This is a genomic window from Mesorhizobium sp. M1329, assembly GCF_040318035.1.
Classification (GTDB): Bacteria; Pseudomonadota; Alphaproteobacteria; order Rhizobiales; family Rhizobiaceae; genus Mesorhizobium.
Genome location: NZ_JAMYLN010000024.1, coordinates 53,898 through 106,639, shown reverse-complemented (window position 1 = coordinate 106,639; position 52,742 = coordinate 53,898). Strand labels below are relative to the sequence as shown.

At 63.5% G+C, this 52,742-nt stretch carries 61 protein-coding genes (1 of these 61 only partly in view); 35 read left to right on the top strand and 26 right to left on the bottom strand.

The features are described from left to right. Positions 1-116 precede the first annotated feature (116 nt). Positions 117-869 carry a tryptophan 2,3-dioxygenase family protein gene (locus NKH21_RS22900; RefSeq protein WP_352867700.1) on the bottom strand — a complete coding sequence of 251 codons (753 nt, stop codon included), beginning with the start codon at positions 867-869 and terminating at the stop codon, positions 117-119. Between the two features lie 157 nt (positions 870-1,026). Between NKH21_RS22900 and NKH21_RS22895 the strand changes: the two genes are divergently transcribed. Continuing rightward, complete coding sequence (locus NKH21_RS22895) at positions 1,027-1,503, top strand: Lrp/AsnC family transcriptional regulator (protein WP_245274655.1); 477 nt, start codon at positions 1,027-1,029, stop codon at positions 1,501-1,503. Positions 1,504-1,508: 5 nt separating this feature from the next. On the opposite strand, the gene NKH21_RS22890 is transcribed toward NKH21_RS22895, so the two are convergent. Continuing rightward, positions 1,509-1,982 carry an Lrp/AsnC family transcriptional regulator gene (locus NKH21_RS22890; protein ID WP_352867698.1) on the bottom strand — a complete coding sequence of 158 codons (474 nt, stop codon included), beginning with the start codon at positions 1,980-1,982 and terminating at the stop codon, positions 1,509-1,511. A gap of 110 nt (positions 1,983-2,092) precedes the next feature. Here NKH21_RS22890 and NKH21_RS22885 point away from each other — a divergent pair, with 110 nt between their 5' ends. Then, a complete protein-coding gene (locus tag NKH21_RS22885) occupies positions 2,093-2,659 on the top strand; it encodes an RBBP9/YdeN family alpha/beta hydrolase (protein ID WP_352867696.1) in 567 nt (188 codons plus the stop codon). Between the two features lie 61 nt (positions 2,660-2,720). On the opposite strand, the gene NKH21_RS22880 is transcribed toward NKH21_RS22885, so the two are convergent. Continuing rightward, positions 2,721-3,680, bottom strand: a complete 960-nt coding sequence (locus tag NKH21_RS22880) for a prohibitin family protein (protein WP_352867694.1) — start codon at positions 3,678-3,680, stop codon at positions 2,721-2,723. Positions 3,681-3,802: 122 nt separating this feature from the next. Continuing rightward, on the bottom strand, positions 3,803-3,973 hold the full coding sequence (locus NKH21_RS22875) for a hypothetical protein (RefSeq protein ID WP_352867693.1): 171 nt from the start codon (positions 3,971-3,973) through the stop codon (positions 3,803-3,805). Here NKH21_RS22875 and NKH21_RS22870 point away from each other — a divergent pair. From NKH21_RS22870 to NKH21_RS22850, 5 genes are all read left to right on the top strand, one after another. Then, positions 3,972-4,343: a hypothetical protein gene (locus NKH21_RS22870; RefSeq protein WP_352867691.1), complete on the top strand. Its 372-nt coding sequence runs from the start codon at positions 3,972-3,974 to the stop codon at positions 4,341-4,343. The genes NKH21_RS22875 and NKH21_RS22870 overlap by 2 nt on opposite strands. Continuing rightward, positions 4,340-4,648: a hypothetical protein gene (locus NKH21_RS22865; RefSeq protein ID WP_352661393.1), complete on the top strand. Its 309-nt coding sequence runs from the start codon at positions 4,340-4,342 to the stop codon at positions 4,646-4,648. Before NKH21_RS22870 ends, NKH21_RS22865 begins: the two co-directional genes overlap by 4 nt. A gap of 11 nt (positions 4,649-4,659) precedes the next feature. Then, the gene (locus NKH21_RS22860; RefSeq protein ID WP_352490958.1) at positions 4,660-4,842 is read left to right on the top strand and encodes a DUF3606 domain-containing protein; all 183 of its coding nucleotides are present in this window, start codon (positions 4,660-4,662) and stop codon (positions 4,840-4,842) included. Positions 4,843-5,074: 232 nt separating this feature from the next. Further along, positions 5,075-5,257: a hypothetical protein gene (locus NKH21_RS22855; protein ID WP_352867688.1), complete on the top strand. Its 183-nt coding sequence runs from the start codon at positions 5,075-5,077 to the stop codon at positions 5,255-5,257. A gap of 43 nt (positions 5,258-5,300) precedes the next feature. Continuing rightward, on the top strand, positions 5,301-5,912 hold the full coding sequence (locus NKH21_RS22850; protein WP_352867685.1) for a hypothetical protein: 612 nt from the start codon (positions 5,301-5,303) through the stop codon (positions 5,910-5,912). Positions 5,913-5,927: 15 nt separating this feature from the next. Here NKH21_RS22850 and NKH21_RS22845 read toward each other — a convergent pair whose 3' ends face one another. After that, a complete protein-coding gene (locus NKH21_RS22845) occupies positions 5,928-6,833 on the bottom strand; it encodes a S1C family serine protease (protein WP_023675699.1) in 906 nt (301 codons plus the stop codon). A gap of 252 nt (positions 6,834-7,085) precedes the next feature. Between NKH21_RS22845 and yghU the strand changes: the two genes are divergently transcribed. Then, the gene (gene yghU / locus NKH21_RS22840) at positions 7,086-7,973 is read left to right on the top strand and encodes a glutathione-dependent disulfide-bond oxidoreductase (RefSeq protein ID WP_352867682.1); all 888 of its coding nucleotides are present in this window, start codon (positions 7,086-7,088) and stop codon (positions 7,971-7,973) included. Here the strand turns inward: yghU and NKH21_RS22835 are convergent. From NKH21_RS22835 to NKH21_RS22825, 3 genes are all read right to left on the bottom strand, one after another. Continuing rightward, positions 7,970-8,800, bottom strand: a complete 831-nt coding sequence (locus tag NKH21_RS22835) for a hypothetical protein (protein WP_352867679.1) — start codon at positions 8,798-8,800, stop codon at positions 7,970-7,972. The genes yghU and NKH21_RS22835 overlap by 4 nt on opposite strands. Positions 8,801-9,152: 352 nt before the next feature. After that, entirely contained in the window at positions 9,153-10,274 is a 1,122-nt protein-coding gene (locus tag NKH21_RS22830) for a KamA family radical SAM protein (protein WP_352867676.1), read from the bottom strand. A gap of 191 nt (positions 10,275-10,465) precedes the next feature. Next, the gene (locus NKH21_RS22825) at positions 10,466-10,636 is read right to left on the bottom strand and encodes a hypothetical protein (RefSeq protein WP_023675693.1); all 171 of its coding nucleotides are present in this window, start codon (positions 10,634-10,636) and stop codon (positions 10,466-10,468) included. Between the two features lie 125 nt (positions 10,637-10,761). Here NKH21_RS22825 and NKH21_RS22820 point away from each other — a divergent pair, with 125 nt between their 5' ends. From NKH21_RS22820 to NKH21_RS22810, 3 genes are all read left to right on the top strand, one after another. Beyond that, the gene (locus NKH21_RS22820; protein ID WP_352661409.1) at positions 10,762-11,193 is read left to right on the top strand and encodes an SAM-dependent methyltransferase; all 432 of its coding nucleotides are present in this window, start codon (positions 10,762-10,764) and stop codon (positions 11,191-11,193) included. A gap of 36 nt (positions 11,194-11,229) precedes the next feature. Then, positions 11,230-11,364: a hypothetical protein gene (locus NKH21_RS22815; RefSeq protein ID WP_352867672.1), complete on the top strand. Its 135-nt coding sequence runs from the start codon at positions 11,230-11,232 to the stop codon at positions 11,362-11,364. Positions 11,365-11,783: 419 nt separating this feature from the next. Further along, positions 11,784-13,655, top strand: a complete 1,872-nt coding sequence (locus NKH21_RS22810; RefSeq protein WP_352867669.1) for a hypothetical protein — start codon at positions 11,784-11,786, stop codon at positions 13,653-13,655. 191 nt (positions 13,656-13,846) lie between these two features. Here the strand turns inward: NKH21_RS22810 and NKH21_RS22805 are convergent, their stop codons facing one another. Further along, positions 13,847-15,469 (bottom strand): ABC-F family ATP-binding cassette domain-containing protein, encoded by a 1,623-nt coding sequence (locus tag NKH21_RS22805; protein WP_352867667.1) that lies wholly within the window; start codon positions 15,467-15,469, stop codon positions 13,847-13,849. An 817-nt stretch (positions 15,470-16,286) separates the two neighbouring features. Continuing rightward, entirely contained in the window at positions 16,287-17,192 is a 906-nt protein-coding gene (locus NKH21_RS22800; RefSeq protein ID WP_352867710.1) for a LysR family transcriptional regulator, read from the bottom strand. A 100-nt stretch (positions 17,193-17,292) separates the two neighbouring features. Between NKH21_RS22800 and NKH21_RS22795 the strand changes: the two genes are divergently transcribed. From NKH21_RS22795 to NKH21_RS22785, 3 genes are all read left to right on the top strand, one after another. Then, on the top strand, positions 17,293-18,033 hold the full coding sequence (locus NKH21_RS22795) for an SDR family oxidoreductase (protein WP_352867664.1): 741 nt from the start codon (positions 17,293-17,295) through the stop codon (positions 18,031-18,033). A 34-nt stretch (positions 18,034-18,067) separates the two neighbouring features. Beyond that, complete coding sequence (locus NKH21_RS22790; protein ID WP_352867662.1) at positions 18,068-18,271, top strand: tautomerase family protein; 204 nt, start codon at positions 18,068-18,070, stop codon at positions 18,269-18,271. A gap of 96 nt (positions 18,272-18,367) precedes the next feature. Continuing rightward, a complete protein-coding gene (locus tag NKH21_RS22785) occupies positions 18,368-18,832 on the top strand; it encodes a GFA family protein (RefSeq protein ID WP_352661425.1) in 465 nt (154 codons plus the stop codon). Between the two features lie 37 nt (positions 18,833-18,869). Here NKH21_RS22785 and NKH21_RS22780 read toward each other — a convergent pair whose 3' ends face one another. From NKH21_RS22780 to NKH21_RS22755, 6 genes are all read right to left on the bottom strand, one after another. Next, positions 18,870-19,640, bottom strand: a complete 771-nt coding sequence (locus NKH21_RS22780) for an exodeoxyribonuclease III (RefSeq protein WP_352867659.1) — start codon at positions 19,638-19,640, stop codon at positions 18,870-18,872. A 9-nt stretch (positions 19,641-19,649) separates the two neighbouring features. After that, on the bottom strand, positions 19,650-20,294 hold the full coding sequence (locus NKH21_RS22775) for an alpha/beta hydrolase family protein (RefSeq protein WP_352867656.1): 645 nt from the start codon (positions 20,292-20,294) through the stop codon (positions 19,650-19,652). 215 nt (positions 20,295-20,509) lie between these two features. Further along, entirely contained in the window at positions 20,510-21,541 is a 1,032-nt protein-coding gene (locus tag NKH21_RS22770; RefSeq protein WP_352867708.1) for a tetratricopeptide repeat protein, read from the bottom strand. A gap of 59 nt (positions 21,542-21,600) precedes the next feature. After that, positions 21,601-22,512: a non-homologous end joining protein Ku gene (gene ku / locus NKH21_RS22765; protein ID WP_352867653.1), complete on the bottom strand. Its 912-nt coding sequence runs from the start codon at positions 22,510-22,512 to the stop codon at positions 21,601-21,603. Between the two features lie 214 nt (positions 22,513-22,726). After that, complete coding sequence (gene ligD, locus NKH21_RS22760; RefSeq protein ID WP_352867650.1) at positions 22,727-25,225, bottom strand: DNA ligase D; 2,499 nt, start codon at positions 25,223-25,225, stop codon at positions 22,727-22,729. Between the two features lie 155 nt (positions 25,226-25,380). Further along, the gene (locus tag NKH21_RS22755; RefSeq protein ID WP_023675682.1) at positions 25,381-25,605 is read right to left on the bottom strand and encodes a hypothetical protein; all 225 of its coding nucleotides are present in this window, start codon (positions 25,603-25,605) and stop codon (positions 25,381-25,383) included. Positions 25,606-25,790: 185 nt separating this feature from the next. On the opposite strand from NKH21_RS22755, the gene NKH21_RS22750 reads away from it, so the two are divergent. The 6 genes from NKH21_RS22750 to NKH21_RS22725 all read left to right on the top strand — a co-directional run bounded on the left by NKH21_RS22750 (position 25,791) and on the right by NKH21_RS22725 (position 32,026). Then, entirely contained in the window at positions 25,791-26,798 is a 1,008-nt protein-coding gene (locus NKH21_RS22750; RefSeq protein WP_352867648.1) for an aldo/keto reductase, read from the top strand. 229 nt (positions 26,799-27,027) lie between these two features. Next, entirely contained in the window at positions 27,028-27,978 is a 951-nt protein-coding gene (locus NKH21_RS22745; protein ID WP_352867706.1) for a substrate-binding domain-containing protein, read from the top strand. A gap of 209 nt (positions 27,979-28,187) precedes the next feature. Beyond that, a complete protein-coding gene (locus NKH21_RS22740) occupies positions 28,188-29,759 on the top strand; it encodes a sugar ABC transporter ATP-binding protein (RefSeq protein ID WP_352867645.1) in 1,572 nt (523 codons plus the stop codon). Then, entirely contained in the window at positions 29,756-30,772 is a 1,017-nt protein-coding gene (locus NKH21_RS22735) for an ABC transporter permease (RefSeq protein WP_352867642.1), read from the top strand. The genes NKH21_RS22740 and NKH21_RS22735 overlap by 4 nt, the downstream gene beginning before the upstream one ends. A 296-nt stretch (positions 30,773-31,068) precedes the next feature. Next, the gene (locus NKH21_RS22730; RefSeq protein ID WP_352661451.1) at positions 31,069-31,437 is read left to right on the top strand and encodes an endonuclease domain-containing protein; all 369 of its coding nucleotides are present in this window, start codon (positions 31,069-31,071) and stop codon (positions 31,435-31,437) included. A gap of 91 nt (positions 31,438-31,528) precedes the next feature. Next, positions 31,529-32,026: a GNAT family N-acetyltransferase gene (locus NKH21_RS22725; RefSeq protein ID WP_352867639.1), complete on the top strand. Its 498-nt coding sequence runs from the start codon at positions 31,529-31,531 to the stop codon at positions 32,024-32,026. Between the two features lie 99 nt (positions 32,027-32,125). Here the strand turns inward: NKH21_RS22725 and NKH21_RS32840 are convergent, their stop codons facing one another. The 4 genes from NKH21_RS32840 to NKH21_RS22705 form a co-directional block, all read right to left on the bottom strand. After that, positions 32,126-32,755: a DUF982 domain-containing protein gene (locus NKH21_RS32840; protein ID WP_502911909.1), complete on the bottom strand. Its 630-nt coding sequence runs from the start codon at positions 32,753-32,755 to the stop codon at positions 32,126-32,128. Further along, positions 32,752-32,967 (bottom strand): hypothetical protein, encoded by a 216-nt coding sequence (locus NKH21_RS22715; protein ID WP_352661457.1) that lies wholly within the window; start codon positions 32,965-32,967, stop codon positions 32,752-32,754. The genes NKH21_RS32840 and NKH21_RS22715 overlap by 4 nt, the downstream gene beginning before the upstream one ends. Positions 32,968-33,070: 103 nt before the next feature. Beyond that, a complete protein-coding gene (gene groL, locus NKH21_RS22710; RefSeq protein ID WP_352661459.1) occupies positions 33,071-34,702 on the bottom strand; it encodes a chaperonin GroEL in 1,632 nt (543 codons plus the stop codon). Positions 34,703-34,761: 59 nt separating this feature from the next. Next, positions 34,762-35,076: a co-chaperone GroES gene (locus NKH21_RS22705; protein WP_023718103.1), complete on the bottom strand. Its 315-nt coding sequence runs from the start codon at positions 35,074-35,076 to the stop codon at positions 34,762-34,764. A gap of 362 nt (positions 35,077-35,438) precedes the next feature. Here NKH21_RS22705 and NKH21_RS22700 point away from each other — a divergent pair, with 362 nt between their 5' ends. Then, on the top strand, positions 35,439-35,708 hold the full coding sequence (locus NKH21_RS22700) for an usg protein (RefSeq protein WP_023718102.1): 270 nt from the start codon (positions 35,439-35,441) through the stop codon (positions 35,706-35,708). 108 nt (positions 35,709-35,816) lie between these two features. On the opposite strand, the gene NKH21_RS22695 is transcribed toward NKH21_RS22700, so the two are convergent. After that, a complete protein-coding gene (locus tag NKH21_RS22695) occupies positions 35,817-36,086 on the bottom strand; it encodes a DUF982 domain-containing protein (protein WP_352661462.1) in 270 nt (89 codons plus the stop codon). A gap of 158 nt (positions 36,087-36,244) precedes the next feature. Then, positions 36,245-36,457, bottom strand: a complete 213-nt coding sequence (locus NKH21_RS22690; RefSeq protein WP_352490081.1) for a hypothetical protein — start codon at positions 36,455-36,457, stop codon at positions 36,245-36,247. Positions 36,458-36,808: 351 nt separating this feature from the next. On the opposite strand from NKH21_RS22690, the gene NKH21_RS22685 reads away from it, so the two are divergent. The 9 genes from NKH21_RS22685 (at position 36,809) to NKH21_RS22645 (ending at position 44,501) form a co-directional block, all read left to right on the top strand. Then, a complete protein-coding gene (locus NKH21_RS22685; protein WP_352867635.1) occupies positions 36,809-37,285 on the top strand; it encodes an Hsp20 family protein in 477 nt (158 codons plus the stop codon). Positions 37,286-37,314: 29 nt separating this feature from the next. Beyond that, complete coding sequence (locus NKH21_RS22680; protein ID WP_352867632.1) at positions 37,315-37,830, top strand: Hsp20/alpha crystallin family protein; 516 nt, start codon at positions 37,315-37,317, stop codon at positions 37,828-37,830. A 68-nt stretch (positions 37,831-37,898) separates the two neighbouring features. After that, entirely contained in the window at positions 37,899-38,579 is a 681-nt protein-coding gene (locus tag NKH21_RS22675; RefSeq protein WP_352867630.1) for a hypothetical protein, read from the top strand. A 110-nt stretch (positions 38,580-38,689) separates the two neighbouring features. Further along, positions 38,690-39,292, top strand: coding sequence for a CDP-alcohol phosphatidyltransferase family protein (locus tag NKH21_RS22670; RefSeq protein ID WP_352867628.1), 603 nt, complete (start codon positions 38,690-38,692; stop codon positions 39,290-39,292). A 26-nt stretch (positions 39,293-39,318) separates the two neighbouring features. Beyond that, positions 39,319-41,106 (top strand): bifunctional alpha/beta hydrolase/class I SAM-dependent methyltransferase, encoded by a 1,788-nt coding sequence (locus NKH21_RS22665; protein ID WP_352867626.1) that lies wholly within the window; start codon positions 39,319-39,321, stop codon positions 41,104-41,106. A gap of 2 nt (positions 41,107-41,108) precedes the next feature. Continuing rightward, on the top strand, positions 41,109-42,452 hold the full coding sequence (locus NKH21_RS22660) for a phosphatase PAP2/dual specificity phosphatase family protein (protein WP_352867623.1): 1,344 nt from the start codon (positions 41,109-41,111) through the stop codon (positions 42,450-42,452). Then, positions 42,449-42,877: a hypothetical protein gene (locus NKH21_RS22655; RefSeq protein ID WP_352867621.1), complete on the top strand. Its 429-nt coding sequence runs from the start codon at positions 42,449-42,451 to the stop codon at positions 42,875-42,877. Before NKH21_RS22660 ends, NKH21_RS22655 begins: the two co-directional genes overlap by 4 nt. Positions 42,878-42,885: 8 nt before the next feature. Then, entirely contained in the window at positions 42,886-43,548 is a 663-nt protein-coding gene (locus NKH21_RS22650; RefSeq protein ID WP_352661486.1) for a lysophospholipid acyltransferase family protein, read from the top strand. Between the two features lie 17 nt (positions 43,549-43,565). Then, entirely contained in the window at positions 43,566-44,501 is a 936-nt protein-coding gene (locus NKH21_RS22645; protein WP_352662353.1) for a phosphatidate cytidylyltransferase, read from the top strand. Between the two features lie 131 nt (positions 44,502-44,632). On the opposite strand, the gene NKH21_RS22640 is transcribed toward NKH21_RS22645, so the two are convergent. Further along, positions 44,633-46,630, bottom strand: coding sequence for an AI-2E family transporter (locus tag NKH21_RS22640; protein WP_502911908.1), 1,998 nt, complete (start codon positions 46,628-46,630; stop codon positions 44,633-44,635). A gap of 249 nt (positions 46,631-46,879) precedes the next feature. Between NKH21_RS22640 and NKH21_RS22635 the strand changes: the two genes are divergently transcribed. From NKH21_RS22635 to NKH21_RS22625, 3 genes are all read left to right on the top strand, one after another. Further along, positions 46,880-47,167, top strand: coding sequence for a hypothetical protein (locus NKH21_RS22635; RefSeq protein ID WP_352490065.1), 288 nt, complete (start codon positions 46,880-46,882; stop codon positions 47,165-47,167). A gap of 416 nt (positions 47,168-47,583) precedes the next feature. Beyond that, positions 47,584-47,805: an alkylphosphonate utilization protein gene (locus NKH21_RS22630; RefSeq protein WP_352467930.1), complete on the top strand. Its 222-nt coding sequence runs from the start codon at positions 47,584-47,586 to the stop codon at positions 47,803-47,805. A 200-nt stretch (positions 47,806-48,005) separates the two neighbouring features. Continuing rightward, positions 48,006-49,976 carry an acyltransferase family protein gene (locus tag NKH21_RS22625; protein ID WP_352867611.1) on the top strand — a complete coding sequence of 657 codons (1,971 nt, stop codon included), beginning with the start codon at positions 48,006-48,008 and terminating at the stop codon, positions 49,974-49,976. Between the two features lie 229 nt (positions 49,977-50,205). On the opposite strand, the gene NKH21_RS22620 is transcribed toward NKH21_RS22625, so the two are convergent. Continuing rightward, complete coding sequence (locus NKH21_RS22620; RefSeq protein ID WP_352490061.1) at positions 50,206-50,484, bottom strand: DUF2285 domain-containing protein; 279 nt, start codon at positions 50,482-50,484, stop codon at positions 50,206-50,208. A 271-nt stretch (positions 50,485-50,755) separates the two neighbouring features. On the opposite strand from NKH21_RS22620, the gene NKH21_RS22615 reads away from it, so the two are divergent. After that, the gene (locus tag NKH21_RS22615) at positions 50,756-51,019 is read left to right on the top strand and encodes a hypothetical protein (protein ID WP_352579491.1); all 264 of its coding nucleotides are present in this window, start codon (positions 50,756-50,758) and stop codon (positions 51,017-51,019) included. A gap of 222 nt (positions 51,020-51,241) precedes the next feature. Then, on the top strand, positions 51,242-51,550 hold the full coding sequence (locus tag NKH21_RS22610) for a hypothetical protein (RefSeq protein WP_352661499.1): 309 nt from the start codon (positions 51,242-51,244) through the stop codon (positions 51,548-51,550). Positions 51,551-51,593: 43 nt separating this feature from the next. Here NKH21_RS22610 and NKH21_RS22605 read toward each other — a convergent pair whose 3' ends face one another. Then, positions 51,594-52,199 carry a DUF6456 domain-containing protein gene (locus tag NKH21_RS22605; protein ID WP_352661502.1) on the bottom strand — a complete coding sequence of 202 codons (606 nt, stop codon included), beginning with the start codon at positions 52,197-52,199 and terminating at the stop codon, positions 51,594-51,596. A 61-nt stretch (positions 52,200-52,260) separates the two neighbouring features. Then, positions 52,261-52,742 carry the 3' portion of a GcrA cell cycle regulator gene (locus NKH21_RS22600; RefSeq protein WP_352867608.1) on the bottom strand. 154 nt of this gene lie beyond the right edge of the window, so 482 of the gene's 636 nt are visible here — the last part of the coding sequence; the start codon falls outside the window, past its right edge; it ends in the stop codon at positions 52,261-52,263.

Below are 52,742 nucleotides of genomic sequence, written 5' to 3'. Positions count from 1 at the left end.
TCATTCAACCCTCCTTCGGCTTTTCCGGCCGAAATAGAATCGAGCTTCGCCGCAAAGCGCAACCCAGATGTGTGAATGCGATAGGCTTCGCGCGGGCGAGGAACCCAAGTCTGGAACTACCCCACCTTGGCCCCCGGCTGGCTGATCGGCTCCCGTACCGTTCCATACTGGCTGCCCCAGCGGTCGGTCATCGTCCAGCGTATATCCCAGAGTTCCGGAAAGAAGCGGTGGCGGGCGCCGGCCTCCAGCAATTCGACCGGCCGGCCCTTCAGCGATTTGGCACCGAGCCCGATGGTGCGGTGGATGAGATAGAGATGGTTGGCACGGAATTTCTGGAACAGCTCGTCGAACTCGACCAGCGCTTCGGCAACGACATAGCTGTCGCCGTGATCGTAGCCGGCATCGTAGACGTCCTCGACCGAGAGGCCGCGGCCGTCGAGGTATGACGCCTTGAAGGCCCGCCACAGATCGGGCGGCAGGCGCAACAGCTGCTTGAAGCCCGGCGATTCCTGACCGCTGCCATTGCCGAGCTGCAGCCGGATCTGCTGGTACTCCTTGGGCGACATGGTTTCGAGCAGGTCGAGCTGCGCCGTCATCATGCGCATCAGCCGATGCACGCGCCCCATCAGCGTGATGATGCGATGCGTGTCCTGCCTTTCCAGGAAATCGACGACATCGACCAACGTGTAGGCGATGAGCTTCATCCACAGCTCCTCGACCTGGTGCACGATCTGGAACTGCAGCTCGTCGGCATTGACCATCTCGGCCAGCGGCTTCTGGCAGGCGAGCAGCCTGTCGCATTTGAGGTACACGCCATAGTCGCGCATCTCAGGCGTTTCGATGCGGGCATAATAGTCCTGCTTGTCCATGGCCATGCTCCTTGCCCCGGCCGTTGGACCGCAGGCGCTTGTTGGATCCCGGTCCCCTGAGTCTAATCGCTTTCTTGCCGAACATTGTCCCTTTCTGTTATTCGATTGGCGGGAAACGAAGGACGAAAGTTGTTCCTGAAGCGGCTAGGAAGAACGAATGATGCTGGATGCGGTCGACCGGAAGATCGTCGCGGCGCTCGAACGCGAGGCCCGCATCTCCTTTGCCGCGCTCGCCGATGAGGTCGGCCTGAGCAAGACGCCGTGCTGGAAGCGGGTCAAGGCGCTTGAGGACGCCGGCGTCATCCGCGGCTACTCGACCCGCATCGACCCGGCCAAGCTCGGCTTCGGCATCGAGGCCTTCATCCAGGTGTCGATCGATTTCGAGCTGTCGGACGCCTTCGAGGCGGCGGTCAAAAAGCATCCGCTGATCCGCCGCTGCCACGCCACGACAGGCGAGGCCGACTATCTCCTGCAGATCGTCACCGTCGACATGATGGCGCTCGACAGGATGCTGCGCGAGGAGCTCAGCCGGCTGCCCGGCGTGCGGCGCACGATCACCTCGATGGCGATGCGCGAGATCAAGGGCGGCATCTCGTTCGCCAATGCCGTCGGGCATACGCAGACCAAGCGATAGACCGGTCAGGCCCTGGTCATCAATTCGCGTCCCAGCCGCTTCGGTTGCTCGGCGCGCAGAACCACATTTGTCGTCACCGTGCCGTAGTGGCCGATGCTGTCGACGATGCTTTCAAGATCGGGCGGTGAAGGGACCACGACCTTGACCAGAAAACAGTCCTCGCCGGTCACCCGCAGCACCTCGACCACCTCCGGCAATTGGGCGAACTTCTTCAGGCAGGCCTGGATATGCTCATGCGTGGTGCGCAAGCGGATGACCGCCATGGTGCCGAGCCCGAGCGCTGCCGAATTGATCACCGCCTTGTAACCGGTGATGACGCCGCGCTCCTCCAGCCGCTTCACCCGTTCCGAGGTGGCGGGCTGGGACAGGCCGACGCGGCGGCCAAGCTCGGAGATGCCGATGCGGCCGTCCTCCTGCATGATCTCGATGATCGCCAGATCGGTGGGATCGAACCTTGGCCGATAATCGCCGTTCCGCATGATCGCCTTTAATCCATCGGATTTCTTCGCTGCTTTCCGATGATCTCCCATTCCGCCGCCCGGGAGAAGACCTAGAATTTGCGCGCTGCATCAGGAGAGAAGGCCTTCGCATGACCGACTTCATCATTGTGCCGGGCATCGGCGGATCGGGCAAAGCCCACTGGCAGACGCATTGGCAGCAGGCAAACCCGGCGATGCGGCGGATCAATCCGGCGAGCTGGGACGCGCCGGATTTCGACGACTGGGTGGCTGCGCTGGACACCACTGTGGGCCAGGCAAGGACACCGCCGGTGCTTGTCGCCCATAGCCTCGGCTGTCTGCTCGTCGTACACTGGCAGCGGATCTCCACCCGCGAGATCAGCGGCGCGTTGCTGGTCGCGGTTCCGGACCCGGCGTCGCCGGCCTTCCCCTCCTCCGCCCGGGCCTTCGCCGACGCGCCGCAACAACGGCTTCGCTTTCCGTCGCTGATTGTCGCCAGCACCAACGATCCCTACGGCTCGCTGGACTATGTCAGGGCGAAATCCGAGCGCTGGGGCAGCGATCTCCATATCGCCGGGCCGCTTGGCCACATCAATGGCGACAGCGGTCTCGGCGACTGGCCGGCGGGAATGGAACTGCTGGCTGCTTTTCTCAGGCAAACGCAAGCAATCGCCCGAGGCGCCGTGCTTCAACCCTGACCGCACTGGGACGGCTACCGCGCGGCGGTCCTGATCTGGTTTGCGGCCGCGGCGCCGCGCCTCAGTTCGATGCTGCGGCGGGGGTGCTGAGTTCGAGGAACGGTACGGTGGAGCCCGGGATCATCGACTTCGGCAACTCCCCGTCCCACTTCTCGGCTTTGGTCAGTTCGACCAGCAGCGGATTGTTGGCGATTGCGGCGGCGCGAGCCTTGATGGCGCCCGCGGTCGCATCGCCTTCGACCCTGGTCTTGTAGGCGCTGGCCTCGGCTTCGGCCTTGACGCTGTCGGCGCGACCCTTGGCCTGGGTGACGGCGATGTCGGCCTTGATCTTTTCCTGCTGCAGGTTCTGTTCTTGCTTCTGCACCTCGACCTGCGCCGTCATCCTGGCTTCGACCGCCTGCTCGTAGGCATCGGAGAAATCGATGTTCTCGACCTGCACGCTATCGATCATCACCGGGCCGTCGGTTACCGCCGCGATGGCCTCGGCGACGTCCTTGTTGAACTTCGCCCGGTTCTGGATCACCGACACCGCGTCGTACTGGCCGAACACCGTCTTGATCTCCTGCGGTGCTTTCCTGGCAATGACACGGTCGGCCAGTGCCTCGATCGACCCGTAATTGGTGTAGACGTTGCTGACTTCGGCGGCCGGCACGTGGAAGTTGACGGTGACGCGCATGTCGGCCGGCTGCTGGTCGCGCGAATAGGCCTGCATGGCCGGCAGGCCGCTGCAATCGTTCTGGTTTTCGCAGCCCCATTTGAGCACCTGCTGGCGCAGGCTGATCTTCTCGACGCGCTGCAGCCACGGCAGCTTGAAATGCAGTCCGGGATCGACGACCGAACTCAGCGCCCCGTTGGTCAAGAGCACGCCGCGGTCGCCCTGGTCGATCGTATACCAGGACCCAAACAGCGCAAAGACGCCGAGCGCCACGACGACGAGTGCGATCAGGCCGGAACCGATCGACCCCGATGCCGTCCCCGGCTTGCCCTGCGGACGGCCTGAATTGCCTTGCGTTTCGGTCATTGCCCCACCCCAACCTGATTGCCCGTGCTGCTTTTGCCCACAATAGTGGCGGCATTGCAATCCTCTGGACATGGAAGGGCCTTCGCGCCGGCCGGCCGGACCGGCGGGGTGGTTCAGACTGGCTAGCGGATTTCCCCTGCAGCCGCGGCAGCGGGCTGGTGCGCGTTGCCTGGCGTCTCCTTCTGCCGTTCGGCATCGCTTTTGCGCTTCGGGCAATCCTCGTAGTCGTGGTCGCGCCCGCCGCAGTAGGAGCAGCATTTTGCCGGCGCGTCGGAGCGAAGCATCGTTGGCATGCACAAGAATGCACGAAACCCGACAGATTGCGAAGGCTTGCGCACCGGCAACGTCGATTTCGCCACGGAACCGCTGCCGCCGCATGAAAGTTATCTGCTCATTGCAACCGGAGCACAGGACATGGCCGACGACCCGAACCGCTACGAGACCGGAGCGAGGAAATATCCGGCAAAGACGAGCCCCGACGCGGCCGACGAATTCTCGCAGGATGCGGCCGGCAACAAGCCACCGCCCGGCGGCATGGGATTGACCAGGCCGGCTGACGATTTCGACGACAAGACCCGGCATTCGGAGGGCCAGAACCCGCCCCGCGCAGCGATCCGGCCAGACGGCACCGCCAAGAAGCCCGGCAAGGACGCAAGACGATGAACGTCGCCAATCTCCAGCTCGAAGGACTGATGATGGCGATCGCGGCCGTCAACAACGCGCTGGTCCACAAGGGCCTGCTGTCGGTCGACGAGGTCGACATCGCGTTGCGCCGGGCCGAGGCGGCGATGACCAGCGACGAGCGTCTCTATGAAGACATGTCGCCATCCAACCGCGACGCCGTCTGCTTTCCGCTCAGGCTGCTGCAGGCGGCCAACAATGCCCAGGGTGAAACCGGCGTACCGTCCTTTGCCGAACTGGCCAGGATGGTCGGCCGGACCAAGGAGCCCTATAACGACCAGATGTGATGGAGGACGCCATGGCCGACGACAAATCCAAGACCAAGCAGGATCGCAAACTGGTCTCCAGCGAAGAGCCTTACGAGGTCGCTGCTTTTGCCCGCAAATACGGCATACCGCAAAGCGAGGCCGCAACCATCATCAAGCGTTACGGCCCCTCGAGGAGGAAGCTCGACGCGCATATGGCTAGCCGCAACGCCTGATCCAATTTTGGCGGCGGCCTCCGTTCACGCCAGAAGCGTCCCTGCCCTGCCGCCTTGTCGAGCGTATCGGCACCATCGGCCCGGTGCCGGCCGCTGCTCGTCGCGTCGCGGCTGCGGGATTCAACGCCTGGTTTTGACAGCCGCGGAATACTCTCGCGGCGCAACAACTCATTTACCTCGACACTGTACCAGTCCTGTGAGCAAAGCCGGGGGTCGGATGCAGGAACAACTATTGCGCTATGAATGTGTCATGGAGCCGAACGGCCGATGGATGGTGTGGGACATCGTTCATGATCTGCCGGCGCAATTTTCGGAAATCGCGCTGATCGGCCTGAGCCGTCGTGAAGCGGTTTCGCTCTGCCGGCTGCTCAACGAGACGAGCCGTTCCGAGATGCGGCAGAGCCGGGCCTCCTGAGAAGCGCTTGCGTCTCAGGCCTGCCCAAGCTCGGGGGATTTACATGCGATCGACAATATTCGGTCTGGTCCTGCTGCTGCCGGCCGCCGCCCTGGCGGAGCCGATCGAGACCCAGAAGATCATCACGGCGGCGACCGGCGACTGGAACGGCGACGGCGCCGCCGATCTGGCAATGATCGTCGAGACCGAGCCCGGCCATGCCATGGACCTGCATTTGTTCCTCAGGGACCGCGACGGCGATTTTCTCAGACCTGCCGGGGTCGTGCATGAACAGATTTACGGTGAATGGAAGAACTACGACCGGCCGGGCCCCGCCACATCCGACACCGAGCCCGAACTCACCGTGCTCCCCAACGGCTCGATCAAGCTCTATATTCCGGCGATGGAGATCGGCAGCGAGCGGACCAACAAGACGCTGACGCTCGCCTGGCGCAACGGCACGTTCGTCGTCGCCGGTTTCTCCTACGAGTATTGGGATTACATGGACGACAATGTTGCCGGCGACTGCGACTACAATGTACTGACCGGCAAGGGCAAAAGCAGCAAGAAACTGGCGGACGGCAGCACCAGGCAAGCGACTGTATCGGTCGAAGGCAAGGTCATCCCATTTGCGGAATGGACCCCGGGCACTGGCTTCAGCGCTTGCGGAGAGTGAGAGGTTTCGGTTGCCTCACTGCAGCGGCGGCTTCCACAGCAGGCTGTTGCGATCGGCGGACTTGACGCGCAGCCAGGTTTCGCGGCCGTCGCGCAGCACCCGGAGCGGGATCTCGGCGCCCGCCGGGCCGCTCTTCCAAAGCTTGCGATAAAAATCGGCAAGCCCGTCGACCGCCGTGTCGCGGACATCCGAGATGACGTCGCCTTGGCGAAGGCCCGCCTGGGCGGCCGGACCGCCCTCGGCGACGCTCATCACCACGACCTTGCCGTCGCTCTCGGCCGAGAAGGCGCCGAGCCAGGGCCGCGGCGGTCTGGCGACCTGCCCGCGCGTCAGCAGATCGTCGAGGATGGGCGGCAGCAGATCGATCGGCACAACCATGTTGATGTCGGCGACCTCACCGTTGCGGCTCATCTGCAGGCGCAGCGAACCGATGCCGAGCAGCCTGCCATCCGCGCCGATCAGGCCGGCGCCGCCCCATGAGGGGTGAGCCGGCGCCGTGAAGATCGCCTCGTCGAGCAGATATTCCCAATAGCCGGCGAATTCCTGCTTGGTGACGATCCGCGCCCGCACGGAGCGGCCGACGCCGTCGGCGAGCACGACGGGATCGCCGATCTTCGCCCTGGACGCATCGCCGAGCGCAATGGCGGGCAACCCGAGCGGCGCCAGCGCCTGCACCAGGCCGAAGCCCGATTCCTGGTCGTAGGCGAGCGCATGGGCGGGAACCACGCGCCCGTCCTGGTCGGCCAGCCAGACCTCCTCCGCCTCGGTGATGAGATAGCCGATGGTGAGCACCAGCCCGTCGCCGCGGATGACCACGCCGCTGCCCTCGCGGCGGGTGCCAAGTGTGTTTGCCGTGAAGGCGTCCTCCGGCACGGTGGCGCGGACGGCCACGATGGATCGCAAAAGGGGTTCGATATTCATGCTTTGGTTCCTGGCAATGTTCGCAGGGCCGATATGGGCTATAGGTATGGCGCAGGTGATCAGGCGCAAGAGGTGGCGCCGGCTTTGGCGTGGACCGGCGCCGCCTCGTTCGCGCCGGGGTTTTGCACCAGCGCCGGCAGCCCTATCTGTACCTACGGCTATCCCAAGCTGCCCTATGCAAAGTTCCTCCGCCATTACCCATGTTGATACCCTGATATCCTCCCAACCCAACCCTTTCCAAAGGCCTCCCGAATGAACGACTACACAACGGACCAATACACGCCGCCAAAAGTCTGGACCTGGAACAAGGCAAATGGCGGCGCTTTCGCCAGCATCAACCGGCCGATCGCCGGCCCGACGCATGACAAGCAGCTGCCGGTCGGCAGGCATCCGCTGCAGCTTTATTCGCTGGCGACACCGAACGGCGTCAAGGTGACGATCATGCTGGAGGAGCTTCTGGCGCTCGGCCACAGCGGCGCCGAATACGACGCCTGGCTTATCAGGATCAACGATGGCGACCAGTTCGGCAGCGGCTTCGTCGAGGTCAACCCCAACTCCAAGATCCCGGCCATGATGGACCGCAGCGGGAAAAAGCCGATCCGCATCTTCGAATCCGGCTCGATCCTGCTCTATCTCGCCGAAAAGTTCGGCGAATTCCTGCCGACGGAGCAACCGGCTCGCCCCGAGACCCTGTCATGGCTGTTCTGGCAGATGGGCTCGGCGCCCTATCTCGGCGGCGGCTTCGGCCATTTCTACACCTATGCGCCGTCGAAGATCGAATATGCCATCGACCGCTTCGCCATGGAAACCAAGCGGCAGATGGATGTGCTCGACCGTCGCTTGGCCGAAAGCGAGTATCTCGGCGGCAGCGACTACACGATTGCCGACATTGCGGTGTGGCCTTGGTATGGCGGGCTGGCCAAGGGCCGCATGTACGACGATTCCGGCGAGTTCCTGCAGGTGGAGCAGTACAAGAACGTGCAGCGCTGGGCCGACGCCATCGACGCGCGGCCGGCGGTCAAGCGCGGCCGCATGGTCAACCGCACCTTCGGCGAGCCTTCGATGCAGTTGCACGAGCGCCATGACGCCAGCGATTTCGAGACCAAGACGCAAGACAAGCTCGCGGCGGCCAAAAGTTAAGCGGACGACGCGCCGATCTCCCGCCTTGTAGGGGAGATCGGCAGCTTCGGCCGACTGCTCAAGCCCGTCTCCACCGCCGCCATCCACAGCCGGTCGATGTTGGCCAGGAATTTCTCGTCGAGTTTGTCGAGGTGCTTCCAGTACATGCCGTCCTCGAAGAAATAGCCGAGTTCGTTCTCGATCCTGTCGGCCTCCTCCGCCTGATCGAGCCGCAGCCCGGCAAGCATCTCCGCCTTCATTTCCGAAAGTTGCGAGGAAGAAAGCGCGCTGAGTTCGTCGAGCGTCAGCCGCGGGAAGATCAGCCGGCTGCGGGGCAGGTCGGATAGGTTGACGCACAGGCAGCCGCGCCGGAGCGCATGGATGAGCAGGCGGGCCGACTTCGCCTCGAGGTTGCGCAGCGTCACGTCGTTGCGCAAAGGGTCGGCGCGGCCGACGCCGTAAAAATGCGTGTTGCCGGGCTGATCGTAGATCATGTCGCAGCCAAGGAATGCCAGCACGTCAGGCTTCTGGCTGTGGATCGTCCAGTAGGCCGCCGTCATCGACATGGTGCCGCCGGCATAGACGAAGCCGCCAAAGCTGTTTTGCGCAGGCACATAATGCAAGGCGCTGAATATCTGCGCCTGCTGCAAGGGATCGCCTTGCGGCATCCGCTCCGCCGGGAAATCGCCGGCATGGACGAGGAAATCCCAGTCGGGGCGCACGCGCCAGGCGTTGTTGATGGCGACGATCTTGCCGAAGGCCTGCTTGGGCCAGGCCGCGCAGCGCACCACATCGGGGGCGCTGCCGATCAGCAAGATCACGTTTGGCGTTCCGTCGATGGCGATCATCCCCTCTTCGACCGGCCGACGCGCACCTCGATACCGCACGGTTGAACGGCTTTATAGCCTCAACGCCGCGTCGAAACACCAGCCGGCTTTAGGCTGACATCAACAAAAAGGAGCTTTGCGAGCCGGTTGTAAAATGTCGCCTTAAGCACCGTCGTACAAGCAGCAGGCAGGTTTTCCCACTAGCCCAAAAACGACGACATCAGTTGGGCGATATATATTAGTTGACTAAACTAGCGGAACGTCCAATGCACATTCCCAGAACCGAACATGTCCTGTCTAGACCATGATATCTATATGGGACGTTACTGCCTAAGCTGAACGCGACCTCGACGGTTCGGCGGCTGCGCGCCCCCTACTCCCCAGCAACCTCCCTATACACCCTCCCAACCCCATCAAGCCCACGTATCCGCCACGTCTCCCCTTTGTGCGCCTCGAGATAGGACTGGCCGAGCGGCACCTTCCCTCCGCCGTCCGGCAGGTCCAGCACGTAGACGGGGTTGCAGATGCCCGACAGGCGCGCACGCAAGGCGCTGACCAGCGCCTGGCCCTCGGCGATCGTGGTGCGCCGGTGCGCCATGCCGCGCACGAGATCGCCGTGGTGCAGGTAATAGGGTTTGACGCCAAGGCGATACATCAGCTCGCGGCACAGCTCTTCCAGCACCTCCACCGTGTCGTTCACGCCTTTCAGCAGAACGCTCTGGTTCAGCAGCACGAAGCCGCCCTGCCGCAACGTGCGGCTGGCCCGCTCGGTCGCCTCGGTGATTTCGCGCGGATGGTTGAAATGGGTGACGACCGTGACCATAAGCCGGCCTTGCAAGGCTTGAACCAGCCCGCCGGTGACGCGCGACGGCAGCGCGACGGGCACGCGGGTGTGGATGCGCAACAGCCGCACATGCTGGATCGCCTCGACGCGGGCGCGAATTTCCGCCAGCGCCCTGTCCGGCAAGGAGAGCGGGTCGCCGCCGGTCAGGATCACCTCGCGGATTTCCGGATGGGCCGCGATATATGCGAAGGCTTCATCGAGAGCTTCGCGCGTATAGCCGCGGCCGATCGACGTCAGCTGCTCCTTGCGAAAGCAGAACCGGCAATAGACCGCGCATTGATAGGTCGGGAACAACAGAACCCGGTCGGCATGGCGATGCGTCAATCGCGGCACCGGACTGAAGGCGTGGTCGGCGATCGGATCGTCGAGCTCGCCCTCCTGCTCTGCCAGTTCGTCGGGCGACGGGATGACCTGAAGCCGTATCGGATCGGCGGGGTCGTTCCAGTCGATCAGGTCGAGATAGGCCTTGGGAATGCGAACCTTGTGGCGCGTGGCCGCGGCTTCGGCCGCCGCCCGCTCGGCCGGCGACAGCGGCAGAGAATCCAGATCGCCTATATGCCGCACGCCCTCGCGAACATCGTCCTGCCATGCGGCATCCTCCGCGCGAGCGCGCCGGTCATCGGCTGCCACGCCGGCCGCATCGACCGCCATGCCGGCGTCGGGGATGTCGGGATGTGAGGTCATCGCAGGCTCCTTGAATTTCGGGCCGGGGTACAGCATTGGAGCCAGGACTTGAAGGCAATAAGCGGTGTTTGGCCGGTTGGAGGGCGCGGCAGGAAGCCACAACCGGCCACTGACCAGAACAATCGCGCACATCGCTGACGCAAAACATTAGCTTGCTCTTATATTAGCTTGAGCGTATACACATAAACGGCCGGTGATCTACCCCCCAACCGGTTAGGCTCGGCGCCAGTTCCCTCCCTACCCCTCAGGTCAACGACGCCGGGCCGCTCGGGGTCCGCCCGGTCGCCCGCGGTCGAGACCGGATCGTCGACCTCTTCGATGTCGATCATTCCCCCCTCCTCAACCAGTACCCAAAACACCAGCTGACCCCATCGGCAATGCCCGCGTCTCTCGGCCTTCCCGTCGCCGGGCGTGATCGCTAATCTCGGATCGCGAAAAAGCTGGAGAAGAGGGTATGGCGAACGACTTGTCGCCAAGGCTTTTGGCCATCGTCGATGCGCTGCCCTTGCGGCAAGGCATGCGAGTGCTGGAGATCGGCTGCGGACCGGGTGCAGCAGCGCGCGAGATCGCGCGCCGGATCGGCGGCGGGCACGTGCTGGCGATCGACCGCTCGGCCAAGGCCATCGCACAGGCCGGAGCCGCCTCACGCGCCGAGATTGCGGCAGGCCGGCTGAGCCTTCGCCAGGTCGCCATCGAGGATTTCGAGTTGGAGGCGGACGAGAAGCACTTCGACATTGCCGTTGCGGTGCGCGTCGGCGCGCTGGACGGGCGTCATCCCGAAGCAGGAAAAATCGCCCTGCAACGGCTCAAGGCGGCGTTGACCGCGCAAGGCCGGCTGTTCATCGACGGCGGCGATCCGCTGCGCGAAATTGCGATACATGGCTGAACAGCTCGTGCTCGGCCTCCGGAATCGAGCGTCTACGTGACCGTGAGCGGCAGAGCCGGCCTCGTCGCCGGAAAAACCGAAGCAGCCGGCCAGCGCCCTAAGCGGCGCCTGGCCGGCCTGCGGAAACGCGTCTTCCAGCGGCTGGAACTCGGTGCGCTCGCCCGCCAGTAGATCAACTATCGGATTCACACATTGCAAAAACCGATTCAAGATCAACAGCTTAGATGACCATCAATGTTGAAAGTACTGGCGCCGCGCGCGACCGCGGACATTGAAAAGACTCGCGTTTCCGGCGCGTCCCTTCGTAGTCAATCGATGTCAGCAGAGATGTGTGAATATGATAGAGCAGATGAAGGGCCAATCTGGTGGAACAGAGCACACAATGGGGACACTAAAAGACTAAGCAATCAGGTTGTGATAGCTTCCGCTGAAACACCACCAACCGGATCGCCGTCTCAATATTCAAATTTTTATCCTCTGCCATAGAATTTATCCGAACAAAGGGGTAAAAGGCAGCTCCAATAGGTGTCACCCGTTGTATGCGTTGATAAATCTTTTATCTTTGTTTCAAAATTGGGGGGAGGCTCGAAATGTTTCGAATGCTGCAACGCAATATCATGCTGGCTGCATGTATAGCGCTATCTGTGGGGTCTGCGAGCTATCACACTCAAAGTCAAGAATTGGAACAATTTGAGGCCGAGTGGGCAAAGGAAGCAGCCAGTTCAATCGGTAACCCACCAGAGCGAGGCTTTGTACGTCTCGACGCGCTCAATACTAAAGAGAGACCAGAAATCACACCCAGTACGGTGTTCAATCGCTACCTGTCGCTGCTAGTTACGGACGTGGATACGGTCAGCGCCATCACGTTTTCTGAGGTGATGGATCAACTAGCGAAACAAAGCGGCAACCCACTTTTTGGCAAGGAAATGCTTTTTCATCAATGGTGGGATACCCAAAATCAACAATCAGGTTTAGTCCGGGGTCCGCATTGCGACAACGTCCCTCCCAAAGATAAACTGGGACACTTCGCGTACGATTGCCCACGATTGGAGGGTGCCCAAGCGACCGAGCAGAAAGTATTTTCTGATGAGAAGGTTGCGCCTCCCAACAATCTCGCCGCATATAGCGCCATCGCTTTCAGTAATAGATTTGATCTTCTCACTCCCGGGCGAAAGCTAGGGAATGGGAAGATCCGATACAGGGACTGCGGCGAGTACCGCATCATATTTGCGCGGAATTCTGGAAAAACGACTCCGCCTTCTCTGTCTCCGGATGGCAAGCTGCACGAGGGTGATATTTTTAATCGGAACCTCATCTCTTTTGAATTTCGGATTAAAAACCCAAATCCTAGACGCGAGAAATCCGATGTGATTGTTCCAGAAGGCTGCCTTCCTATTCTTAAGTTCTGGGGCAGTCTCTCAGAACCTGCGTCTGCGACAACACGTGGGGAGAGGCTGAAAGATTTCTTCTTAAACGGCAATATGAAGGCTCCTGATGGCCGATCGTTCGGCCGACTGCCGTCGAAGGTTGTAAATATTCGTAATCTTTCTTTCGATTCCGGACAAATTCGCACTAACCAGTTTATTAACAACGTTTTGGTCAAGCCGTCCATTCCGCCGCACGATTATACACCGGGAACGCCTAGTTCTATTAATATTGACCCGAACAACTGGGTCCTCAGGGAGTTTCGTACCCTCACAGTTAATAACATTGTTCTCATCGTTCCAGACACGACTAAGTCGAATCCCGATATTTCTTTGTTCAGGCCGGGTACTGTCGGAACAGAGGCTGATCCGCGACTGCCGCCATTGATCACCGCTATTGGAGCTCAGACAAGGAGCCTTTTAGGGGGCGGCCAATTCGATCGCGTAAACGACATCAACTCAATTATATTCTCTCTCCCCAAGAGCAGCGCAAACGCTTATGATAGCGTTGCGGGAAGTCCAGTGCCATGCGTGGGCCCGTCGAAATGCAACCCGAATGAAGTAGACGACGTTCTAGCTGCATTCGCCATGAATGCGTCCGTTGCTACAGATCTTCAAGACTATCTTGCAGCTATTGGGGCTCCCGCGGCAATTACGGCAAACAACGTCGTCGATCGTCTCCGTACTCAGACGTGCGCAGGTTGCCATCAATTTAGTGATACAAAAGAAGGTCCCGTTGGTTTTGACGACAAAGACGGCTTGGGCGGCGGCGCACATTGGCCAACTAAGGCATGCGGCGATTATGGACCCTCTTGTACGCTTCCGTCTTTCCTAATCAGTGACAAAGCCAAACTTCACCCGCCAATGCAATTTACGCAGGTTTCCGAATTGGTGCTGACACCCTCTATCGCCGATGACGGCAAGGGTTGGAGATACGCAATTTCGAGCACGGTAGAATGCATGCTGGATTTCAGAGAGAACCTTATGAGGGGTGCGATCGGTTTGCCTCTAACTAACGCAAATAATTGTCCAAAGTAACTGAATCTGGGCAACGGAAGACGGCGGGCTGGTGATGCGCGCGTTCGTCACAGCAATGTTGACGTACGATGCGGTTGAAGGTTGTCGCGCACGCAGCCGGATCAACGCCGTAGGCCCTCAGCGGTGGTTGAAAGCAGTCTTTTGGTAAATCGCATTAGACAAAATCGCATTCGACAGAGAACGCAGCCTCGCTACCCCCTCAACCCCGGCGCCTCCTGCCCGGTGCGCTCGACATACTCCGTATAGCCGCCGCCATAGCTGTGGATGCCCTCGGGCGTCAGTTCCAGCACCCGGTTCGACAGCGCCGCCAGGAAATGGCGGTCATGCGAGACGAACAGCATGGTTCCCTCGTACTGCGACAGTGCCGTGATCAGCATCTCCTTGGTGGCGATGTCGAGGTGGTTGGTCGGCTCGTCCAGCACCAGCAAATTGGGCGGATCGAACAGCATCAGCGCCATCACCAGCCGCGCCTTCTCGCCGCCCGATAGCACGCGGCATTTCTTCTCGATCTCGTCGCCGGAAAAGCCGAAGCAGCCGGCGAGTGCCCTGAGCGGCGCCTGGCCGGCCTGCGGAAATGCATCCTCCAGCGTCTGGAACACGGTGCGCTCGCCCTCCAGCACTTCCATGGCGTGCTGGGCGAAATAGCCCATCTTGACGCTCGGCCCGCGCGCCACCGTGCCATTATCCGGCTCGGAAGCGCCAGCCACCAGCTTCAGCAGCGTCGACTTGCCGGCGCCGTTGATGCCCATCACGCACCAGCGCTCGCGGCGGCGCACCTGAAAATCCAATCCCTCGTAGATCGAGCGGCTGCCATAGCCCTTGTGCACGTTCTTCAGCGTCACCACGTCCTCGCCGCAGCGCGGCGCCGGCTGGAAGTCGAACGATACCTTCTGGCGGCGCTTGGGCGGCTCGACCCGGTCGATCTTGTCCAGCTTCTTCACCCGGCTCTGCACCTGGGCGGCATGCGAGGCGCGTGCCTTGAAGCGCTCGATGAAGGCGATCTCCTTGGCCAGCATCGCTTGCTGGCGCTCGAACTGCGCCTGCTGCTGCCGGTCGGCAATCGCCCGCTGCTGCTGGTAGAATTCGTAATTCCCGGAGTAAGCGGTCAGCGAACCGCCGTCGATCTCGACCACCTTGTTGACGATGCGGTTCATGAACTCGCGGTCGTGCGAGGTCATCAGCAGCGCACCGTCATAGTTCTTCAGGAACTGCTCCAGCCAGATCAGGCTTTCCAGGTCGAGATGGTTGCTCGGTTCGTCGAGCAGCATGGCGTCGGGCCGCATCAAAAGGATCCTGGCCAGCGCCACGCGCATTTTCCAGCCGCCGGACAGCTTGCTGACGTCGCCGTCCATCATCTCCTGGCTGAAGCCAAGGCCGTCCAGCACTTCGCGCGCCCGGCCATCCAGCGCGTAGCCGTCGAGCTCCTCGAAGCGATGCTGCGCCTCGCCGTAGCGGGCGATGATCTCGTCCATTTCACCGGCGCGATCGGGGTCGCCCATGGCGTGCTCGAGCTCGCGCATCTCGGCCGCCACTTCGCTCACCGGCCCGGCGCCGTCCATCACTTCGGCAACGGCACTGCGACCTTCCATGTCGCCGACATCCTGGCTGAAATAGCCGATTGTGACGCCGCGATCGACCGAGACCTGGCCTTCGTCGGGCTGCTCTTCGCCGTTGATCATGCGAAACAGCGTCGTCTTGCCGGCGCCGTTAGGCCCGACCAGCCCGACCTTCTCGCCCTTCTGCAACGCGGCGGAGGCTTCGATGAAGACGATCTGCCTGCCGTTCTGTTTGCTGATGCTTTCGAGACGAATCATGGTTTTCCGGGAAAGGCCAAAGGAGAGTTCCCGCGCCAATACGCGATAGGCCGCGCCGGCGGAAGCCCGCAAGTGGTGAGGCGCCCCGCGCCAAATTGTCTGAATCCTACTTGCGCATCGCCCGCCGGAATCGCTCGTCCAGCTGCTGGAACTCGGCAAAGAGCCCATCGCATGCCCGGCGACCCGCTTCGCATCGCATAGTCCGTGTTTGGTACAAACTGCCCTGCCGGTCCCTGCGGAGGCGATTGCAGGTTATGGCGGGATACGCCGGTTCGGTGGGCCTTGTGAAACTCCACTGCGTCAGCCCGTCAGCAGAAACGAATAGTTCGAAGCGGGATGAGGCAGTAACCCGACGCAAGGCTGGAGACGCCCTCACTTGCTTGACCAAATCCATTGCGTCAGCACCGTGGAAACCGCACATCGTCGACGGCCCATGCGCGTCCCGGTGGATGCCTTCGTCCACAGTCTGGGCGTGCGACGCGCCGTAAGTTGCGAGCATAATCGCGCCGACTATAAGAAATCTTCTCACTGGAGCTTCCCTATTGGCTACTGCATTTGGTCAACACGTTGATTGCAGCAGGACCATCACCCGATCCCGCCGGTCACCTCATAGGCGCCGGCGGCGCGCCCGTGCGCAAGTCGCACCGGCCGGCACAAGGACACTACCGGTGAAGCGCGCGCCGCTCCGCTGCATGGCGATAGGCTCGCCGTTGACATGGATTTTGCGCTGGTCCCGGTGCGCTTGTCACTAAACCCAAGCGCAATGTTTATCTCGTCCGATCGCCCTTCGCAAAGTAGCCGGCGGCCCGGTGCACGATCACGCCCGGCCCGATGTCCCATCCTCGCCAAAAATCCCGGTCACCCAGTCGATGAACACGCGTACCCGTGGCGCGAGCTGGCGGTTCTGTGGATAGAGCGCCGACAGCGGTGTCGGCGACGGCGGGTAATCCGGCAGCACTTCGACAAGCGTGCCGCGTGCGAAATCCCCGGCAAAGCGGTAATGCGGCGCCTGCACCAGGCCGAAGCCGAGACGCGCCAGCTCCGCCATCGTGTCGGAGCCGTTGACCGTCACCCGGCTGGGCAGGCTGACATAGCGCAACGCGCCGCCGACGGTAAATTCGAGCGGCATGACCTCACCGGTCCGCGACGAGCGGAAGCCGACCATCAGATGGCCTTCGAGATCGTCGGGGGTTGCCGGCATGCCGTGCTTGTCGAGATAGGCGGGGCTGGCGCAGGTGACTTCGCGCAATGTTGCCACCCGCCGCACGATCATGCCGCTGTCGGCCTGTTCGCCGGAACGCAGCACACAGTCGACACCCTCGCGCACCAGATCGACCAGCCGGTCGCCGTCGCCGATATGCAGGTCGATCCCGGGATAGCGGTCAAGGAATTCGGAGAGCCGCGGCAGGATGAAATGACGAGCCATGAAGCCGTGCACGTCGATCCTCAAAAGGCCCTGCGGTTGCGCCGATTGAAAGCCGGCCTCGGCATCCTCGACATCGGCAAGGATGGCAAGGCAGCGCTGGTAATAGGCCTGGCCGTCCAATGTCGGCCTGACATGACGCGTGGTGCGTTCGAGCAGCCTCACCCCCAGCCGCGCCTCGAGGTCCTTGATCGCTTCGGTGGCGGTCGATCGCGACATCGACAGATCGGCGGCCGCCGCGGTGAAGCTGCCGCGCTCGATCACACGGGCAAGCAGGCGCATCCGGTCGAGACTGTCCATCGCCATTGTTCGCCATATCCGAATGGTGTTGGCAAGTCCCGAGCGATTATCCCGCAGGATTTGTCGCCTATTTTCAGCCGACAAGAATTGGAGAGCTGACATGACTACGCGGAATGGAAAGGCGGCGCTTGTAACCGGCGCCTCGAAGGGTATCGGTGCCGAAATTGCCAGAAGGCTGGCACGCGACGGCTTTTCGGTGGTCGTCAACTATGCCAGGGGCGCCGAAGCCGCCGAAGGCGTGGTGCGCGGGATCGAGGCAGCGGGCGGCACGGCGATCGCAGTTCAGGCCGATGTCGGCGATCCCAAGGGCGCGGCGCATCTGTTCGACGCAGCCGAGCAGGCCTTTGGCGGCCTCGACGTGCTGGTCAACAATGCCGGCATCATGAAGCTCGCGCCGATCGCGCAGATGGACGACACCGGTTTCGAGCAGCAGGTCGCGGTGAACCTCGGCGGCGTCTTCCGCGGCATGCGCGAGGCCGCAAGAAGGCTGCGCGAAGGCGGCCGCATCATCAGCTTCTCGTCCAGCGTGGTCGGGCTCTACCAGCCGACCTACGGTGTCTACGCTGCCACCAAGGCCGGCGTCGAGGCGATGACGCATGTGCTGGCCAAGGAACTCGGGCTGCGCGGCATCACCGTCAATGTCGTGGCGCCGGGGCCGGTGGCCACCGAGCTGTTCCTCGGCGGCAAGTCCGAGGCACTGGTCGAGACGATCACCAAGATGATCCCGCTCGGGCGGCTCGGCCAGCCCGCTGACATCGCCGGCGTGGTGTCGTTCCTCGCCGGACCGGACAGCGGCTGGGTCAACGGCCAGGTGCTGCGCGCCAATGGCGGCACGGTCTGACTTTACTTCCAGCAACCAACAGGAAATCGACATCATGCCATTTGCAAACTTCAAGGTGCCTGAGCGCGCGCTGTCCGCCGGACAGAAGGAGGACCTCGTCCACAAGACCACGGCCCTGTTCGTCGAGATGTTCGGCGAAGGCGTTCGGCCCTACACGATGGTGCTGATCGAGGAGGTCGCCGATGGCGGCTACGGCCGCGCCGACGTGGTGTTCACGATTCCTGAGCGGAAGACGTGAAGCTGCCGATCTCCTCCCTCGTGGGACCGTCAAGGGGAGATTGCAGCTTAGAGGTCGCGCGCTAGATCGCTGGCAGAGGCTAAGGCGAGGCCAGCAATGGACGATTGGAAGCTACCTTGGGACGGCGGTTGCCTGTGCGGCGGAATACGCTTTCGCATCAGCGCGCCGCCTTTGCTGACGACTGCGTGTCACTGCACCGGCTGCCAGAAGCTGAGCGCCAGCGCGTATTCCTTGACCATGGCCGTGCCCAGCGACGGTTTCGCCATAACGCAAGGCGAGCCGGTGGTCGGCGGCCTGCACGGCCCGCACCGGCAACTCTATTGCCCGCATTGCAAGAACTGGATGTTCACGCGTCCGCATGGCCTGGACTTTTTCGTCAACGTTCGCGCGACCATGCTGGACGAACATTATTGGTATGTGCCTTTCGTCGAAGTCTTCACGTCGGAAAAGCTGCCCTGGGCTTCGACCGCCGCTACCCACAGTTTCGCTACGCAGCCCGACCTTGAGGGATACGCCCCTTTGATCGAAGCGTTCGCCCGCGAAGCGGCGCGGCCAACCTGACTGGTTGCCGCCCGGAAGGCGGCGCCAGTTTCATGCTTCACCGCAACTCCACCCAGACAGGCGCGTGGTCGCTGGCGCCGGCCTCGCCACGCACGTCGCGGTCGATGCCCGCCGCTACCAGCCGGCGCGACAGCTTCTTCGAGAGCAAGATATGGTCGAGTCGCAGGCCGGCATCGCGCGGCCAGCGATTGCGGCGGTAGTCCCAGAATGTGTAGAGCGTCTCGCTCGGGTGCTTCTTGCGCAGCGCGTCAAGCCAGCCTTGATCGAGCAGGCGCTGGAACGATGCGCGGCTTTCCGGCTGCACCAGCGCGTTGTCGTCATAGGAGCGGGTCGGGTAGATATCGCGCGGTTCGGGCACGATGTTGTAGTCGCCTGCCAGCACCACGGGCAGGCCGGTGTCGAGCAACTGCGCAGCATGCGCCTCCAGCCTTTCGTGCCAGGCCAGCTTGTACTGGAATTTCGGGCCGGGCTGCGGGTTGCCGTTCGGCGCGTAGAGGCAGGCGATGACGATGCCGTTGACCGCCGCTTCGATGTAGCGCGCCTGCTGGTCGCTATCGTCGCCGGGCAGCGCCTCGCGGGTCAGAACGGGTTCTGAGCCACGCGAAAGGATGGCGACGCCGTTCCAGGTCGGCTGCCCGATCCAAACCGCGCCGTAGCCGGCGGCCGCCAGCGCGGTGCGCGGAAACTGCGTCTGCCTGGTCTTGAGCTCCTGCAGGCAGGCGATGTCGGGTTTGGCGGCGGCCAGCCATGCGAGCAGGTTCGGCAGCCGGCCGTTGATGTTGTTGACGTTGAAGGTGGCGATCTTCATCGGCCTGCTTCAGCGCACGATGCGTTCGGTCCACGCCTTCACCGCATCAGCGAGCGTCTTCAGATGATCGGCGGTGGAAAAGCCGGAGATGTTTTTGCGCGGCTTCAGATCATGGTCGCCGTCTTCCAGCCAGAAGATCTCGATCGCGTCGGACAGATCATAGGTCGCGACCTCGTCTTTGGTCCCGAACTCGTCGCGCGTGCCCTGGAAGATCAATGTCGGCGCCTTGAGATCGGCAAGGTGTTTTGTCCGAAGCTGCGTCGGTTTGCCCGGCGGATGGAAGGGATAGCCAAGGCAAAGCAGGCCCGAGATCTCGCCCTTCGAAAACATCTCGTCGGCGATCATCGAAGCGACGCGTCCGCCCATCGACTTGCCGCCGATGATCAGCGGACCCTTCACGCCCTTCGCCCGGAGGTCGGCGATCGCCTTGACGTATTCCGGGTTAACCGTCTCGGCGCGCGGCGGCGGCTTGCGGTGGCCATAGCGGCGGGCCGCCATATAGTGGAATTCAAAGCGCGCAACGCGGAAGCCGGCCGCGGCGAGCGCTTTTGCCGTGGCGGCCATCGAGGCAGAGTCCATCGGCGCCCCGGCGCCATGGGCGAGCAAGATGGCGATTGGGGCAGTGTCGGGGCCGTCGAAGAGGAAGGTGGTCATGGGGCGGCCCACTTATAGAGGCCGCGTTCCGTCCCACCCCCCTCTGGCCTGCCGGCCATCTCCCCCGCAAGGGGGGAGATTGGATGTCGCCATCGCTTTCGCCAATCACCAACGTTGGAAGGCGGGCAGTAAGGAGAAGCTGCCGATCTCCCCACTTGCGGGGGAGATGTCCGGCAGGACAGAGGGGGGTGTTCAAGCGCAGGCATTGGATTACCTTACCCTGCCGACATCCGCGCCAGCTGCAAATCCACGAACTGTATTCCCTTGGCCGCCATACGCGCCCATTCGGAATTGGCATCGAGCTCGAGATAGCGCACCCAGCTCCGCCGCGCCTCGGCGAGATTGCCGGCGTCGAACTCCAGCCTCGCAAGGTTGAACACCGCATCGGCGTACTTCGCATCCAGTGCGATCGCCTTCAGCAAATGGCGGCGCGCCGACGCCACCCGCCCCTCTTCGCTCATCAGCCCGGCCAGATTGAACCAGGCCTCGACGAAGCCGGGATCGAGCTTTATCGCGCGGGCATAGTCGTGCGCCGCCTCGGCCGCGTGGCCGGCGGCACGCAGGCAGTTGGCGCGGTTGAAGGCGGCGATGGCATCGCTCGGGTCGATGGCCAGACAGCGCTGGTAGAGTGCCACGGCCTGCTCGTGGTCTTCAGCCTCTTCAGCCGCCTCGGCTTCGGCGAACAGCTCTTCCAGCGTATCATCATCCTGCGTCCCCAGATCGAACAGCAGCTGGCCGTCGAGTTCGCTCTGGCCTCCCTCGAGATAGATCGCGTCGGCCCGCCCATGCTGCGAGCCGACGGCGAGCGACTTGGCGGTGAGCGAGGCGATCGGGCCCGAGCGGTGCACCGAGCGCGCAATCGCCGCCCATGAGGCGCCGCCGGCGGCCAGCCCGGCATATTTGCGGGCGAGGATCAGGTCGCGAAAGGAATACGGTTCGCAATCATGTTCGAAGGCATCGAACAGCGACAAAAGGTCGAGATCCGCGCCGGTCAGCCGCGACTGGTCGATCAGCGACTGCCGCGACAGCGCCGAAGCCTCCGGCGCCTTCATCAGGCCAAGCAGGCGCAGGAAGCCGTTCTCGCTGACCAGCTTGCGCCCGGCCGCGCGCTCGGTGACGACGCGGCGCTCGATCTCGGCATCATCAGCCTTGGCGAGGAACGTCCGCCCGAACACGACATGGGTGGTCCGTCTGGTGACTCCGCGCCGCAACTGGCCGTGCTGGCGCGCGACCTCGCGCGCCGCCATGCGAAGCGGAAACGCCGCGAGCGCGCCGATGGTGCCGAAGATCGTGCCAGTGGGCGCCGTCACCCTTTGCTCTTACCGACGGCCTGCAGCAGATTGGCCTTGAGCGGGTTTTCCTTGGCGCCGCCCTTGGCGGACTTTGCTTTGGCTGCCGGTTTCGCTGCCTCATCGGCTTTGCTCTTGGACTTGGCCGGCGGCTTGGCCGATTGCGACAGGCTCGCCTTCAGCGCATCCATGAGATTGATGACATTGCCGCGCTCGGGCGCCGCCGCGATGATCGGCTTGTGGCCCTTGAGCTTCTCGCGGATCATCGCCATCAGCGCGATCTCGTAGCGGTCCTCGTAATTCTTCGGGTCGAAGGTGGTTTCCTTCTGCTTGATCAGCGCTTCGGCCAATTGCAGCATTTCGGGATCGGGATTTCCGGCCGGGATATTGCCGAAATATTCAGCCGTGCCACGCACTTCGTTCGGATTCCTCAAGGTGCAGACGAACATGCCGTTCTCGTGCGCGCCGATCGTCACCACGCGTTCGCGGCTGGACAGCACCAGGCGGGCGATCGCCAGTTTGCCGGATTTGCGCATCGCTTCGCGCAGCACGGCGAAGGTCTCCTCGGCCATTGCGCCGTCCGGTGCCAGGTAATAGGGCGCGTCCTGATAGATGACGTCGACCGAATGCTCGTCGACAAAGGCCTCGATGTTCATCGTATGGTTGGATTCGATGCGTACCGCATCGAGATCGGAGTCCTCGATGATGATGTACTGCTTGTCCTCGTATTCGTAGCCCTTGACCAGATCCGAGCGCTCGACCAGCCCGAGTTCGGGGTCGACAGGTTTCATGTTGATGCGGTTGTGCGTCTTCTTGTGCAGCTGGTTGAAGCTGATGCGCTCGCTGGCGCTGGTCGCCGGATAGAGCCGGACCGGACAGCTGACCAGACTGAGCTTGAGGTAACCTTTCCAACTTGCCCTGGGCGCCATGAAATACTCCTACGCGGCCTTGTGCTGTCGAACTGTTTGCAGCGTTCATTCGTCCGCAGGACGAACGGGGCTGCCGAAATCCTACATTGACCCTTACAATACCGGCAAATCCCTAGCGAAATCTTCCTCCGCTGGGAGCCGCCTGCAGGCAAGAGGTCCGTGGCGAAGAATAATTCAAATTTTCCGGAGCGTCGATGGAGTCTGGGCCGCGGCACTACCTCGTGGAGCCTATCACCGGCAAATCCCGGGCGAAATCTTCCATGTCGGCCCAGGGATCGCCTGACGTTGCCAGCAGGCTCGGCAGCGACGAATAATTCAGATCCTGCGGAGCGTCGATGGTCGCCAGATCGCTCCAGCTGACCGGCGTCGAGGCCGGCAAATTGGTGCGGGCGCGCAGCGAATAGGGAGCCGCCGAAGTGTGGCCGCGCGCATTGCGGTGATAATCGATGAAGATGCGGCGCTTGCGGTTGTCCTTGCCCATGGTGGTGGTGAAAGTGTCGGGCGCGGTGGCGGCAAGATGCGTGGAGATGGCGCTGGTCGCCTGGTGCAGTTTCTTCCAGTTCTGCTTTTGCGTGACCGGCACGGTGATGTGGATGCCGTGGCCGCCGGAGGTCTTGGCGAACGGCACCAGTCCTAGCGCTTCCAGCTCGCCCTTAATGTGCACCGCCGCCTCCACCACCTCGCGCCAGGCGATCCCCTCGCCTGGATCGAGGTCGAAAACGATCAGGTCCGGCTTGTCGAGCCGCGTGCGATGGGTGCCCCAGGTGTGGAACTCGACGACGCCGAACTGCGCCAGCGCCAGATAGCCCTTGGCGTCTTCCACCGAGAGGTAGGATTTGGTCTCGCCCTCCGAATTGGTCGCCTCGAAGGTCGCCACCGAGGACGGCATGCCGGTGAAGGCGTGGCGCTGGAAGAAACAGTCCTGCGGCTTGCCGGTCGGGCAACGCACCAGCGACACCGGCCGGCCAAGGATATGCGGCAGCATGAAATCGCCGACCAGCGCGTAATAGACGGCAATGTCGAGCTTGGTCGGGCCGGTCTTGCCGAACAGCCGCCGCGTCGGATTGGTCACCCAGATTGTGGCGAGGTCGGCCTCGGCGATCAGCCGCTTGCGCTTGGCCGAAACCGGCGTCGACAGGCCGACATCACGCAGGCCGCGGAACACGGCATGGCGCAGCGCATTGTCGGTGGTCCGGTTGGCGTAATGGATATGCGCCGAGAGCAGCGGCCGCACCCAGTTCATCTCGCGCATGATTTCGCGGGGAACCCCTTCGGGCGCGGATGCACCCGCCCTTAGTGGCTCCAGCCTGGCCAGCAATTCGCCGGCGGTCCCCGCATCGAAGCCGGTGCCGACCTTGCCGCGATAGTGCAGCTCGCCGTCTTCGAATTCGCCGAGGCCAAGTGCAGCCAACCCCTCTGCCGCATCGGAGACGGTGTAGCCGGCGATGACGAAGTCGCCGGTCTGAAGCGCCTTGGTCTTGGTCCAGGTCTTGGTACGGCCGCTCTGGTAGATGGCCGTGGCGCGCTTGGAGACGACACCCTCGAGCCCCATCTCGGATGCCTGGTCATAAAGCGCCTGGCCGTCGCCTTCGACATGATCGCTGAGCTGGATGGCGGAGTTGGCGCCGAGACCGGACAGCAGTTGCGAAAGCAGCGCCTTGCGCCGGCGGAGCGGCGCTTGTCTCAAGTCCCAGCCGTCGAGATAGAGAAGGTCGAAGGCGTAGAAGTGGAGCTTGTTGCCGGCGCCTTCGGCGAGCGCGTCTTGCAAAAACGCAAAGCGGCTGATGCCCTTGGCGTCGAGCGCGACGACCTCGCCGTCGATGATCGCCTCGCGGCACGGCAGCCTGGCGAATGCAAGCGGCAGGTCGCCATAGCGCTTCGTCCAGTCGAGGCCGGCGCGGGTGATCAGCCTGACCTTCCCGTCGGAAACATGCGCCATGGTGCGGTAGCCGTCGAATTTGATCTCGTGCAGCCAGGCTTCGCCCGTTCGGGCCGCGGGGTCATCGCCGCCCGGCGGCTTCGGAACCTGCGTGGCCAATTGCGGCTCGATCCGGGAAGGCGGCGGCGCCTTGACGGCGCCCGGCAAAGCGCCGGGTTTCAGCGCCACCGGCTTGGCAGGTTTGGCGGCAGGCTTCGGCGTTGCCACCAGCTCCTCGATGCGACGGCCGGATTTGACGCTTTCCGGCCTGGCTTCCAGTATGTCGAGCATGACATCGGCGGCAAGATCGCGCTCCTTGAACAGCAGCCAGTTCTTCTTGCCCTCATCCTCGCCGGGCTTCGGTTTCAGCCGCGTCAGCATCCAGCCGCCATTGAGCTTCTCGCCGGCGAGGCGGAATTTGAAGGAGCCGGTGCGCAGGCTCTTCTCGACATCGTCCATCGGCGCCCAGACGCCGGCATCCCAGACGATCATCGGCCCGCCGCCATATTCGCCTTCGGGAATGACGCCTTCGAAATCGATATATTCGAGCGGATGGTCCTCGGTCTCGACCGCCAGCCTTTTGTCGGCGGGATTGAGCGAGGGGCCGCGCGGCACCGCCCAGCTCTTCAGCACGTCGCCGACCTGCAGGCGCAGATCGTAGTGATCGGCGGTGGCATGATGCTTGTGGACGACGAAACGATTGCCCTCACCGGCAACCAGGCCACCCGCTGGTTCCGGCGTCCTCGTGAACTCGCGCTTGGCGCGATAAGCTTTGAGCTTCGAAGGAGCTGGCATGGACTAGGCGCGGGTGATGGGCAAAAGCGACGAGCGCGACATCAAAATCCCATCGCAGCGGCGCTCCAATGTCACGGCATGGATCCTAGCGTCTTCGCGACGTCGCTTCGCTCCTGCTCCGCCCTGGGATGACGAAGGATGGGAGGTCACGCCGCTCAATCGTCGGTGGCCGGTGTCAATTCGAGTTCGGCCGGCGACAGGCCCTGCTGCAGCTGGCTGAGCCGGAATTCGTCGACCCAATAGGCCTCGCCGTCGACCAGCACGCGCGCGCTGTAGCTGCCGGCCGAAAAACGCTGCGCGGTGATGTAGACCTTGTGGCGGTCGAGCGCGTTCCGCACCGCGGCGCGCTTGGATTTCTGGCTGGCGACGGAACTGGCCATGCTGGTTACTCACGCACAAGCCGCAAGGCGGCATGCCTTAAGGATGGCCGAGAGCGGGTCGGCTGTCAATTTGGCGGCCGCTGCGAGCCCTCGCGCGGTGGCGCCTCCCGCTCTGTGGAAACCGAGCCGGTGCGCTATATTGAACCTGGCGGCTTGGAAAGCGATGCTGATCCGGAGAACTTCACATGACATTGACGATGCGCAAACTCGGCAGCCAGGGGCTGCAAGTCTCGGCAATCGGTCTCGGCTGCATGGGCATGAGCCAGTCCTATGGCCCGGCCGACGAGGCGGAATCGACCGCCACGCTGCACCGCGCCATCGAACTCGGCTGCACCTTCCTCGACACCGCGGAAGTGTACGGGCCGTTCACCAACGAGGAACTGCTCGGCCGCGCGCTGAAGGGCCGGCGCGATGAGGTGACGATCGCGACGAAATTCGGCTTCCGCATTGAAAACGGCAAGCAAGTCGGCACCGAGCGCGACAGCCGGCCTGAACATATCCGCGAGGCTTTGGAAGGTTCGCTGAGGAGGCTCGCCACCGACCACGTCGACCTCCTCTATCAGCACCGCGTCGATCCGGCGGTGCCGATCGAGGATGTGGCGGGTGCTGTCGGCGAGCTGATCGCTCAGGGCAAGGTCCGCTTCTTCGGCCTCTCTGAAGCCGGCGCCGCCAACGTCCGCCGGGCGCATGCCGTGCATCCGGTGTCGGCGGTGCAGAGCGAATATTCACTTTGGGAGCGCAATCTGGAGCCGGAGATCATTCCGCTGTTGAAGGAGCTCGGCGTCGGCCTGGTGCCGTTCTCGCCGCTCGGCCGCGGTTTTCTCACCGGCGACGTCAGGCGCGCCGAAGACTATCCGGAGGGCGATTACCGGCGCGGCGATCCGCGCTACCAGGGCACCAACTATGACGCCAACATGCAGGCGGCGGCCACGGTACTCGACATCGCCGCGGCGAAGCGCGTCAAGCCAGGTCAGATCGCGCTGGCCTGGCTGCTCCACAAGGGGAGCGACTTCGGCATCGACATCGTCCCGATCCCCGGCACCAAGCGCAGAAAATACCTCGAGGAGAACGTCGCCGCGGCTTCGATCAGGCTCGACGCCGCCGAGATGCAGGTGCTCGACGACGCGCTGGCGCCGGGAAAGGTCTCCGGTCCGCGCTACGGCGAGCGCACCATGGTGATGATCGATCGGTAGGTCTTGCATTCTCCCGTTCTTGCGCAAAGCTCCGGCCTTGGCTAGCATCCGCCGGCCGGCATCGAGCGGAGGAGAACGTCGCGGTGGACCGGCTGGAGCGCCGTTGCGTCCCTTCAAACACGAGTTGGGCGCTCAAAGGACACTCCATTTTTGAATCGACGCAAGGAACCTTCCGGAAAACCCATTCCGGTTCCGGGGTCGTGCGCTCATCTGGGAGGAGACTAAATTGATCAACAGACGTGAATTCCTGCTGTCGTCCGCGGCGATGGGCGCCTTGGCGCTGGCCGCTCCGCAATTGGCTATTGCCCAGGACAAGCTGACCATCCTCGGTTCGGTGCCGAGCCTCGGCTTTCCGTTCTTCGTGCACATGCTGAACCAGATCAAGGCGGAAGCCCAGGCGCAGGGCGTCAACCTGATCGAGAGCGACGGCCAGAACTCGGCGCCCAAGCAGACCGCCGATATCGAGGCAGCACTCGTGCAAAAGGTCAACGCCATCGTCATCTCGCCGCTCGACGTCAACGCGCTGGCCCCAGCTATCGAGGAAGCGGTGAAGGCCGGCGTTCCCGTGGTCACCATCGACCGCCGCGTCGAGGGCGTCGAAGGCATCCTCGCCCATGTCGGCGCCGACAATGTCAAGGGCGGCGAGGCCGAAGCACAGGCCATGGTGGCGGCATTCCCGAACGGCGCCAAGATCTTCCATCTGCAGGGCCAGCCCGGTGCCGGCCCGGCGATCGACCGCAACAAGGGTGTACACAACGTCCTCGATCCGATGAAGGACAAGTACCAGATCATCTTCGAGCAGACCGCCAACTTCGCCCGCGCCGAGGCGCTGTCCGTCACCGAGGCCGGCCTTGCCGCCAACGGCAAGCCCGACGCGATCATCTGCGCCAATGACGACATGGCGCTTGGCGCGGTTGAAGCCTGCGCGGCGCGCAACTTCACCGACGTCAAGATCTACGGCTTCGACGCGCTTCCCGAAGCGCTGGTCGCCGTGCGCGACGGCAAGCTGGCCGGCACGGTCGAGCAATTCCCCGGCGAGCAGTCGCGCACCGCGGTGCAGATCGCGGTCGCCTACGCTAGGGACAAGACCGAGCCGAAGGAAAAGCTGGTGCTTTTGACGCCGATCGTCATCGGCAAGGACAATCTCGACAAGGCGGAGAGGCTGGGCGAGACGAAGTAGGCAAAGCCGGCGGGACAGCACCCCCCTCTGGCCTGCCGGCCATCTCCCCCGCAAGTGGGGAGATTGGCAGCTTCATTGGCCTCGCCTCTTCTGCAAGATCGAAAATTGGCGAAAGCCGGCGTGACATCCGATCTCCCCCCTTGCAGGGGGAGATCCAGCAGGACAGAGGGGGTGTTCAAGCGGCGTGAATTGCATCGAAGGAGCATCCTTTGCCAGCCGAAGCCTTGGAGCCATCACCCTCTCCCGCCCTGCTCACCGTCGAGGGCGTGACCAAGCGCTTTGCCGGTGTCACCGCGCTGAACGACGTTTCGCTCGAAGTCCGCCCAGGCGAGATCCTCGGCCTGCTCGGCGAGAACGGCGCTGGCAAATCGACGCTACTCAAGATCCTGTCCGGCGTGATGCCGCCGTCCAGCGGCCGCATCGTCTTCGATGGGGTCGAATTCAGCCCGCACAATCCGCAGGATGCCAAGCGCCACGGCATCGTCACCATCTACCAGGAACTGAGCCTGATCCCGACGCTGACCGTGGCGGAGAATATCTTCATCGGCCGCGCGCCGCTCGGCCGGTTCGGGCTAGTCAGCTGGCGGAAGATGGAGGAAGATTCGCGCGCGATCATCGCTCGCGTCGGCCTCGACCTCGACCCGGCGACGCCGGTGTCGGCGCTGTCGGTGGCCGAGCAGCAGCTGGTCGAGATCGCCCGTGCGCTGTCGCTGAAGAGCCGCTTGATCATCATGGACGAGCCGACCTCGGCGCTGACCGAAACCGAAGTGCACAGGCTGATGTCGATCATGGGCCGGCTGCGCAAGGACGGCGTCGCCATCATGTTCGTCACCCACCGGCTGGAAGAGGCCTCGGCGATCTGCGACCGCATGACGGTGCTGCGCGACGGCAGGCTGGCCGGCCATCTAGACCGCGAAGGTGGGCCGATCAAACTGCCGAAGATTATCGAGAAGATGGTCGGCCGCGCCGCTTCCGAGCTCTATGCCAGGCCGACGCAGCGCGACGTCGCCGGCGACGTCAGGCTCTCGGTGCGCGGCCTGCGCACGGTGCGCGATCCGCAGGCGCCGCACGCCATCGTGCTCGAAGGCGTCGATCTCGACCTCAAGGCGGGCGAGATCCTCGGCGTCGCCGGGCTCGTCGGCTCCGGCCGCACCGAGCTCGCTCGCGCCATCTTCGGCGCCGACCGCATTGCCGCCGGCACCATCAGGCTCGACGGCAAGCCGATCGCGCCCGCCTCACCCGCCGACGCCATCGAGCTCGGCATCGGCCTGGTGCCGGAGGACCGCAAGCACCAGGCAATCTTCGCCGCACTCGCCATCCTCACCAATTTCTCGATCGCCGCGCTCGACCGCTACTCCAATGTCGGCTTCATGGCCGAGCGGCGCGAGCGCGAGGCGTTGGCGAACTACAGGAAGACGCTGTCGATCCGCATGGCCTCGCCCGAGCAGGCGATCGAGGGACTGTCGGGAGGCAACCAGCAGAAGGTCATCCTTGCCCGCTGGCTGGCGCGCGACCCCAAGGTGCTGATCGTCGATGAACCGACGCGTGGTGTCGATGTCGGCGCCAAGGCGGAGGTGCACCAGATCCTGGTGGAGCTCGCGGCGCGCGGCATCGCCATCATGATGATCTCGTCCGAGCTGCCCGAAGTGCTTGCGGTGTCGGACAGGATCATGACCATGCGGCGCGGGCGCATTACCGGCGAGATGCCCGGCATCGAGGCGACCGAGGAGAAACTGATGGAACTGATGGCGCTCGACCAGAAGCAGGAAGCAACGCAATGACCAGCACGACCGAACGGAGCCAGCGCGGCGGCGTCAATATTGCGCGCCTGCTAATGAGCTTCGGCCCACTGATGTTCCTGGCGTTGCTGATCGTCGTTTTCACCGTGCTGAAGCCGAGCTTCATCGACCCGATCAACCTGTTCAACATCATGCGCCAGATCTCGATCACCGGGCTGATCGCGCTCGGCATGACCTTCGTAATCCTGACCGCCGGTATCGACCTGTCGGTCGGCTCGCTGCTAGCCTTCTGCGGCATGGTCGCGGCGGTGGTAGCCAAAGGCGGCACCGCCAACACGCTGTCGCTGTCGACGTCTGGCACGCAGGGCTATGGCTGGTTCGCCGCCCTTCTCGCTGCCGTCGTAGTCGGCGCCGTGGCCGGCAGCGTCCAGGGCTTTGCCATCACCAGGCTGAAAGTGCCGCCCTTCGTCGTCACGCTCGGCGGCCTAACCGTGTTTCGCGGCCTGACCTTGACAATCTCCAATGGCGGCCCGATCTCCGGCTTCGACGCCTCGATGCGCTGGTTCGGTACCGGCTTGATCGGCCCGGTTCCGGTGCCGGCGATCATCTTCGCGATTGCCGCGATCCTTTGCCATATTGTGCTGCGCTACACGCGCTACGGTCGCGGGGTCTACGCCGTCGGCGGCAATGCCGAGGCCGCGCGGCTCTCCGGCCTGCGGGTCGACCGCATCCTGATCTCGGTCTACATCATCGTCGGCTTCTTCGCCGGCCTTGCCGCCTTCGTTTTGTCGGCGCGGCTCAACTCCTCCGAAGCCGTCGCCGGCATCGGCTACGAGCTGACGGTGATCTCGGCGGTCGTCATCGGCGGCACCTCGCTATTCGGCGGCATCGGCAGCGTCGGCGGCACGGTAGTCGGTGCAGGACTGATCGGCGTCTTGCAGAACGGGCTGCAGTTCAACAACGTCTCGTCCTACACGCAAAGCATCGTCATCGGCCTGATCCTGATCCTCGCCGTGGCCTTCGACCGCTGGCTGAAATCGCGGGTAAGGCGGTGATGGCGGAGAAGCGACGATTCTCGCTGCAAGGCAGCAGGAGGTTGGCGAAGCGCTGGCAACAGCCAATCTCCCCCCTTGCGGGGGAGATGTCCGGCAGGACAGAGGGGGGTGGGAAGGATCGCCAACGTCCCAATCTGAGCCGCTTCCAAGCCCATTCCAGCAGGAGGATTAGACTGCAAATGGCTGACAAGCTGGCGGGGCAGCACCCCCCTCTGCCCTGCCGGGCATCTCCCCCGCAAAGGGGGGAGATCGGCCGTCACCCATGACTTCGCCAATCACGAAGACAGGGGCGCCTAGTGGGGCACGATCTCGTTCCGTCACGCCAGCGCAAGAATGCAAAATCCATGCGTCGCGTGATGACCGACGCCGAGCTGAAACTGTGGAATGAGCTTCGCGCGCATCGGCTGATGGATTTGAGCTTTCGCCGACAGGTGCCGATTGGACCCTACATTGTGGATTTTGCCTGCCCGACGCACAGCCTCATCGTCGAGATCGATGGCAGCCAGCACGCCGATGCTGAGCACGCCGAGCGGGATAGGATACGCAGCGCCTATTTGGAGAGCAGCGGCTGGACTATCCTGCGTTTCTGGAACGACGACGTCATTCGCGATATCGACAATGTCTGTCAGCACATCGTAATCGTGGCCGGCGAAGATACGCGCTGAACTCGGCCGTGCAGGGGTCGGTGGGACAGTACCTTCTCTGTCCTGCCGGCCATCTCCGCTCAAAGGGGCAGGTTTCTGAGGCGAGGTGCCAATGACTCAAATAAGGACCATGACCGAACAGGACGTTCCGGCGGTGTCGCGGCTGCTTGGAGGGTCCTGGCGACACACCTATTCGCCGATCCTGGGTGCCGAGACTACGGCACTGCTGTCGGATGAGAAGCACGCGCCGGAGCGGCTGGCGGCCGAGCTCAGGGATGACAACAGGATGTCCTTCGTCGCCGAGCGGGCTGACGGCTCGCTCGCCGGCTACGCGATGGCGGCGATGGACGACCAGGGCGAGGTCATGCTCGAGCGGCTCCATATCGACAAAAGCGAGTACGGCACCGGCCTTGCCGCCGACCTGCTGCACGCCGTTCTTGCCGCGCATGCGGGTATTCCCAGCATCGCCCTGGAGGTGATCGAGGGCAACGACCGCGCAATTGCCTTCTATCGCAAGCACGGCTTCGAGGTCGTCGAGCGCCGGCCGGCTGCACACGGCGTGGGCGGCCACGCCTCGCTGATCATGCGCCGGCTGCTGTCGATGGCTTAGAGCGCTGTCGGCGAAGCTGCCAATCTCCCCACTTGAGGGGGAGATTGGCCGGCACCCCGGCTTTCGCCAATCTCCAGAGTTCGCTCAAAACGCGCCAGCTCAGGCCGGGGCGTTGACGCGTTGCGGGCGCGTTGCCCAGTCGGCAACCGTCGCGCCGGCAACGCTCTCGCCGGCAACCGTCCCGTTCGTCTGCGGCGCAAGCAGGTCGTTGCGGCGGGCGAAGGCAACGACGGTGGCGCGCGCGGTTTCGGCGTCGATCTCTCCTTCCAATGCGGCACGGCACGCTTTTGCGGCAATGTCATGCGCAGCCGTCCGGCTCGTTGCCGGCCATTCAGCCAAAAGCGCATAGGCCTCAGCCGCGCTTTCTATCTTCGTCGGCGTACCGAGGCCGGTGAGGATGGTAACCGGCTTGTCGAACGAAGCACGATCCATGACACTCTCCTTTCCTGGCTCAATCGGCTCCTTTCGGAACTCAACCGCGCCGGCGCTTCGATCCGTCTGCAGGACGGCGTCGATCGGCGAATGCAATACGGCTTGCATGCCCGGCCGCGGCAGCAGCCGATGCACCTTGACCAGCGCCTCGAGCCAGGCGGCCATGCCCAGCGGCGGATGTTCGCGCCCGTAGAGCCACGCCTTTGCCTTGGCTATGGGGTACCCCGCCTCTTCGGCGAAATCGGTTTCCGACCACCGCAGCAGGCGCAGGCATTCGCGCATCCTCGCCGCGATCATTTGGGCTCCTTCGTGCCGGCCCCCACGCGTTGAGCCGACAGAAACATCAGCGTGTAGGCCGCCTTGCGGCGGTCCCAGCCGGCCGACTCGGCCATATCCAGCAAGCCTTCGACCAAAGGCGCCAGCGCCGCCCTGCAGTCGGTTTCATAGTTGAAATCGTTTTTCGGGCGGGTCGGCGCCGCGATCTTTCCAAAACTGTCCATCATATCCATGGCAACACCTGCTCAGCATTAGTCCCGGACCGGCAAGACCGTGCCCGCTTTTGGCGGACATGGCCCATCTGCCGTTTCGAAGTCGCGCTTTGGAAGCCTGGCCTTAGAAGTCCATGCCGCCTCCGCCGGGCATCACCGGCGCGGCAGCTTCCTTCTTCGGCTTCTCGGCCACCATCGCCTCGGTCGTCACCAGCAGGCCGGCAACAGAGGCGGCACCCTGCAGCGCAGTGCGTACGACCTTGGCCGGGTCGATGACGCCCTGCCCGTACAGGTCGCCGAACTCGTTGGTCTGGGCGTTCCAGCCATAGCCGAAGTCGGTCGTCTCGCGCAGCTTGCCGACGATGATCGAACCTTCCGCACCGGCGTTCTCGGCGATCTGGCGCACCGGCGCTTCGATGGCGCGACGCACGATGTCGACACCGGTCTTCTGATCGGGATTGTCGACGACGACGTTATCGAGCGCCTTCGCCGCCCTCAGCAGCGCCACGCCGCCGCCGGGCAGGATACCCTCCTCGACCGCCGCGCGTGTGGCGTGCATGGCGTCGTCGACGCGATCCTTGCGCTCCCTGACCTCGATCTCGGTCGAGCCGCCGACGCGGATGACTGCGACACCGCCAGCGAGCTTGGCCAACCGCTCCTGCAGCTTCTCGCGGTCGTAGTCGGAGGTGGTTTCCTCGATCTGCGCCTTGATCTGGCTGATGCGGGCCTGGATTTCATCCTTGCGGCCGGCACCGTCGACGATGGTGGTGTTCTCCTTCTCGATCAGCACCTTCTTGGCGCGGCCGAGCATCTCCAGTGTGACGTTCTCGAGCTTGATGCCGAGGTCTTCCGAGATCGCCGTGCCGCCGGTCAGGATGGCGATGTCTTCGAGCATGGCCTTGCGGCGATCACCGAAGCCCGGCGCCTTGACGGCCGCAACCTTCAGGCCGCCGCGCAATTTGTTGACGACCAGCGTCGCCAGCGCCTCGCCTTCGACGTCCTCGGCGATGATCAACAGCGGCTTGCCGGATTGCACGGCGGCTTCGAGCACAGGAAGCATGGCCTGCAGGTTGGACAGCTTCTTCTCGTGGATCAGCACATAGGGTTCTTCGAGTTCGACGCGCATCTTATCCTGGTTGGTGATGAAATAGGGCGAGAGATAGCCACGGTCGAACTGCATGCCTTCGACCACTTCCAACTCAGTCTCAGCGGTCTTGGCTTCCTCGACAGTGATGACACCCTCATTGCCAACCCTTTCCATCGCCTCTGCGAGGAAGCGGCCGATCTCGGCATCGCCATTGGCAGAGATGGCGCCGACCTGAGCGATTTCGTCGTTCCTGGTCACCTTGCGGGCATTGGATTTCAGGTCGGCGACGACGGCGTCGACCGCCTTGTCGATGCCGCGCTTCAAATCCATCGGGTTCATGCCGGCAGCGACCGCCTTGGCCCCTTCCCTGACAATGGCCTGAGCAAGAATCGTCGCAGTCGTGGTGCCATCGCCTGCGGTGTCGCTGGTCTTCGAGGCGACCTCGCGCACCATCTGCGCGCCCATATTCTCGAACTTGTCCTCCAACTCGATTTCTTTGGCGACAGTCACGCCGTCCTTGGTGATGCGCGGCGCGCCGAACGACTTGTCGAAGACGACATTGCGGCCCTTGGGACCGAGCGTTACCTTCACCGCATTGGCGAGAATATCGACGCCGCGCAGCATTTTCTCGCGGGCTTCGGTATGAAATTTCACATCTTTGGCAGCCATTGGATCACTCCTTCGAATAGGCAGCTTTTCGTTGACTGGAATGCTTGTTCAGGCCCCGCTCAGGCGGCCCTCTTCATCTCGCCGGCGCCCTCGATAACGCCCAGCACGTCGCTCTCTTTCATGATGAGCAGATCCTCGCCATTGAGCTTGATCTCGGTGCCGGACCATTTGCCGAACAGGATGCGGTCGCCGACCTTGACGTCGAGCGGCTGCAACTGGCCGCTGTCGTCGCGCGCGCCCGGACCGGCGGCAATGACCTCGCCCTCCTGCGGCTTCTCCTTGGCGGTGTCGGGGATGATGATGCCGCCGGCGGTCTTCTCGTCGACCTCGATGCGGCGGACCAGGATACGGTCGTGCAATGGACGGAACGTCATGTCGTTCTCCTCTCGGGACAAACAGATTTTCGAAAATCCTCCTGACCGGACCGGCAATATCGGCCCGGTACGGGGTGCGCGACCCTTCATCAGGCATCGCGCGCATACGAACTAGTCGCGCTTTTTTCAGCTTTCAAGAGGATCAGGCAAAAATTTTAGCACTCGGCACCTGAGAGTGCCAATACGCTGTAGACGTTCGCACATTAGCCGCTCTCAGCTACATGCGGCTCAAATTTTGGCAGGATATTTTCAAAATCCCGCCCATCCGGAGCCCTCGTGGCGGCTGGAACCTATGTGGAAGGCGAGGCGTTTTGCGAACTGAGATTTCAACGGACCGAGATTTCAACGGAAAGGACGATCGCATGACCAGCAGGGACTTTCAGCTCCAGATGCAAGGGTTTGGCCTCACCACGGCGGAGATCCACTACCGCCTGCCCGATCATCGGAGCCTGCTGCAGCTCTACATCTGGCAGGAATACGATATTGCCCCCGATTTCCCGACGCTGAAGCATTTCCTCGATTTCTGGGAGCGCGAGATCGAAGGCCCGCTGCATTCGGTGCGCGTCGCCCATCATCACCTGATCCAGCCCTCCGAATGGCGGGCCGTAAACGGCATTATCACCGTCCACTGAGGAGCAAGCCGATCAGCCGCTAGACAGCGGACAAAGTCTCCGAAGTGGGGAAAGGCAGCTGCCTCTCCCCACTTGTTTTGGACCTCACAATATCGGAGGGGGTCCGGACTAGCCGGCGTGGTCGACAGGCTTGCGGGCCGATGCGAGCAATCCGGCCTTGCGCGCCGCCCTGACGAAGGCCTTGCGCGCATCATGCGCGGTACGCCAACCGTCGAGCGCGTCCCGGCAGGTCCGATAGGCAGCGCGCCAACTCCGGCCGCGTGCACGGTCCGGCCACTGCTGGCGCATGCATTCGATGGCTTCCCAACTGCTGGCGACCTTGCGCTCGCTGGATTGGAATTTCAACGTGATCGGCTCGGTAAAGCGGACGTCGTCCATCACTTCCTCCTTGTTTTCTGATCGTCTTCTTGTTTGAGCAAGCAACGTTATGCAGGCGGGCACCGGCGGCCGGCCGGCGCCGCTGAAGGACATGGTTCGCCTCTTTGCGCGGTTCAAGAGCATGGGGCGCGGTTCAAGAGTATCGCGGCGACAGCCGGTTATTCGTCCTCGTCCGGCCCTTGCAGCAGTTCGATCAGCGTCGCTACCCTTGCCGTCGGCAGCGGCCGGCCCTCGTTCACCAGAGCCTCGTCGGCGGCGATCCAGGCCAGGGCCTCGCGCAATTCCTGGACCGTTCCGTCCGTCGCCGCAATGTCGGCGATCACGGCTTCATCGACCGGGCCCAGCACAGAAATGATCTCGTCGCGTGTCATGGTCAGCTCCATCTGCAAGTGCCGGGAATGGGCCCGGCAACAGAAGAATCTGGGTCTTGACCTGCAGCAGACAATAACCGCCGGGGAACTCGGCGTTGGTGATTGAAGCCAGCCGGCAGCCAGGCAATCTCCTGCCGGACATCTCGCCGCAAATAGGGGGATTGGCAGCCTCGCCGAACGGACCGAAAAACCGGGCCGAAAAACCGGCAACGCGAAAGCCACCGGGTCTTGACTTGCGACGGACAATAACCAGATCGAAGGCATCGGTCGCCGAAATGGGGCCGGCGGAACCAGGGAGCGCCAGCTCTTTGGCGCCCCTCGTATCTATGTTGCTCGATGGAGGATGTAGCTATGAGAACCGCAGTCGACTTTTCCCCGCTCTATCGGTCGAGCATCGGCTTCGACCGCATCTTCAACCTGCTGGAAAATGCTCCGCAGGCTTTCGACGCCTGGCCGCCCTATGACATCGCGCGCAGCGGCGAGAATAACTACCGCGTCACTATCGCCGTCGCTGGTTTTTCCGAGGACGACCTCGAAATCACCCATGAACCCAACCTCCTGATTATCTCTGGCCAGCACAAGGAGCCGGATAACGCGGAGTATCTGCATCGTGGCCTCGCCACACGGCCCTTTACGCGCCGTTTCGAGCTTGCTGATCACGTCAAGGTCGCGGGCGCCTCGCTCGACAACGGCCTGCTCAGCATCGATCTGGTACGTGAGGTGCCCGAGGAGATGAAGCCTCGGCGCATCGCCATCGCGACCGATGTCGCGGCGCCGAAGACCGGGCCGAAGGTCGCGCAGGTCGAAGCAAACAAGCAGGCTGCCTGAATGCACCAGTCGAGAAAGGAGACTATGCAATGGCTATTCGTGATCTCATTCCCTGGGGCCGGGAGAACAATCAGGCCCCCAGCCTGTTGCGCAACGGCGATCGCGATCCCTTCCTGACGCTGCATCGCGAAATGAACCGCTTGTTCGACGAGGCGTTCCGCGGCTTCGACACGCGGCTGCCGTCGCTCGGTGGCTTCTCCGCTGCCCGCGCCAGCTGGCCCAGTGTCGAAATCTCCGATGGCGAAAAGGAGATCCGCGTCACTGCCGAGATCCCCGGCATGGACGAGAAGGACGTCGAGCTGCTACTCGACGACGGCGTGCTGACGCTGCGCGGCGAGAAGCGCGAAGAGACCGAGGACAAGGACAGGCAGTTCTCCGAACGCTTCTATGGCCGTTTCGAGCGGCGGATCCCGCTCGGCTACGAAGTCGACGAAGACAAGGTGAACGCGGCGTTCCGGAACGGCGTGCTCAGCGTGACGCTGCAGAAGACGTATCGCGCCCAGGCAAAGGCAAAGCGTATCGCCATCAACGACGGCAAGTCCTGATGGCTCGCAGCAGGACGACGCCCCCTTCTGCTCTGCCGGTTCGGGCGGGCAGAGGGGGGCAAATGTCGATGACCCGTTCTCCCGACACTCCGGTTCCGCCTGACCAGGCGCAGCACGCCCTGCAGTGCCTGACGACCGAGCATTTCGTGCTGCAAAACGCTCGCGCCGCGACCATTCAGGAAGCGAACCAGCGAGCCGATCTGTTCCTGACCTCGGTCTCGAGCGCTACGATTGCCTTGTCCTTCGTCGCGCAGGTCACGGAGATGGGCAGGCCGTTCGTGTTGTTCAGCCTGATCTTGCTGCCTTGCCTTTTCTTCATCGGACTGGTCACGTTCGTGCGCGCGGTGCAGGTTGCCATCGAGGACATGGTGCATGCCCGCGGCATGGCCAGGATCCGCCACTATTTCGTCGAACTGGCGCCCGTCCTGCAAAGATACCTTGTCAATTCCACGCATGACGACCCTTCGGCGGTGCTGGTCGACAAAGGTCTCAGGCCCTCGCCGCTGCAATATTTCATGACCACCGCGGGGATGGTGGGCACGATCAACGGCGCCATAGCGGGCGTCTTCACGGGCATCGTTGTTAAGTCCGCTTTCGGCGGAGGCATGTCGCCCGGCGTGATTTGCGGGCTGGCGGTCTTCGCCACATGCATTCTCGTCCTGCGGCGTTATCATAGTCGCGCCTGGGCGGCGGCCGAAGAAAGCTTGCCCGCACGGTTCCCGGGCGACGATGGCGACAGCGAAAGCTAGCGCCGACGCAACCCGATGTCGAAAAGTGGCAGGGCGCCGCCCTTGCGTCTTGCGCGCCAATTGACCATCCTCGCCAACATCACTTTGCACCGCGGCCGGGGGGTTCGCATATGCCGACGCTTTATGCGCTGAAACCGGCCTTCCAGGCCAGGCTGCGGCCGATTGCCGACGGCCTGGCCAGGGCGGGCATCACCGCCAACCAGATCACGCTGCTGGCCGCGGCCGTCTCGCTAGCCACCGGCCTTGTGGTGGCAGCCCTTGCCGGCCACCGTGTGGTCTTTCTGCTGATGCCGCTCGTGCTGTTTATGCGAATGGCGCTGAATGCGATCGACGGTATGCTCGCAAGGGAACATGGCCAGGCCTCGAAGCTCGGCATGTATCTCAACGAGCTCTGCGATGTTGTCTCGGATCTCGCTTTGATCCTGGCCTTTGCCGTCATTTTTCCTGTCTGGGGCGTCGTTGCATTTGCTATCGCGGCGATGATCACGGAGTTCGCCGGTGTGCTCGGCATCGCCGCAGGAACCGGGCGCAACTATGCCGGCCCGTTCGGCAAAAGCGACCGGGCGCTGGCGCTCGGCATCGTAGCCGTGCTTATCGCGTCCGGCCTGTGGGTCCCGGCGCTCACGCCGCTCGTGTTTCCGGCCATGGCTACACTCTCGCTGGCGACCGCCATCAACCGGATACGCAGCGGCCTTAACGGGAGCGGCAGCTGAATTCCGGTCTCGCCAGGGAGAACAACATGCTTCACCAACAGACGGCTGCCGCAGTGGCTTCAGCCAACATCGAGCGGGTGGCGCAGGAGCGCAGCTTCAAGAGCCACGACGGCACCGAGATCTTCTATCGCTATTGGCCGGCCCTGTCGGAAAACCGCAAGGGCGCCATCCTGCTGTTCCACCGCGGCCACGAGCATGGCGGCCGCATGGCGCATCTGGTCGACGAGCTCCAGATGCCCGACCACGCCTTCTATGCCTGGGATGCGCGCGGCAATGGCCGCTCCGCCGGCGAACGCGGCTATGCGCCGTGTTTTGCCGCGCTGGTGCGCGACATCGATTGCTTCGTGCGCGAGATCGGCAGCGACGGCTTTGCCCGGCGCGACATTGCGCTGATCGCGCAATCCTTCGGCGCTGTGCTTGCCGCCGCCTGGGTGCACGATTATGCGCCCGACATTCGCGCCCTGGTGCTGGCCTCGCCGGCCTTCTCGGTCAAGCTCTACGTGCCCTTCGCCAAGCAAGGCATTGCGTTGTGGCAGAAGCTGAAGGGCCGCTTCTTCGTCAATTCCTACGTCAAGGCGAAATTCCTGACGCACGACCCCGAGCGCATCGCCTCCTTCGACGCCGACCCGCTGATCACCCGGCCGATCGCCTCCAACATCCTGGTCGAACTCTACGACCATGCCGCGCGCATCGTCGCCGACGCCCGCGCCATCACCGTGCCGACACAGGTTCTGATTTCCGGCAGCGATTGGGTGGTGCGGCATGGACCGCAGCACGAGTTTTTCGTCAACCTGGCGAGCCCGGCCAAGGAGCGGCACGTGCTGCCCGGTTTCTTTCACGACACGCTGGGCGAGCGCGACCGCCACAAGGCACTCGACCTGATCAGGCCTTTCCTCGAAAGGCAGTTCACAGCGCCGGAAGAGCCGGTCGACCTGACCTGCGCCGACCGCGCCGGCTATACACGCGACGAGGCCGACCGGCTGGCCTCGCCGCTGCCGCTGCTGTCGCCCAGAGGCCTCTACTGGGCGATGAGCCGCGCCTCGATCCGCATGGGCGCCTGGCTGTCGTCGGGCATGAAGACGGGGATTGCCACCGGCTTCGATTCCGGCTCGACGCTCGACTATGTCTACGAGAACGAGGCGCGCGGCATCAGCCCCATCGGTCGCATGATCGACCGCACCTTTCTCGACGCCATCGGCTGGCGCGGCATCCGCCAGCGCAAGCTGCATCTGGAAGAGCTGATCGGCAGCGCCGCCTCCTCGCTCAAGGCCGCCGGCCGGCCGGTCCATATCGTCGATATCGCAGCCGGCCATGGCCGCTACGTGCTCGATGCCGTGCAGAAATGCGCCGAGCCACCGGCAAGCGTTCGGCTGCAGGATTTCTCCGAGCTCAACGTCTCGCTCGGCCGCAAGCTGATCGCCGAGCGCAGGCTGCCGGCGACCGTCTCGTTCCATCAAGGTGACGCCTTCGACGCCACGATGCTGGCCGGGCTCGAACCGGCGCCGGATCTCGCCATCGTCTCGGGGCTCTACGAATTGTTTTCCGGCAATGCCATGATCGGCCGCTCGCTCGGTGGACTGGCCAGCGCCATGCAGCCCGGAAGCCTGCTCGTCTACACCAACCAGCCCTGGCATCCGCAGCTCGAGATGATCGCGCGCAGCCTGACCTCGCACCGCGGCGGGCAGGCCTGGGTGATGCGCCGGCGCACGCAGGCCGAGATGGACCAATTGGTGGCGGCCGCCGGCTTCGAGAAGCTCGACCAGCGCATCGACCAGTGGGGCATCTTCACCGTTTCGGTCGCGCGGCGCATCTGAGCATGAACTTGCCTGCCTCTGCCTTTCCTGGCAATGCCCCTGCCCTTCCGGCCTTGCCGCGCGAGCCGTATCCCGGGATAGTCCTGCGCGCCGCCCTGTGGCTGGCATTTCTGGCACCGTTCTTCTACGCCACTTACGGCTTCGCCAATTGGCTGGCGTCGCGGCGCGACGACGTCGGCAGCATCGTCTTCGGCTGGGAGCATGGCGTCCCGTTCCTTGCCTGGACGATCGTGCCCTACTGGTCGATCAACCTGTTCTATGGCCTGTCGCTGCTGCTGAACAATTCGAAGAGCGGCGTCGACCGCCTCGCCGGCCGCTATCTGACGGCGCAGCTCGTCGCCGTCGCCTGCTTCATCCTGTTCCCGCTGACGGCGACCTTCGTGCACCCGCAGACGAGCGGCCTGCCCGGCTTCATGTTCGCCGTACTCGGCGGCTTCGACAAACCCTTCAACCAGGCGCCGTCGCTGCACATCGCGCTGCTGGTCATCATCTGGGACCATTGGCGTCACAGATTGACCGGCATCGCCGGCCTCGCCTGGCATGTCTGGTGTTTCCTGATCGGCGCCTCGGTGCTGACGACGTGGCAGCACCATTTCATCGACATTCCGACCGGCGCGCTGCTCGGCCTTTTCGCGCTGTGGCTGTTTCCGCGCGACGGTGAGCTGCCGTTCGCCGGCTTCCGCCTGAGTGCTGACCCGAAGGCGCGGCGGCTGTCGCTGTTCTATGCGCTTGGCGCAAGCCTTGCGCTGGCCGGCGCCGCTGCCGGGGCATTGGTCTCGGCGGTGTGGCTCATCCTGTTGTGGCCGGCACTGGCGCTGGCCATCGTCGCTTTCGCCTATGCCGGCGCCGGCGCCAAGGTGTTCCAGAAAACAGCCGATGGCCGCGTGTCGCTGGCCAGCCGTCTTCTGCTGTGGCCTTACCGCCTTAGCGCCAAAGCCAATGTGTGGGCGTGGACGCGAAAGTTTCCGGCGCAGATCGTCATCGCCGACGGTGTTTCCCTTGGCCGTTTTCCGACCACCGCCGAGGCCGACGTCTTCGGCACGGTGATCGACCTGGCCGGCGAATTGGAAAGGCCGCGTGGCGCCTCGATCCGCTGGGTGAGCCTGCCCATGGTCGACCTTTTGCCGCCGTCTCGCGAGGCGCGTGCGCAAGCGGTGGCGGCGATCGAGACGGCGCAGAGCCAGGGCACGGTGCTGGTCTGCTGTGCGCTCGGTTTCCAGCGCAGCGCCGCCGTCGTCGCCGAATGGCTGGTCGCCAGCGGCCGGGCCGCCACGCCGGATCAGGCGCGAGGCCAGCTCGCCGCCGCGGGCCGGCCGGTGCATCTTGGCGTGGACGCGGCGACATGACCGCCTATCGTGACAAGGCCGAAGCGTTCGCCGCCGGGCTGATGGTGCAGGTGGCATGGCCGCTGCTGTTGATTGCTGCTGCCTTGCTGGCTGCGCCGGTCATCGGCCTGGCGGCTGCGCCGCAAACATCGTCGCTGTCGGCGGCGGCCTGGCTGATCGCCGCGGCGGGTGCCATTGCCACAATTATTCTCTCGGCCCTGCTTTTGTTCGACGCGCTGCTGTTCCGGCTGATGGCCAGCCATGCCAGCGAGGCAGGCGGCGGCGCGGCGATCGACGACGTGCTGGCGCGCATGCGGCTGAAACCCACGGCGGCCGGCGGCCGCTCACTCAACCAGCGGATGGCCGGCACGCGCCGCCTGCTCGCCAGGCAGCGTATCGCCTTCAGTCTGTTCGCGGCGGCCGCGGTCGTCGCGGCATTCTTTTGAGCCCGTCCATGACAAAGCTTCGCGTCAGCACCTATACCTTGCTGCAGACGGTGACCTCGGTCGGCCTGTCGGCGCTGGCCTGGGTGGTCACCGGCGTACGGCCGATCTGGAACGGCAGCCAGCCATCGGACCGGCAGCGCATCTACTTCGCCAACCATGCCAGCCACGGCGATTTCATCCTGCTGTCGGCCTGCCTCAGCGAGAAGGAACGCGCCCGTACCCATGCGGTGGCGGCCGCCGATTATTGGGGCAAGACGCGGCTGCGCCGTTTCATTGCCGAGGACATGCTGTCTTCCGTGCTGATCCACCGGCAATGGACGGACGAAACGCAGCACCCGATCTCGATCATGCTGTCGGTGCTCGACCAGGGCCATTCGCTGATCCTGTTTCCCGAAGGCACGCGCAACATGACCGACGAACCGCTGCTGCCGTTCCGCTCCGGCCTCTACAACCTGTCGATGGCGCGGCCCGATGTCGAGCTTATCCCGTGCTGGATCGAGAACATGTCGCGGGTGCTGCCCAAGGGGCAATTCGTGCCGGTGCCGCTGCTTTGCCGCGTCGTCTTCGGCGCGCCGATCGCCATTCGACCGGGTGAGGAACGCCGCGCCTTTCTCGACCGCGCCCGCGAAACGCTGCTGACGCTGAACCCCCGGCCGCAGCGAGACGATTGAGGACCAAGGCACTGCCGATGATGCACGAGACCCTCATTCTGATTGTCGGCCTGCTGGCGGTGCTGATCAGCGCCAGCGTCATCGCCGGCGTCTTGTCATGGCGGGCGCCAAAGCCGTTGTCGCCGGCGCTGGTCAACCTGACCCAGCGCATCAATGCCTGGTGGGTGATGGTGGTGGCGATCACCGTTGCCTTCTTTTTCGGCCGTCCCGGCATGACCATCCTGTTCGCGCTGATTTCCTTCGCCGCCCTGCGCGAATTCGTGACGCTGACGCACAGCCGCCGCAGCGACCACTGGGTGCTGCTCGGCATGTTCGGCATCGTCATCCCGTTCCAGTACTGGCTGGTGTGGACCGCCTGGTACGGGCTCTTCACCATCTTCATCCCGGTCTACTGCTTCCTGCTGATGCCGGCGATCACCGCGCTGCACGGCGACACCGAGCGCTTTCTCGAGCGCGTCTCGGCGCAGCAATGGGCTGTCATGATTTCGGTCTACTGCGTCAGCCACGTGCCGGCGCTGCTGACGCTCGAAGTGCCAGGCTTCGAAGGCCGCAACCTGTTGCTGATCGCTTTCCTGATCATCACCGTGCAAGGCAGCGACGTGCTGCAATATATCTTCGGCAAGCTGTTCGGCCGGCATCTCCTGGCGCCGACGGTCTCGCCGTCGAAGACCTGGGAGGGGCTGGTCGGCGGGCTGGCGGCGTCAAGCCTGCTCGGCGCGCTGCTGTCGTTCCTGACGCCGTTTTCGCCGCTGCAGGCAGCCGGCGTCGCGTTCATCGCCTGCCTGATGGGCTTCCTCGGCGGGCTTGTCGCCTCCGCCATCAAGCGCGATCAAGGCGTCAAGGACTGGGGCCACCTGATCGAAGGCCATGGCGGCATGATGGACCGCGCCGACAGCCTGGTCTTCGCCGCCCCGGTCTTCTTCCATACGGTGCGCTATTTCTGGACTGTGTGAGCGGTGCGCCCTTTGCTGCGGCACCGTCCGGACGGTTAAGCTCGACCCTCGCGAAGACACCCGATCCATCTCGTTATTACCGTTTTCGCGAAAACGGTAACAGTTCCATCTGCCGCGGTCGTTGGCCGCGCTCATTTTGCCGCGGCGAGCGGCTCTTTCTTGCGCGCCGGCGACAGGCGGCGCATGCGGCGTTTGGCGGTGGTCTTCAGCGCCACCGGCGGAGCGCCGGACAACGCACCGAGCACCGCGCCGACCATGCCGTGTGCGACGAAATCGGCGTTGATCTCATTGGCCAATCTGGCGGCTGCCTCCTGGTTGTCGCTGTCGGGTTCCGACCACAACACGATGCCCACCCGCAACCCTGGTTTGGCGCGTTTCAGCCGACGGACCAGGAACCGCCCGTGCTTGACGGAATCCCGGTTCAAAAATCCGGCGACGACGGTATCGACGGCGTCGAGCTCAAGGTGGCGAATGCTCCCTGGTTCCATCTCGGCGAAGCTCGCCCTCAACACCGTGGCGCCCTGGACCTCGAGCACCTGCGCCAGCATGGCGGCAGCCGCGTCGTCGAGTTCGCCGCGCCCTCCGGCACACAGCACCGACATGCCCGTGCCATCCGGCAGTTCGGTGTCGTCCTCGCGCTGAACCTCGCCCTGAACCTGCTTGTCCTCGCGTGAGCCGTTGTCCTCGGCCGCGGCCGTGTCGTCCGCTTCCGCCTCCTCCTGCGCGCTGTCGTCGAGGTTCGCCACCATCGTCAGCGCGCTGCCCGCGACCTGCTGTCTTTGCTCATCGCTCAACACACCACGCACCCGGTCCTGCTCGCCGAGCAGAAGTGCGGGAATCGCGACCTCGTCGTAGAACTCGACCAGATATTTTTCCTCCAGCATCTCCTCGGCATGGTCCGTCGCTTCCTCGGGATCGCCGGCCAGCAGCCGCTGGTAAAGCCGTGCGTGCGGTTCGAGCACGGGTTCGTTGCCGAACAGAACGTCGAGGAATTCGAACTGCGGCACATGGCGGCCGAGCACGACGAGGCAGACCGTGAGCGGCGTCGACAGAACCAGGCCCAATGGTCCCCAGAGCCAGGTCCAGAAGATCGCCGCAACGATGATAGCCAATGGCGACAGCCCGGTGCGCGAGCCGTAGAGCCAGGGTTCGATCACGTTGCCGGTGATCAATTCCACGACCACGAAAAGCCCTGCGGTCCACAGCACGAGCGACCAGCCGGGCGCCACGGCCAGCGCCAGGAATAGAGGCAGCAGCGTCGCGATGACCGGGCCGATATAGGGAACGAAGCGCAGCGCCAGCGCCAGCAATCCCCACAGCAATGGATTGGGTATGCCCAGCAGCCAAAGTCCGATTGCAATCGGGACGGCATAGACGATGTTCACGACCAATTGCATGAGCAGGTAGCGGCCGACACGCTTGCCGGCATCCTGCAGCGCCTCGGTGGTTCGATGCAGATCGCCATAGCCGACGAGGCGTATGAAGCGATCGCGCAGATCCTCCCGCTCGAGCAGCATGAATATGACGACCACGACGATCAGTCCGGCCGATGCCAGCGGGCTCAGCAGCGGGCCGATCAGATTCTGGAGGACCTCGAGCGGTCGTTCGCGCGCGACGATTTCGACCGGGATCGGTTCCCGCGGAGGCTGATCGGCGGCGGGTTGTGCGGGCTCGGGTCTGTCGAGCTCCTGGCCGACGCGTTCGATCACCCGGCTCAATCTGGAAACGATGCCGCCGCCGACGCCGGTTTCCTTGAGCGACCGGACCTTGGTCAGGATATTCGCCTGGTAAAGCGGAATGTTCTGCGCCAGTTCACTGACCTGCGTGGCGACGATGAAGGAGAACAGAGCCAGCACCGTGAATGCGCCGAGCACGCTGGCGATCACGGCAGGAAGACGCGGAATGCCGGCTCGCTTGAGTGCCGAAACCATGGGTACGAGCGCAAAGGTAAGCAGCAGCGCGATTGCGATCGGCAGAAAGACCTCGCGCCCGAAATAGAGCGCCGCGACGGCGGTCACGACCGACGCTACGCTGGGCAAGGATGTGCGCGGAAGCGCCCTGGCCGCGGAAACAATGCCCGCCCGCCGGGGCTCCGACAGGTGCGCGCCGTTTCGACGATTTGCCGCCACTTGATACCTCCGCCCCGCCGTCGCCATGATCGGGCATATTGAGCCGGCGTGCAACTTCGCAGCATCTCACCCAGATTGCCCTCGTCGGCAGCGCGGCAATTCAGTCATGGTAGAATTTTTTGCATTAATGGCGTCACGGGCAATCCTGTTCCATGCCTGCGCCAGAACGTGGAACTTTTGGGTCAAAACGCCGTTCCTTCGTAGATCGCTGATGGACAACCTCAAAGCAGCAGCTCAGGAGGAATGATCATGAATATCAAGATGCTTTGCATGGGCGCGATGGCGCTTTCGATGATGACCGGCGCAGCGCTTGCCGCCGGTGCCACTGGCACTTCGGCGCTCGACGATCCGCAGAAAATGACGCCCTTCTTCACCGACGCCGGCATGAAGAGCATGAAGTCGGAAGCCGAATTCAAGGCGGCATGGATGGCCATGTCCACAAGCGACCGGGCCATGATGCTGAAGGAATGCAGCGACGCAGGCATTGCCAAGACGCATGCCGACTTCTGCAAGATGGCCATGCAGCTCAACAAGTGACCGCCGGCTTCTTGCCGAGTGCAATAACGGACCAAGCGAAAGGGCGGGCAGCTCCGCCATTGTGCGACCTTCCTGTCCGCACCGGCGAGCGCTCAGCCATTTGAACTCGTGCCGGAATATCCACGTAATGAAGGCCACGGCTTTTGTTCGATTGCCGTGGCGCCATAGGCATATAGGACGGCTTGGTCGGAGCGCATGTCGCGGAGCGGCAATACCACTACCGTCCGGGGGGTTCTGCTCGCAACCGAGTTTTCCGGTTGGCCGTCCACATAGCATTGCCGGTCGGGCACGTTTGGCCGCCGGCACGCTTGACCCAGTGGGCTCGACCCCAGCACGCTTGACCTCGCCGCCAACCGTGAGATAGGCCGGGTAATGAGCCAACCACCTCCGCACCGGAGCTCCCCGAAAGACCTGCCATGACCGACGCGATCGTAAGAGACAGCAATGGCACGGCGCTGCACGAGGGCGACTCCGTGACCCTGATCAAGGATCTCAAGGTCAAAGGCACGTCGGAGACGATCAAGCGCGGCACGCTGGTGAAGAATATTCGCCTCACCGGCAATCCCGGCGAGATCGAATGCAGCACCAAGCAGGTGAAGGGCCTGGTGCTGAAGACCGAGTTTTTGAAAAAGGCGTGATCGCCTCGGCACCCTGCCCTTCGCTTCCATATCAATCGCCCTCATGACTGAATCGCTCATGTGAGTGAATCGCCCCCGCGCGAGGAGCTGGAGGAGCTGCGCCCTCCCCCTATGTTGCACTGCGTTAGATTTGTTGCATTGCAATATCGGCGCAGCGGGTCGAGCCTCTGCGAGGTGGGCATTCCTTGTATGAGGTGATTGTGTCGGCATCATTTCGGCCTGACATCGAAGGGCTGCGCGCGCTGGCGGTGGCGGGTGTCATCGCCTTCCATTTTGGTCTCTCCGGCCTGCCCGGTGGCTTTGCCGGCGTCGACATCTTCTTCGTCATCTCCGGCTATCTGATCACCCGGCACCTGGTTACAGAAATCACCGAAACCGGGCGGCTGAACCTCTGGCGTTTCTATGCCCGGCGCGCCCGGCGCCTGTTGCCGGCGGCACTGTTCGTCATCCTTGCCACGCTGTTCGCGGGTTACTTCATCCTGTCGCCGGAGGAACAGGCGCTCTATTCGAAAGGCGCCATGTTCGCCTCCGCCTACATGATCAACCTCTGGCTGATCCGCTGGTCGTTCGACTATTTCGCCGCCGACGCCACCAACAACCCGTTCATCCACTTCTGGTCGCTGTCGGTCGAGGAACAGTTCTATCTGGCATGGCCGGCGCTGCTGCTTGCCGCCGCATGGCTACGCCCCGGCAAGCGCACTGCTATCGTCGTCATCGGCGTCGCCGGCGCGGCCTCCTTCGCCGCCTGCGCCTGGCTGACGGAAGTGTCGCAGCCCTGGGCCTTCTATTTCTCGCCGCTCAGGGCCTGGGAATTCGCCGCCGGCGGCCTGGCGACCATGGCACCGGCAAAGATCTGGCGCGACCGGCCATTACTGGCCACTCTCCAGGCATGCCTCGGTCTGGCACTGATCGCCTGGGCCTATCTGATGCTGGACGAAGATTCGCCGTTTCCCGGGGTGAATGCGCTGGCGCCTGTCGCCGGCACAGTGCTGCTGCTGCTCAGCGGCAGCGGCGGCCGCAATCTGCCGAGCGCCGTGCTGGCGCTGGCCCCCATGCAATGGTTGGGCCGGCTGTCCTATTCGCTCTATCTCTGGCACTGGCCGGTCATTGTCTATGCGGCGATGGTGGTTCCCAGCCTGTCCATCCTCGGCCGCTTTGCCTGCGCGGCACTGACGCTGGTTCTATCGATGTTCACCTATCATTTCATCGAGAACCCGATCCGCCGCAACGGCTGGCTGATGGCCGGAGCAGCGCGGGCGCTGGTGCCCGCCGTCGCGCTGACCGGCGCCGGCGTGGTCGCAGCCTATGGCAATGCGCGCTTTGCCGAGCACAATCTCAGCCCCGAACAGCACGTCATCGCCGACAGTGCCGCCCAACTCTCCACCGTGCGCGCGACCAATGGCGGCTGCGTGCTCGATTTCGAAACCGTCAAGCCAAAACCCTGCATGTTCGGCCGCAAGGATGCCCAGCGCTCGGTCGTGCTGTTCGGCGACTCGCATGCCGACCATTGGTCGACGCCGCTGATCAAGGCGGCCGAGAAGAACAACTTTCGCGTCGTCACCTTTCTCAAATCTTCCTGCCGGGCTTCGCGGGTGACGACCTGGAACTGGCGGCTGAAGCGCGACTACACCGAATGCGACCAATGGCGCGAGCAGTCGGTCAAGGACATCATCGCGCTGCACCCGCAACTGGTGGTGATCTCGGAGTTCTCGATCGGCAATGTGATGAAGGAATCGCCCGAGGAGTTGAAGCACGCCGATTGGCAAGAGCAATGGCGGACGGGCCTCACCTGGACGCTTCAAGCCTTCAGCCAGGCGGGCATCAAGGTCGCGGTCATCAGGGACGTTCCCTACAATGCAAGCTACGCCGACAAATGCGTGGCGCGGGCGCTGTGGCGGGGCCAGACGCCCGCGACATGCGACACGCCGAGGATCCTGGCGGCAAACGACGACATCGCCACCGTCGAGCGCGACATCGTGCGCTCGACACCGAACGCTGCTTACATCGACATGACCGACCGCTTTTGCGACCAGACCACCTGCCATGTCTTCATCGACGGCAAACTAGCCTTCCGCGACCGCCACCACCTGGCGACGCCCTTCGCCGAAACGCTGGAACCGGCAGTGGAACGGGCGCTGTTTTCGGATGTGATGGCGGCGGCTGTAAAGTAACGGTTCCGAATCTTGTCGGATCCGACCCACCAGCCCCAGCAAACAACCATGCGGGCGTCAGCTGAGGATGAGACCCGCCAGGAAAACCGTAAGGATAAGCGACAGCGGAACTGCAAGAAGGCAGCACAGCTCGAAAGTATTGGCTCGCCAAGAAGTCATTGGTCGCTTTTCCATGTTGGCCTCCTCCCTCAACGGCCAGACCGGGACGGCAGTTCCGCTTGGATGGTGCTCACCCCCACCACTCATCATGCAATTGGCGCAGTTCGTTCCGCTTCCTGGTCATCCATCGTGCACGCGCCAGATGTGTCGCCCACGCCCGGAAAGCCCTCTCCGGCTCCCGTTCCGGGTCCATATGCAGGACGATGCGGGCGACCTCGCGCCAATCGGTTCCTTCCGCCGAAGCGTCGAGCAGCCGGATATAAGTAAGCATGCGATCTTCGTCATAACCGGTCAGCACCGAAGACGTCGGCGCTGCGTTCGCGATATGAAGGTTTGGCAGCTTTAGCATTGCGATCTACCCACTGGCGCATCGTAGCAGCCAATGAAGAAGCCCGCGCCCTTTGATCGGAGGATGCGGATCGAGATTCGCCTCGACAGCCGACAAATGCGGCCCTCGGGCGGGGGTTCCACGCCCAGCTGGGCTCACGCCTCACCCATGGCGATCGGGTCCGAGGCAATCTATGTATTTTAGTGGAACCTAATTTAGTCGACGCAATTATGCGTGCGTGAGAAAGCGTGAAATCCAGACCGTCACTGAAAGCCGGCTACCGCGGGACCAGTTGGCCGACGATCCGGTGATTGCCGTCGATTTGACCGAACGGATATTACAGGCGGCCGACAACGACAGGATCGTCTGCCTCGTCGTGGCAACGGAGCAGCTGGAAACCGACCGCATCGAGAAAGCGGAGCCCAAGGAGACCAGGATTGCCGCAAGCTTCGTCCGGGACTTTGAGGTGATGCTGCTTGTTCTTTATGCGGCCTATGCCCTCGCTGTGCTGGGTGCGACCGCCTTCGTTTTGCTGGAACTGGGCCACGTTCTGTAGGCAGACGTTGGCAAAAGACGGGACTGACGCGCGATTGCCGCTGTTTGATGAGAGGAGCGGTCACGCTGCGTCGGCGATCCGACCCCGCCGCAGCAGCGGCATTTTCGCGCCGGCAGGCGCTAAACTTCGGGCTCGTCCGTTCGTTACATCTTGCCAATCTATGGAACGAGGCTGCGCCTCGCGGGTTTTTCTATTAGAGGGACGTTAAAGAAGGAGGTAGCTATGAAGAAGCTCCTGCTTGCCTCGGTGATCGCCATCGCCTCGGCGGCTTCCGTGATCGGCCCGGCGAATGCCGGCGGCAGCGTCACGATCGGCATCGGCAGCGGCTATGACGACGACTATTACTATCGCCACCATCGGTATTCCGATTACGACGATGAGTACGTCCCCCGTTACCGCTATGATGTCTATAACGAGGACTACGCGCCGCGCTACCGGTACCGATACCACCGGCGCTGCCACACAGAAGTCATCAGGCACTGGCGTCATCACCACCGGATTATCGAAAGAATCCGTGTCTGCCGTCGTTGACGGATCGATCCGGCCGGTAGTGCCGGCCGGATCGGCGGGCTCCTCATCTCGGCTTGCGCATCAGCATCATGCCGTAATGCACGGCCAATATGTCGAGCCCGATCTTGAGTAGTTTCACCACCACGTCGCGCGGCTCGCCGGCCTGTTCGGCCAGGCTCTTCACCGTTGTGTCGGCACAGCAGACCTTTTGCACGATGCCGGCGATCTCCCAATGGACAAGCGCCCTGGTGGCCTCGGCATGGTCGCGGCCGGCGGACAGGATGTGTTCGGCGACGCCGCTGCCGGTGCGGCCGCCGTCGACGCGCTCGGCCCAGGCCATCGGCTTGGCGGTTGCCTCCGACGAGTCGCGAAAATCCTGGCGGTAGCGCATCCCCGCCTCGCGCTGCTGGCGCGACAGCGAGGTGAGGCCGCTCAGCGGGTCGACATTGCGCACCCGCACGATGCCGCCGGTCGCGGTGTGGCCGTCATTGGAGACCTCATAGAGGCGCGCGCCCTCCTGCGTCCCCTTGGCCAGCCGCTTGCGGCCGAACCGGTCGTCCTTCAGCGCGAAATCATGGCCGATCTCCTTGCGGATGCGCACCTGCTCGGCCTCGCCCTTCGGCAATCGCGGCAGCCTGGTTTTGATCTTCTGGACGGTTTTGGTGCTCATCGGTTCGGTCCTCCTGGTTTTCCGTCGTCGGGCTCTGGCGAACTTCCGTCATCCAGCAGGCTCAAATCACTTCGGCCGGCAGCGTGCGCAGGAAGCGCGCCGCGTGATAGGCGCAGTAGCTTTTCGATGGCTTCGTGCGCAGTCCGCAGCACAGCATGTCCAAACCGGGGCGGCTGCCGGGGGCGTCGTTTTCCGCATCCTCCTGTAACGTCGTGTCGAGCGGCGCGCGGCAGCGCTCGAACAGGCAATCGATGAAGCGCATGGCGGCGAAATGCGGCTGGCGGCCGCCGGCGGCGATCGGGCGCGGCGCCGGCATTTCGAGCGGCGCGCCATCGGTCCCGGTGATCCGAGCCGGACCCGGCTGCCAGGCCGGCGGCGCCAGCCTGGCCGACAGCCTTGTCGGGCGGCAGCGTGGCTCGGCCTTCGGAGCCGCTTCCGCCTGACCTGCGGCATTTGATGGCTCAGGCGCCGAATTTCCGAGCCGGCCGCCAGAGCGTCCGCCAGACCAGCCCTTGGATCTGGCAAGGCCGATGGTGCGCAAAC

Coding starts and splice junctions, on each gene's coding strand:
- NKH21_RS22675 (WP_352867630.1), top strand. CDS start 37,899: ATGACCCGTTCTCCCGACACTCCGGTTCCGCCTGACCAGGCGCAGCAC.
- NKH21_RS22795 (WP_352867664.1), top strand. CDS start 17,293: ATGACTACGCGGAATGGAAAGGCGGCGCTTGTAACCGGCGCCTCGAAG.
- NKH21_RS22635 (WP_352490065.1), top strand. CDS start 46,880: ATGAATATCAAGATGCTTTGCATGGGCGCGATGGCGCTTTCGATGATG.
- NKH21_RS22610 (WP_352661499.1), top strand. CDS start 51,242: ATGAAGAAGCTCCTGCTTGCCTCGGTGATCGCCATCGCCTCGGCGGCT.
- NKH21_RS22825 (WP_023675693.1), bottom strand. CDS start 10,636: ATGATCGACATCGAAGAGGTCGACGATCCGGTCTCGACCGCGGGCGAC.
- NKH21_RS22770 (WP_352867708.1), bottom strand. CDS start 21,541: ATGGCGGCGCGCGAGGTCGCGCGCCAGCACGGCCAGTTGCGGCGCGGA.
- NKH21_RS22755 (WP_023675682.1), bottom strand. CDS start 25,605: ATGGCCAGTTCCGTCGCCAGCCAGAAATCCAAGCGCGCCGCGGTGCGG.
- NKH21_RS22685 (WP_352867635.1), top strand. CDS start 36,809: ATGAGAACCGCAGTCGACTTTTCCCCGCTCTATCGGTCGAGCATCGGC.
- NKH21_RS22775 (WP_352867656.1), bottom strand. CDS start 20,294: ATGACCACCTTCCTCTTCGACGGCCCCGACACTGCCCCAATCGCCATC.
- NKH21_RS22605 (WP_352661502.1), bottom strand. CDS start 52,199: ATGAGCACCAAAACCGTCCAGAAGATCAAAACCAGGCTGCCGCGATTG.
- NKH21_RS22785 (WP_352661425.1), top strand. CDS start 18,368: ATGGACGATTGGAAGCTACCTTGGGACGGCGGTTGCCTGTGCGGCGGA.
- NKH21_RS22810 (WP_352867669.1), top strand. CDS start 11,784: ATGTTTCGAATGCTGCAACGCAATATCATGCTGGCTGCATGTATAGCG.
- NKH21_RS22860 (WP_352490958.1), top strand. CDS start 4,660: ATGGCCGACGACAAATCCAAGACCAAGCAGGATCGCAAACTGGTCTCC.
- NKH21_RS22880 (WP_352867694.1), bottom strand. CDS start 3,680: ATGACCGAAACGCAAGGCAATTCAGGCCGTCCGCAGGGCAAGCCGGGG.
- NKH21_RS22870 (WP_352867691.1), top strand. CDS start 3,972: ATGCACAAGAATGCACGAAACCCGACAGATTGCGAAGGCTTGCGCACC.
- ligD (WP_352867650.1), bottom strand. CDS start 25,225: ATGCCAGCTCCTTCGAAGCTCAAAGCTTATCGCGCCAAGCGCGAGTTC.
- NKH21_RS22690 (WP_352490081.1), bottom strand. CDS start 36,457: ATGACACGCGACGAGATCATTTCTGTGCTGGGCCCGGTCGATGAAGCC.
- NKH21_RS22805 (WP_352867667.1), bottom strand. CDS start 15,469: ATGATTCGTCTCGAAAGCATCAGCAAACAGAACGGCAGGCAGATCGTC.
- ku (WP_352867653.1), bottom strand. CDS start 22,512: ATGGCGCCCAGGGCAAGTTGGAAAGGTTACCTCAAGCTCAGTCTGGTC.
- NKH21_RS22820 (WP_352661409.1), top strand. CDS start 10,762: ATGGCGAACGACTTGTCGCCAAGGCTTTTGGCCATCGTCGATGCGCTG.
- NKH21_RS22895 (WP_245274655.1), top strand. CDS start 1,027: ATGATGCTGGATGCGGTCGACCGGAAGATCGTCGCGGCGCTCGAACGC.
- yghU (WP_352867682.1), top strand. CDS start 7,086: ATGAACGACTACACAACGGACCAATACACGCCGCCAAAAGTCTGGACC.
- NKH21_RS22655 (WP_352867621.1), top strand. CDS start 42,449: ATGACCGCCTATCGTGACAAGGCCGAAGCGTTCGCCGCCGGGCTGATG.
- NKH21_RS22750 (WP_352867648.1), top strand. CDS start 25,791: ATGACATTGACGATGCGCAAACTCGGCAGCCAGGGGCTGCAAGTCTCG.
- NKH21_RS22875 (WP_352867693.1), bottom strand. CDS start 3,973: ATGCCAACGATGCTTCGCTCCGACGCGCCGGCAAAATGCTGCTCCTAC.
- NKH21_RS22700 (WP_023718102.1), top strand. CDS start 35,439: ATGACCAGCAGGGACTTTCAGCTCCAGATGCAAGGGTTTGGCCTCACC.
- NKH21_RS22850 (WP_352867685.1), top strand. CDS start 5,301: ATGCGATCGACAATATTCGGTCTGGTCCTGCTGCTGCCGGCCGCCGCC.
- NKH21_RS22865 (WP_352661393.1), top strand. CDS start 4,340: ATGAACGTCGCCAATCTCCAGCTCGAAGGACTGATGATGGCGATCGCG.
- NKH21_RS22660 (WP_352867623.1), top strand. CDS start 41,109: ATGAACTTGCCTGCCTCTGCCTTTCCTGGCAATGCCCCTGCCCTTCCG.
- NKH21_RS22835 (WP_352867679.1), bottom strand. CDS start 8,800: ATGATCGCCATCGACGGAACGCCAAACGTGATCTTGCTGATCGGCAGC.
- groL (WP_352661459.1), bottom strand. CDS start 34,702: ATGGCTGCCAAAGATGTGAAATTTCATACCGAAGCCCGCGAGAAAATG.
- NKH21_RS22670 (WP_352867628.1), top strand. CDS start 38,690: ATGCCGACGCTTTATGCGCTGAAACCGGCCTTCCAGGCCAGGCTGCGG.
- NKH21_RS22885 (WP_352867696.1), top strand. CDS start 2,093: ATGACCGACTTCATCATTGTGCCGGGCATCGGCGGATCGGGCAAAGCC.
- NKH21_RS22780 (WP_352867659.1), bottom strand. CDS start 19,640: ATGAAGATCGCCACCTTCAACGTCAACAACATCAACGGCCGGCTGCCG.
- NKH21_RS22845 (WP_023675699.1), bottom strand. CDS start 6,833: ATGAATATCGAACCCCTTTTGCGATCCATCGTGGCCGTCCGCGCCACC.
- NKH21_RS32840 (WP_502911909.1), bottom strand. CDS start 32,755: ATGATCGCGGCGAGGATGCGCGAATGCCTGCGCCTGCTGCGGTGGTCG.
- NKH21_RS22790 (WP_352867662.1), top strand. CDS start 18,068: ATGCCATTTGCAAACTTCAAGGTGCCTGAGCGCGCGCTGTCCGCCGGA.
- NKH21_RS22630 (WP_352467930.1), top strand. CDS start 47,584: ATGACCGACGCGATCGTAAGAGACAGCAATGGCACGGCGCTGCACGAG.
- NKH21_RS22695 (WP_352661462.1), bottom strand. CDS start 36,086: ATGGACGACGTCCGCTTTACCGAGCCGATCACGTTGAAATTCCAATCC.
- NKH21_RS22645 (WP_352662353.1), top strand. CDS start 43,566: ATGATGCACGAGACCCTCATTCTGATTGTCGGCCTGCTGGCGGTGCTG.
- NKH21_RS22620 (WP_352490061.1), bottom strand. CDS start 50,484: ATGCTAAAGCTGCCAAACCTTCATATCGCGAACGCAGCGCCGACGTCT.
- NKH21_RS22800 (WP_352867710.1), bottom strand. CDS start 17,192: ATGGACAGTCTCGACCGGATGCGCCTGCTTGCCCGTGTGATCGAGCGC.
- NKH21_RS22900 (WP_352867700.1), bottom strand. CDS start 869: ATGGACAAGCAGGACTATTATGCCCGCATCGAAACGCCTGAGATGCGC.
- NKH21_RS22830 (WP_352867676.1), bottom strand. CDS start 10,274: ATGGCGGTCGATGCGGCCGGCGTGGCAGCCGATGACCGGCGCGCTCGC.
- NKH21_RS22705 (WP_023718103.1), bottom strand. CDS start 35,076: ATGACGTTCCGTCCATTGCACGACCGTATCCTGGTCCGCCGCATCGAG.
- NKH21_RS22725 (WP_352867639.1), top strand. CDS start 31,529: ATGACTCAAATAAGGACCATGACCGAACAGGACGTTCCGGCGGTGTCG.
- NKH21_RS22735 (WP_352867642.1), top strand. CDS start 29,756: ATGACCAGCACGACCGAACGGAGCCAGCGCGGCGGCGTCAATATTGCG.
- NKH21_RS22665 (WP_352867626.1), top strand. CDS start 39,319: ATGCTTCACCAACAGACGGCTGCCGCAGTGGCTTCAGCCAACATCGAG.
- NKH21_RS22680 (WP_352867632.1), top strand. CDS start 37,315: ATGGCTATTCGTGATCTCATTCCCTGGGGCCGGGAGAACAATCAGGCC.
- NKH21_RS22715 (WP_352661457.1), bottom strand. CDS start 32,967: ATGGATATGATGGACAGTTTTGGAAAGATCGCGGCGCCGACCCGCCCG.
- NKH21_RS22650 (WP_352661486.1), top strand. CDS start 42,886: ATGACAAAGCTTCGCGTCAGCACCTATACCTTGCTGCAGACGGTGACC.
- NKH21_RS22890 (WP_352867698.1), bottom strand. CDS start 1,982: ATGCGGAACGGCGATTATCGGCCAAGGTTCGATCCCACCGATCTGGCG.